This window comes from Pseudomonas sp. VA159-2 (assembly GCF_024126635.1).
Lineage (GTDB): Bacteria > Pseudomonadota > Gammaproteobacteria > Pseudomonadales > Pseudomonadaceae > Aquipseudomonas > Aquipseudomonas muyukensis.
This window is the reverse complement of sequence record NZ_JAMYBV010000014.1, coordinates 1-55772: the sequence shown is the minus strand read 5'-3', so window position 1 is coordinate 55772 and position 55772 is coordinate 1. Positions and strand designations below refer to the sequence as shown.

Genomic DNA, 55772 nt, shown 5'->3' with positions numbered 1-55772 from the left:
ATTCGGTGTCGAGCGCCACGAAAGGCAGTTCGCGCCAGCTTTGGCAGTGCTCGGCCAGGGTCTGGTCGTCACGGATCCAGTGAATATCGATGGCCACGAGGCTCTCCCACTAACATTGGCGCGCAGTATATACGGCGCGGGCGCTCTGGGTGAAACCTCGCAAGCCACGCCATCCTTGGTACCGACCGCGGTGGCGGTCAGCGATCGGCCGCCAGCCAGGGGCGGCAGCCGGCAAACAGGTCCAGCGACTGCTGGTAGACCCCGGTGCGCACCTGCAACAGGCCGAGCATCGAGTGGAACAGGTTGTCCTGGGACAACGGCGCATCGCGCAGCTTGGCCAGGCAATCGGTGTCCAGGCCGAAATCCTGCTGGTAGCTGTCGGAGAACCAGGCCAGCAGCGGCACGTGCTTCTGCTGGTCGGGCGCCATCATGTACGGCGTGCCGTGCAGGAACAGGTTGTACTCGCCCAGCGACTCGCCATGGTCGGACAGGTAGATCATCGCGGTGTCGACCTTGTCCTGCTTGGCGCGCAGGGTATCGATCAACGAGGCCAGCACCTGGTCGGTATAGCGCAAGGTGTTGTCGTAGGCATTGACGATTTCCTGCTCGCTGCATTGGTTCAACGCGTTGCTGCGGCACACCGGGGTGAACGCCTCGGCGCCGGCCGGGTAGCGCTTGAAGTACTCCGGGCCATGGCTGCCCATTTGATGCAGCACCAGTACGGTGTCCTGGCCGAGGTTGTCGATCAGCTCGGCGAGGCCCTGCAGCAGGATCTGGTCATGGCATTCGCCGCTGGCGCACAGGGTCGGATCCTTGAGGTTGCTGACATCGATGAACTGCACTCGGTCGCAGGTGCCCTTGCAGCCGCTCTGGTTGTCACGCCACTGCACCGCCAGGCCGGCGCGCTGGAGGATATCGAGCAACCCCTCGCGGTTCTTCGCCACGCTGGGCACATAGTCCTTGCGGCCCATGCCGGAGAACATGCACGGCACCGACACGGCGGTCTCGGTACCGCAGGAATGCACGTCGGTGAAGCTCAGCAAGCCCTGTTCCTTGGCCAGTTGCGGAGTAGTGTCGCGGGCATAGCCAAGCACGCCGAAGTTGTCCGCCCGGGCACTCTCGCCCACCACCAGCACTGTCAGCGACTTGCGTGCATGGTGCTGCCAGGCGGCATCGCGGCGAGCATCTTCGCCATAGGCCTGGAAGGGCTGGGCGGCGCTGCCGATCTGTTCGCGAACGTAGCCGAACGAAGCACCGACGATATTGCTCGGGGTGAGCATCAGGCGCAGTTCATGGTGGTTGCGCAACAGCGAGGAAAGCCCCTGGTAATTGACCAGCGCCACCGAGCCCAGCGCCGCCACGCAGGCGCCGCTGACCACCAGCTTGCCCAGCAACTCGCGGTGCCAGGGCCGATAGGCGATGTTGGCCTTCCATACCAGCAGCGACGGCAATACGCCAAGCAGCAGGATATACAAGGCAAACTTCAACGACAGCAGGTCGCGGACTTCCGCGGCATTGGTTTCGGCAACGTTGCGAAACATGCCGGCATCTATAAGTACGCCGTATTGGTTCATGAAGTAAGCGACCGCCGCGCCGCTCAGGAACAATACAATCAGCACCGGCTTCAATACATAACGAAACGCCAACAAGGTGAGAATAAGATTGAACGCGAACAGCATCATTACCGCGAAGGCCAGGCTCAGCCACAGCCCCACCATGCCGGGCGGCACAATGGCTTCGAGGTGTTCCCAGAGAAACAAGTTCATGCCGATCAGCAGGTACAGGCTGGCCAGCAACGTGACCCATTCAGTCCGCAGGGATTTAAGTGTGAGCATGGCATTCGCATTAAAGGTTCAACAGCGGCCAACAGGCCCGCACGGGCAGGTTGGGAAGTTGCGCGAACTTTAGGAATGCGAGCATCAATTTTTTGTGAAAAAGACGCCAACGAATTGCTGGATTGACGTCTTTCATGGATTAAACAACTTTCATTGAGCCGCCATTCAGCCCGGCAGGCGAAGCTTGGCGTACGGCGCGCGGTCGATGTCCAGCACTTCCACGCACAGCTGGATGTCCAGCCCGGCCTGGGCGGGGACCGCCTCGTGCAGCACCTCGAGCAGGCTGCTGGCCAGCTGCTGCTTGACCTGCTCGGAGCGGCCGCTGAGGATCGCCAAGCGCACATGGGCGAACGCCCGCTCGCCCGGCGCGGTGCCGACGCGGTACTGGGCGAAGGCCTGGGCGCGGCTCTTGATGTCCAGTTCCTCGGCGAACTGGCCGCTGCCGACCAGGGCGTGGTTGAGGCGCAGCAACAGCACGTCGACCTTGAGGTCGCGCAGGTTGTCGCTGTATTCGAGGTTCAAGTGAGGCATGGTGCGGGTTCCGTTCACGCAGGAGGATGCGACAGCCTACCCCAGTCCCGCAATGGGGCAAAGGCGACTATCCTCAGGGTTCAGGCTCGTTCGACAACCCGCCAGAGAGGTGAAGAAATGCCCGTTCCGCATGATTTGCTCGCAGACCTGCACGTTTCCGCCGAGCAGTTCCAGGCCCTCATCGACAAGGACCACGACCTGCACAAGCTGCACAAGGAATACAACGCCAAGGACAAGGAAGTGGTAGCCGCCGAAGGCAACGGCACCAATGACGACACGGTCAATCTGCTGCGCAGGGAACGCTTGCTGCTCAAGGACAAGATCGAAAGGATCGTCCATCCGCCCAAATCCTGAATCGACTCCTTCAAGGGAACGCATCCCCCTGTAGGAGCCGGCCTTGCCGGCGAACACCGGCAAGGCCGGTGCCATCCACTGCGTTGCCTGCAACGCCCGCAAGGCCGGCGCCCACGGGCCTAGAAGCTCCCGACGTTCACGCCTGGGCCGAAGCCTGCAGCGCCGTCTGCAGATCCTCGATCAGATCGCGATAGTCCTCGATCCCCACCGACAACCGCAGCAGGTTCTCGCTGATCCCCATCGCCCCCTTCTGCTCCGGGCTCAGGGAGTTGTGCGACATGCTCCAGGAGTGGTTGATCATGCTCTCCACCCCGCCCAGCGAGTCGGCCAGTACGAAGATCGACAGCGCCTCGACCAGGCGGTTGACCGCGGCCCGATCGCCCTTGATGCGCAGGGCCACCACCGCGCCGCCGGTACGCATCTGGCGCTTGCCGAGGGCATGCTGCGGATGGCTCTCGAGCCCCGGATAGAACACCTGCTCGACCTGCGGGTGCTGCTCGAGGAACTGCGCCACGCGCAGCGCGTTGGCGCTCTGGCGCTCCATGCGCACGTCGAGGGTCTTGAGTCCGCGCAAGGCCAGGTAGCAGTCGAACGGCCCCTGGATCGCGCCGACCGCCATGCTGATCTTGCGCAGACGCCCCAGCAGTTCGTGGTTGGCCGCCACCACCACGCCGCCGGTGAGGTCGGAGTGGCCGCCGATGTACTTGCTCGCCGAGTGCATCACCAGGTCCACGCCCAGGGTGATCGGCTGCTGGTTCCACGGCGAGCAGAAGGTGTTGTCGATGCAGGTCAGCACACCGCGGGCGCGGGCCAGGTCGCAGACCGCCTTGATGTCCACCAGGTGCAGCAGCGGGTTGGTCGGCGACTCGATCCAGATCAGTTGCGTGTCCGGGCGGATCGCCGCCGCCACGGCGTCGGTGTCGTTGAGGTCGACGTAGGTGGTGGTCAGCCCCGAGGTGCGCCCGCGGTAGTCTTCCAGCAGGCGGAAGGTACCGCCGTAGACACCGTTCATCACCACCACGTGGGCATCCTTGGACAACAGCTCGAGCACCGTGGCGGTGGCGCTGACGCCCGAGGCGCAGGCGACCGCGCCAACGCCCTCTTCCAGCGCCGCGACGCAGGTTTCGTAGGCATGCCGGGTCGGGTTGCCGACCCGGCTGTAGGCGTATTCGGGGTTGTCGTCCAGGCCGCGCTTGATGAACGAGCTGGAGGTGACGATGGCCGGGAAGATGGCATTGTCGGCGACACTGGACTGTTCGCCGGCGTGGATGGTACGGGTGGCGAAATTGCGCGGCTTGTCGGACATGTTCGGGCCCATGGGCTGAGGATGGAAAACCGCCACTATCTCATATCCGCCCCGGCCCGGCGCTGTCGGAACGTTACTGTCGCTCACCACGGCGCTGGTGGTTTCAATGCGCTGTGCCAGCGGCTACTCTCTGGAAACTTTTTCTCTTTTCAGGCTGCAGCACGCAATGGACAGTTTCGACCAGCACATCCTCACCCTGCTCCAGCGTGACGCCTCGATCTCGCTCAAGGACCTGGCCGAAGCGGTCAACCTGTCGACCACGCCGTGCTGGAAGCGGGTCAAGCGCCTGGAGGAAGACGGCTACATCAAGGGCCGCGTCGCCCTGCTCGACCCGGTGCGCCTGGGCCTGGGGCTGACGGTGTTCGTCCAGCTCAAGACCCAGCGCCACGACAGTGCCTGGCTGGCGCAGTTCGCCGCCACGGTGACGGCGTTCGAGGAGGTGATGGAGGTGTACCGCATGTCCGGCGACTGGGACTACATGCTGCGGGTGGTGGTGGGCGACATCGGCGCCTACGACCGCTTCTACAAGAAGCTGATCACCAGCACCGACGGGCTGTCGAACATCACCTCGAGCTTTGCCATGGAGCAGATGAAGTACACCACGGCGTATCCGGTGCATCGCTGATGCCGTTCGGCGCGAGCCCTGTGGGAGCGGTTGTACCCGCGAGCACCGCATCGCCAATTTCGCCAGCAAGGCTGGCTCCTACAGGTGTTGCAGGCTTTAACCGTTGTAGGAGCCGGCTTGCCGGCGAACACCGGCGCAGCCGGTGCCATCCTTCGCGCCGCCTGCTTCGCCAGCAAGGCTGGCTCCTAAAACAGCATGCTCATGCAATTTCACGTAGCATGCGCACATTCCCCACCACCATCGCCCAGACCATGCTGATCCCCCACGAGCAACTCGAAGCCGAAACCCTGACCCGCCTGATCGAGGACTTCGTCACCCGCGACGGCACCGACAACGGCGACGACACGCCGCTGGAAACCCGCGTGCTACGGGTGCGCCAGGCGCTGGCCAAGGGGCAGGCGTTCATCCTGTTCGACATGGACAGCCAGCAGTGCCAGTTGCTGGCCAAGCACGACGTGCCACGGGAACTGCTCGACTGAGCCGGCCTCAGGCTTGCGCCTTGTCCTGGGCCTGCTCCTTGATCCGCTTGTACACCTCGACCCGGTGCACCTCCACCTCGCGCGGAGCGATGATGCCGAAGCGCACCTGGCCACTGCGCTCGATACCCATCACCTGGATCCTGATGTCATCTGCGATGACGATCACCTCGCCCACTTCACGTCCGATTACCAGCATGTTCCAGTCCTCCTGCTCATGGGAAAACCGGAGACTGCACCCTGGCCTTTCACCTACTCAATCGTTCGCCCGATAAATAGACCTGCCCTACCTAGCGCGGTAATAACTCCTACAGATCATTCCTGTTAATGCGTGTTTCTGCGCTGCTTCGCGCGCATTTTCACCGCCATCTCGGCCATCTCGTCATACAGCCGCTGCGGCGCCTGGCACTTGGTTTGCCAAGCCTGGCGCCCGGCTTCGTGCGGCAGGATGAGGAACTCCCCCGCCGCGACCTTGGCATGGATATGCTCGGCGATATCGGCAGCGCTGATCGGCGAGCCCTCCAGCAGCTTGCCGACCTGGGCCTTCATCGCCGGGTCCGGGCCGCGGAACGAGTCGAGCAGGTTGGTCTGGAAGAACGACGGGCAGACCACATGCACCGCCACCTCGACCTGGCGCAGTTCCACCAGCAGGCTCTCGGACAGCGCCAGCACGCCGGCCTTGGCGACGTTGTAGTTGCTCATCCCCGGGCCCTGCATCAGGGCCGCCATCGAGGCGATATTGATGATCCGCCCGCGGCTGCGCTCGAGCTGCGCCAAGAATGCCTTGCAGCCCTTGACCACGCCCATCAGGTTGACCGCGATCTGCCAGTCCCAGTCCTCCAGGGACAGCTCGGCGAAGAAACCGCCTGCGGCCACCCCGGCATTGTTGACGATCGCGTCGATGCCGCCGAACTTCTCCTCGCAGGCCTGGGCCAGGGCGGTGAGCTGGCTGTAGTCGCGCACATCGCAGCGCTGGACGAAGCCGTCGCCACCGGCCTGGCGCACCAGCGCCAGGGTTTCGCTCAAGCCGGCCTCGTTGACGTCGGCCAGGGCAAGGCGCCAGCCGTCACGGGCCCAGCGCAGGGCAATCTCGCGACCCAGGCCGGAGCCGGCCCCGGTGATCATCATTCGGTTGTGCATGGTCAAGCGCCTTGAACAGTGGAATTGGCCTGGAGTCTAGCCACAACAGGCTCGCCGGCGGTGTGGCATCAGGGTGCTGAATAAGCGGCTATCCAGCGTGCAGGCACAGGCGACGGATTGAATCTTTGCCCACCGGCGCCGGTCGGAATTCATAAGCGCCCGGCTTCGCGCGCCCCAGCCCTTCCCTCACGCAAGGACTCCACCATGACCACGATCCTCATCATCATCCTGATCCTGCTGCTGATCGGTGGCTTACCGGTCTTCCCCCACTCCCGCGCCTGGGGCTACGGCCCGTCCGGTATCGTCGGCGTGGTGCTGGTGATCCTGCTGATCCTGGTATTGCTGGGCCACATATGACGCCCTGAAACGACAACGCCCCGGCCGAAGCCGGGGCGTTGTACGTTCAGCGCAACCGATCAGTGCGACACGGCGCCACTGGCCCCCAGGCCGGTCTGCGAACGGACGAACTGTGGGAAGAACAGCGCGCGTTCGTCTTCAGCCGCCTTGGACTTGTCGGTGACCGAGAAGAACCAGATGCCGGCGAAGGCGATGATCATCGAGAACAGCGCCGGATACTCGTAAGGGTAGATGGCTTTGTCGTGACCGAGGATCTGCACCCAGATGGTCGGGCCGAGGACCATCAGGCCCACCGCGCTGATCAAGCCCATCCAGCCGCCGATCATGGCGCCGCGGGTGGTCAGCTTCTTCCAGTACATCGAGAGCAGCAGCACCGGGAAGTTGCAGCTGGCAGCGATGGAGAACGCCAGGCCGACCATGAAGGCGATGTTCTGGTTTTCGAACAGGATGCCCAGGCCGATCGCCAGCACGCCCAGGGCGACGGTGGTGATCTTCGACACGCGGATCTCGTCCTTGTCGTTGGCCTTGCCCTTGCGCCAGACACTGGCGTACAGGTCGTGGGACACCGCCGAGGCACCGGCCAGGGTCAGGCCGGCGACCACCGCCAGGATGGTGGCGAAGGCCACCGCCGAGATGAAGCCGAGGAAGATGCTACCGCCCACCGCATCGGCCAGGTGCACCGCGGCCATGTTGTTGCCGCCCAGCAGGGCGCCGGCGGCGTCCTTGAAGTCCGGGTTGGTGCTGACCAGCAGGATCGCGCCGAAGCCGATGATGAAGGTCAGGATGTAGAAGTAGCCGATGAAGCCGGTGGCGTAGAGGACGCTCTTGCGCGCTTCCTTGGCATCGCTGACGGTGAAGAAGCGCATCAGGATGTGCGGCAGGCCAGCGGTACCGAACATCAGCGCCAGGCCCAGCGAAAACGCCGAGATCGGGTCCTTGACCAGGCCGCCCGGGCTCATGATCGCCTCGCCCTTGGCGTGCACCTTGACCGCCTCGGAGAACAGCGTGTTGAAGTCGAAGCCGACGTGCTTCATCACCATCAGCGCCATGAAGCTGGCGCCCGACAGCAACAGCACTGCCTTGATGATCTGCACCCAGGTGGTGGCGAGCATGCCGCCGAACAGCACGTACAGGCACATCAGGATGCCGACCAGGATCACCGCCACGTGGTAGTCCAGGCCGAACAGCAGCTGAATCAGCTTGCCGGCACCGACCATCTGCGCGATCAGGTAGAAGGCCACCACCACCAGCGAGCCCGAGGCCGACAGGGTGCGGATCTCTTTTTGCCCGAGGCGGTACGAGGCGACGTCGGCGAAGGTGTACTTGCCCAGGTTGCGCAGGCGTTCGGCGATCAGGAACAGGATGATCGGCCAGCCGACCAGGAAGCCGATGGAGTAGATCAGGCCATCGTAGCCGGAGGTGAACACCAGCGCCGAGATGCCCAGGAACGAGGCCGCCGACATGTAGTCGCCGGCAATCGCCAGGCCGTTCTGGAAACCGGTGATGCGGCCACCGGCGGCGTAATAGTCAGACGCCGACTTGTTGCGTTTGGAAGCCCAGTAGGTAATCCCCAGGGTGAAGGCGACGAAGGCCACGAACATGGCGATCGCCGAGACGTTCAGCGGCTGCTTGTGCACCTCGCCGGTCAGGGCGTCGGCGGCCCACACGGCGGGTGCGAAAGCGCCGCAGGCCAGAACGGCCAGGGTTTTGGCGTGACGGATCATTGCTTGGCCTCCTCGAGGATCGCCTTGTTCAATTCATCGAACTCGCCGTTGGCGCGGCGCACATAGATGGCGGTGAGCACGAACGCCGAGACGATCAGGCCGACGCCCAGGGGAATGCCCCAGGTGATCGACGAATCGGGGCTCAACTTGGCACCCAGCAGATGCGGGCCATAGGCGATGAGGAGGATGAAGGCGCAGTAGAGGCCGAGCATGATCGCCGAGAGGATCCAGGCGAAGCGCTCGCGCTTGGTGACCAGCTCCTTGAAGCGCGGGCTGTTCTGTATCGAGAGGTAAATGCTGTCGTTCATTGTTTTTGTCCTAGCAGCACAGATTAGGGAGAACCCGACTCCACTTTATGCTGCCGTTGGACGCCAACCAGACGACCTTAGTCTTAGATGCAACGGTGTTTTACAGATTTGGTAACAACCCATCGTACATTGCGGGGCAATCCCGCTCCCACGCAGGACTTCGAAATCCGTGGGAGCGGGCTTGCCCCGCGATAGGCATACCCCAGCTTCCGCTTATTTACCCGTCCACTCCTTGACCCGCTCCGGGTGCTTGGCCACCCAGTCCTTCGCCGCGGCCTCAGGCTTGGCACCCTCCTGGATCGCCAGCATCACCTCGCCGATCTCGTCCTTGGACTGCCACTGGAATTTCTTCAGGAACTCGGCCACTTCCGGTGCCTTGCTCGCCAGTTCCTTGCTGCCGATGCTGTTGACCGTCTCGGCCGCGCCATAGACGCCCTTGGGGTCCTCGAGGAACTTCAGCTTCCACTTGGCGAACATCCAGTGCGGCACCCAGCCGGTCACCGCGATGGACTGCTGCTTGGCGTAGGAGCGCCCCAGCTCGGCAGTCATCGCCGCGCCGGAACTGGCGGTGAGCTTGTAGCCCGTCAGCTCGTAGTCCTTGATCGCCTGCTCGGTCTTGAGCATCACCCCGGAGCCGGCGTCGATGCCGACGATCTTCTGCTTGAAGCTGGTGTCGGTCTTGAGGTCGGCAATGCTGCTGGCCTTGACATACTCGGGGACGATCAGGCCGATCTTGGCATCCTTGAAGTTGGGGCCGTAGTCGACCACGTTGTCCTTGTTCTTGGCCCAATACTCGCCGTGGGTCACCGGCAGCCACGCCGACAGCATGGCATCCAGCTTGCCGGTGGCCACACCCTGCCACATGATGCCGGTGGCCACCGCCTGCAGCTTCACGTCGTAGCCGAGTTTCTGCCTGATCACTTCGGCGGCCACGTTGGTGGTCGCCACGCTGTCCGACCAGCCGTCCACGTAACCGATGCTCACTTCCTTGGCCATTGCCTGCGCGGTGCTCATGGCCAATACCAGGGCGGTGCCCACGCCCAGGAAACGTCGCATTCTTGTAATCGTCATCAAGGCATCCCCTCGTCAGGTCTTGGAGAGTGCATCATCGACCTGCCCCCAAGGGCGACCTGCTCTGTCAGCGACCTCCAGCGAACGATCAGCGACAGCACTGTGCCATTAACGCCATCGCGCGCGGTGGCCCTGCGCGATCCTTGCATGCCAAAGGCTTGGCGCCGGGCTACTATCACAGGCCCTTGGGGCGGCACAGCGGCCCCGTATCCGAATTCGACGATGGACCGCCCGATGTCGCGCACCCCCTACCTGTTCGCCTGCCTGCTGGCCATGCTTGGCCTGGGCGCCCTCTGGCATGGCCTGGGCAGGCCCGTGCACCTGGCCGACGCCGCCAGCCCGGCGCACAAGCTGCAATGCGCCTCCTACACCCCGTTCGACAAGGACCAGTCGCCGTTCGACCAGCCGTTTCGCTTGCGCCCAGCACGCATGGACGCCGACCTGGCCCTGCTCGCCGAGCGTTTCCAGTGCATCCGCACCTATTCACAGGCTGGCCTCGAGGCGATCCCAGCGCTGGCGCGCAAGCACGGCCTGAAAGTGATGCTCGGCGCCTGGGTCAACGCCAACCCGATCGACACCGACAAGGAAATCGACCTGCTGATCGCCGCCGCCAAGGCCAACCCAGATGTGGTCAGCGCGGTGATCGTCGGCAACGAGGCGCTGCTGCGCAAGGAGGTCACCGGCCAACGCCTGGCCGCGCTGATCGCCAAGGTCAAAAGCCAGGTGCCGGTGCCGGTGACCTATGCCGATGTCTGGGAGTTCTGGCTGCAACACCCCGAGGTGGCGCCGGCGGTGGACTTTCTGACCATCCACTTGCTGCCCTACTGGGAGGACGATCCGCACGGCATCGACGCGGCGCTGGCCCATGTCGCCGAGGTGCGCCAGGTGTTCGGCAAGCGTTTCGCGCCCAAGGATGTGCTGATCGGCGAAACCGGCTGGCCCAGCGAAGGCCGCCAGCGCGAGACCGCAGTGCCGAGCCGGGCCAACGAGGCACGTTTCATCCGTGGTTTCGTCGCCCTGGCCGAGGCCAATGGCTGGCGCTACAACTTGATCGAGGCCTTCGACCAGCCGTGGAAACGCGCCAGCGAAGGCGCGGTAGGGGGTTACTGGGGCCTGTACGATGCCGACCGCCAGGACAAGGGCGTGCTCGAAGGGCCGGTGAGCAACCTGGCGCGGTGGCCGCAATGGTGGCTGGCCAGCGCACTGCTGTTGCTGGCCACCCTGGCCTTGGCCGGGCGCCCGGCGGATCGCCGCGCCGCCCTGCTGCTGCCCCTGCTCGGGGCGCTGGGCGCCGCCAGCCTGGGGCTGTGGGGCGAACTGATGCGGACCAACGCGCGTTTCGCCGGGGAGTGGCTGTGGGCACTGGCGCTGGCCGGCTTGAACCTGCTGGTGCTGGCCCACACGGCCTTGGCCCTGGCCCGCCGCGAGGGCTGGCGGCAACGGCTGTTCGCCTGGCTCGAGGCGCGCGCCGGCAGCTGGCTGCTGGCCGCAGGCTTCGCCGCGGCGGTCAGCATGCTGGCGCTGGTGTTCGACCCGCGCTACCGCAGCTTCCCCAGTGCCGCGCTGCTGCTGCCGGCGGTGGTTTATCTGCTGCGGCCGGTGCCGGCGCGGCGGGCGGAGGTGGCGTTGCTGGCGTTCATCGTCGCTGCCGGCATAGCGCCCCAGTTGTGGCGCGAGGGGCTGGCCAACCAGCAAGCCTGGGGCTGGGCGCTGGTCAGCGTGCTGATGGTCGGCGCCTTGTGGCGCAGCCTGCGGTTGCGCCTGGGGTAACGCCATCGCGCGGCAAGCGCGCTCGCACCCAGCCACTGTCCTGGCTGTCGTTGTGCAAGCGGGCTTGCCCCGCGATCAGGCCCTGACCAACCGCAAGCCGGCCAACACCAGCGCAAACACCGCGATGCTCGCGGTATACAGCACCAGCGCCGGAATCGCGCACAGCAGCGCCAGCCCCGCCAGCCACCTGCCGCCCCGCCGGGGCACGGCCTGGGCCAGCAGCGCCAGCCCCAGCGCCGCCCAGGCCATCACCTGGAAGTGAATCGCCAGGCCCAGCAACGAACGCACCTCGCACTGCCAGAGCGCCCCTGGCACTGCGCACAGGCCCACCCAACGGGCGTCTTCCATCAATCCATAACGCACGCCGTAACTGGCTGCCAGCCACAACGCCAGACACAACACCGCAAAGATCGGCCACGAACGCGTCATCCCGCTCTCCCATTGCGGTCATCGAAGCGCTGCATGATCACCCAGGGGCCGTTGTAAGGCAAAATCATGGCCCTGGGCTATGTTGCACAAGACAGCAATCGCCGGCTGCGGCAACATCTGGCGCGACAAAGGCATGAGCGGCTGGCAACTTTGCACCCGCTGCCATGGTCCTAGCCTGCGTACTGCACGACCTGTTTGCCCTGGGGGACTCCATGCTTCGATCTTTGCGCCTTGCTGCCCTGCTTGGTGGCCTGCTGGTGACAGCGCTCGCTACGGCGCGGGACATCGACCCCGCCAGCTACGGCTACCCGCTGAAAAACCCGTTCGAGGCGACCATCGCCACCACCCCGCCGGACCAGCGCCCGACGCTGCCCAGCGACGACGACATCGACCAGGCCGACTACAGCCTGACCCTGCGCCCAGAGCGCGAGTTCACCCTGCCAGACAACTTCTGGTCAGTGAAAAAGCTGCGCTATCGCCTGGCCCAGCAAGACCACCAGGCGCCGCTGATCTTTCTCATCGCCGGCACCGGCGCGCCCTACTCCAGCAGCATCAACGAGTACCTGAAGAAACTGTTCTACCAGGCCGGCTACCACGTGGTGCAGCTGTCTTCGCCGACCAGCTGGGACTTCATGAGCGCCGCCTCGCGCTTCGCCACCCCCGGCGTGACCCGCGACGACGCCGAAGACCTGTACCGGGTCATGCAGGCCGTGCGCGCCCAGCACCCGCGCCTGCCGATCAGCGATTTCTACCTCAGCGGCTACAGCCTCGGCGCGCTGGATGCGGCGTTCGTCAGCCACCTGGACGAAACCCGGCGCAGCTTCAACTTCAAGCGCGTGCTGCTGCTCAACCCGCCAGTCAACCTGTACACCTCGATCAGCAACCTGGACAAGCTGGTGCAAACCCGGGTCAAGGGCATCGACAAGAGCACCACCTTCTATGAGTTGATGCTGGAAAAACTCACGCGTTACTTCCAGGAAAAGGGTTACATCGACCTCAACGAGGCGCTGCTGTACGACTTCCAGCAATCCCGCGAGCACCTGTCCAACGAACAGATGGCCATGCTCATCGGCACCTCGTTCCGCTTCTCGGCGGCCGATATCGCCTTCACCTCCGACCTGATCAACCGCCGCGGCCTGATCATCCCGCCGAAGTTCCCGATCACCGAGGGCAGCAGCCTCACGCCGTTCTTCAAGCGGGCCCTGCAATGCGACTTCGACTGCTACCTGACCGAGCAGGTGATCCCCATGTGGCGCGCGCGCACCGACGGCAACAGCCTGCTGCAACTGGTCGACCAGGTCAGCCTGTACGCCCTGGAAGACTACCTGCGCAGCAGCCCCAAGATCGCCGTGATGCACAACGCCGACGACGTGATCCTCGGCCCCGGCGACATCGGCTTCCTGCGCCGGGTGTTCGGCGAACGCCTGACGCTCTACCCCCATGGCGGCCATTGCGGCAACCTCAACTACCGCGTCAACAGCGACGCCATGCTGGAGTTCTTCCGTGGTTAACAGACTGCTGCTCGTCACCGCCCTGCTCGCCAGCACCCAGGCCCTGGCCGACGAAGTCGCGCCACGGGCCAGCGTGGTCGAGGCCGACAACATCGGCACCTTGTCGGCCGAGCCCGATGGGTTTCTCGACCCGCTGCGCGAACTGAAATTCAACCCCGGGCTCGACCAGCGCGAGTTCGAACGCTCGACCCTGGCCGCGCTGAACGTCTACGACCCGCTGGAGTCGATGAACCGGCGCATCTACCACTTCAACTACCGCTTCGACCAGTGGGTGTTCCTGCCGGTGGTGGACGGCTACCGCTACATCACCCCCAGCTTCGTGCGCACCGGGGTAAGCAACTTCTTCAACAACCTCGGTGATGTGCCGAGCCTGTTCAACAGCGTGCTGCAGCTCAAGCCCAAGCGCTCGGCCGAGATCACCGCGCGGCTGATGTTCAACACCCTGATTGGCGTGGGCGGGCTGTGGGACCCGGCGACCAAGATGGGCCTGCCGCGCCAGAGCGAGGACTTCGGCCAGACCCTGGGCTTCTATGGCGTGCCGGAAGGGCCGTACCTGATGCTGCCGATCCTCGGCCCGTCGAACCTGCGCGACACCACCGGGCTGGTGGTGGACTACGTGGGGGAGAAGGAAATCAACTACCTGGATGTGCCCGACAGCGCCAGCGAGCATCCGCAGATCACCCTGCTGCGGGCGGTGGACAAGCGCTACAACACCAACTTCAGCTATGGCCAGACCAACTCGCCGTTCGAGTACGAGAAGCTGCGCTACGTGTATACCCAGGCGCGCAAGTTGCAGATCGCCGAATAAGACCCTCCTACAGGGGGTAGGTGTGCAACCTGGATCATCAGATCCCCAGGAACTGACACAGCTCGCGCTGCTTGGCCAAGGCATCCTTGCGCCCCAGCTCGATCAATTCGCTGCAATAGCTGGCCTCGAACAGCAAGTAGCTCAGCACCCCCGCGCCACTGGTCTTGGTGGCCCCAGGCCCGCGCAGGAACAGCCTGAGCGCCGCGGGCAATTCACGCCTGTGGCGGGCGGCGATCTCGTCCAGCGGCTGGCTGGGCGCCACCACCAGCACCTCGATCGGCGCCAGGCCCAGGCGCCGGGCGTCCAGGTGCGCGGGCAGCAGGTGGCTGAGGTGGTTGAGCCGCTGCAACAGCTCGATATCGTCCTCGAGGCTGTCGATGAAGGTGCTGTTGAGCATGTGCCCGCCAATCTGCGCCAGGCTCGGCTGCTGGCCACTGAACACCCGCTGGGTTGGCAAGGGCGGCGCTGGCCGCTGCGGGTTGCCGCTGACGCCGACCACCAGCACGCGGCTGGCGCCCAGGTGCAGCGCCGGGCTGATCGGCGCCGATTGGCGCACCGCGCCGTCGCCGTAGAACTCCTCGCCCAGGCGCACCGGGGCGAACAGCAGCGGGATCGCCGAACTGGCCAGCAGGTGGTCGATGGTCAAGGGCGTGGGCATGCCGATGCGGCGGTGGCGCAGCCAGGGTTCGATGGTATCGCGGCCCTGGTAGAACGTCACCGCCTGGCCCGACTCATAGCCAAACGCGGTGACGGCAATGGCGCGCAGCTGGTTGCTGGCCAGGGAATGGGCAATGCCGTCCAGGTCCAGGTGCTGGCGCAACAGGCCACGCAACGGGCTGCTGTCGAGCAACGCCACCGGTGCCTGGCCGCCGATGCCCAGCAGGCTGTGGCCGACGAAGCGGCTGGCCTGGCGGATCACCCCAGGCCAGTCGCTGCGCAGCACCAGGTGGCTGCGAACGTTCTGCCAGAACGCGGTCAGGTGCTGCACCGACTCGCCGAAGCGGGTGGCGCCGCTGGCCAGCTTGACGGCGTTGATGGCACCGGCCGAGGTGCCGACGATCACCGGGAACGGATTCGCCGCGCCAGCGGGCAGCAACTCGGCGATGCCGGCCAGCACGCCGACCTGGTAGGCGGCGCGGGCACCGCCGCCAGAGAGGATCAGGCCGGTGGTCGAGGTCATGCATCCTTCCTGGAGTCAGTGGTTGCCAGTACCGGCCCTATCGCGGGGCAAGCCCGCGCCCACGCAGCATAGGCAAAGAGCTAGCGTTTTTTCTTGTCGTACAGCCGCGGTTCACCCTCGGGCCGCGACTTGAAGCGCCGGTGCGCCCACAGGTACTGCTCCGGGCAGTCGCGCAGCACACCTTCGACCCACTGGTTGATGCGCAGGCAGTCGGCCTCCTCGGTTTCGCCGGGGAAATCCGCCAGCGGCGGGTGTACCACCAGACGATAGCCGCTGCCGTCCTCCTGGCGCTTCTGGGTGAAGGGAATCACCCGCGCCTTGCCCAACCGGGCGAACTTGCTGGTGGCCGTGACCGTGGCCGCGGGGATGCCGAACAGCGGCACGAAGATGCTCTGCTTCATCCCGTAGTCCTGGTCCGGCGCGTACCAGATCGCCCGCCCCTTGCGCAGCAGCTTGAGCATGCCGCGCACGTCGTCGCGCTCCACCGCCAGCGAATCGAGGTTGTGCCGCTCGCGGCCCCGACGCTGGATGAAATCGAACACCGGGTTGCCATGCTCGCGGTACATGCCGTCGATGGTGTGCACCTGGCCCAGCAGCGCGGCGCCGATCTCCAGGGTGGTGAAGTGCACGGCCATCAGGATCGCGCCCTCGCCGTCGCGCTGGGCGGCCTGCAGGTGCTCGAGGCCTTCGATGTGCGCCAGGCGCGCCAGGCGGGCCTTGGGCCACCACCAGCTCATGGCCATCTCGAAGAAGGCGATGCCGGTGGAGGCGAAGTTTTCCTTGAGCAGGCGCTGCCGTTCGTCGCCGGACAGCGCCGGGAAGCACAGTTCCAGGTTGCGCGCGGCGATGCGCCGGCGCTCGCCGGCCACCCGGTACATCAGCGCGCCCAGGGCGCGCCCCAGCCCGAGCAGGGCGCGGTACGGCAGCTGCGCGACCAGCCACAGCAGGCCCAGGCCCAGCCACAGGGCCCAGAATCGGGGGTGAAGGAAAAGGGCTCGAAAACGCGGGCGTTCCATTGAAGCTTCCGGCAAGACAAGGGCCGGGCATTCTACATCGGTTGCGGGCAATCGGTCTTATCGCTATAAGTCAGGGCACTTTTCTCGCAACAAGCCGTCTATGCAGACCATGAGCCTCAACCAGACACCCGACAACGCCCCCGTGTTCCAGCTCAAGGGCAGCATGCTTGCCATCACCGTGCTGGAACTGGCGCGCAACGACCTCGAGTCCCTCGACCGCCAGCTGGCGGCGAAGGTGGCGCAGGCGCCGAACTTCTTCAGCAACACCCCGCTGGTGCTGGCCCTGGACAAACTGCCCGCCGACGAGGGCGCCATCGACCTGCCCGGGCTGATGCGCGTGTGCCGTCACCATGGCCTGCGCACCCTGGCGATCCGCGCCAGCCGCATCGAGGACATCGCCGCGGCGATCGCCATCGACCTGCCGGTGCTGCCACCGTCCGGCGCCCGCGAGCGCCCGGTCGAACCAGAGCCCGAGGTGAAGGTGCCCGAGCCAGCCCCCGCGCCGCCCCCGGCAGCGGTCGAGCCCGAAGTGCGCCCCACGCGGATCATCACCTCGACCGTGCGCGGCGGCCAGCAGATCTACGCCCAGGGCGGCGACCTGGTGGTCACCGGCTCCGTCAGCCCCGGCGCGGAACTTCTCGCCGATGGCAACATCCATGTGTACGGCGCCATGCGTGGCCGTGCCCTGGCAGGTATCAAGGGCAACACCAAGGCACGCATCTTCTGCCTGCAGATGACCGCCGAAATGGTCTCGATCGCCGGCCAGTACAAAGTCTGCGAGGACTTGCGCCGCGACCCGCTGTGGGGCTCGGGCGTGCAGGTCAGCCTGTCCGGCGACGTGTTGAACATCACCCGTCTTTAACGGATACTTGCCGGCATTTTTAGCGCAACTTTTTTCCCGTTGCCGTTTTTATGTATTTGCAGGGACGCCTGTCCCGTTTATTTAGGGGTGAAACACCTTGGCCAAGATTCTCGTGGTTACTTCCGGCAAGGGGGGTGTGGGCAAGACCACCACCAGCGCCGCTATCGGTACCGGCCTCGCGCTGCGCGGGCACAAGACTGTCATCGTCGACTTCGACGTCGGCCTGCGTAACCTCGACCTGATCATGGGCTGCGAACGTCGCGTGGTGTACGACTTCGTCAACGTGGTCAACGGCGAAGCCAACCTGCAACAGGCCCTGATCAAGGACAAGCGCCTCGAGAACCTGTTCGTGCTGGCCGCCAGCCAGACCCGCGACAAGGATGCGCTGACCAAGGAAGGCGTCGAGAAAGTGCTGATGGAGCTCAAGGAGCAGTTCGACTTCGTCGTCTGCGACTCGCCCGCCGGTATCGAGAAAGGCGCCCACCTGGCGATGTACTTCGCCGACGAAGCCATTGTCGTGACCAACCCCGAAGTGTCCTCGGTGCGTGACTCCGACCGCATGATCGGCCTGCTGTCGAGCAAGTCGCGCCGTGCCGAGCAAGGCGAAGACCCGATCAAGGAACACCTGCTGATCACCCGCTACCACCCCGAGCGCGTCGAGAAAGGCGAAATGCTTGGCGTCGAAGACGTCAAGGAAATCCTCTCGGTCGAACTGCTGGGCGTGATTCCCGAATCGCAAGCCGTGCTCAAGGCCTCCAACCAGGGCATTCCGGTCATCCTTGACGACCAGAGCGATGCCGGCCAGGCCTACAGCGACACCGTCGATCGCCTGCTGGGCAAGCCAAAGCCGCTGCGGTTCATCGAAGTGCCGAAGCAAGGATTCTTCGCGCGCCTGTTTGGAGGCAAGTAAACCATGAACCTTTTTGACTTCTTTCGTGGCAGACAGAAACAGAGCAGCGCGTCGGTAGCGAAAGAGCGTCTACAGATCATCGTGGCGCACGAGCGCGGCCAGCGCAGCACCCCGGACTACCTGCCGGCCCTGCAGAAAGAGCTGGTCGAGGTGATTCGCAAGTACGTCAACATCGGCAACGACGACGTGCAGATCGAACTGGAAAACCAGGGCAGCTGCTCGATCCTGGAGCTGAACATCACCCTGCCCGAGCGCTGATCCAGCGCCTTCAGGCCGATCCTGGGGCTGCTTTGCAGCTCTTTCGCGACACAAGGCCGCTCCTACAGGGGTTACGCAATCCCTGTAGGAGCGGCCTTGTGTCGCGAAAGGGCCGCAAGGCGGCCCCAGTGGTTTCCATACGCAAAGAGAACCTGCAATGCCGCTGTCGAACATCCAGATCCTTCACGAAGACGCCGCCATCCTGGTGATCAACAAGCCGACCCTGCTGCTGTCGGTGCCGGGCCGCGCCGAGGACAACAAGGACTGCCTGATCACTCGCCTGCAGGAGAACGGCTACCCCGACGCCCTGATCGTCCACCGCCTGGACTGGGAAACCTCGGGGATCATCCTGCTCGCCCGCGACGCCGATAGCCACCGTGAGCTGTCGCGCCAGTTCCACGACCGCGAAACCGAAAAGGCCTACACCGCGCTGTGCTGGGGCCAGCCGGCCCTGGACAGCGGCAGCATCGACCTGCCGCTGCGCTACGACCCGCCGACCAAGCCACGTCACGTGGTGGACCACGAACAGGGTAAGCACGCCCTGACCTTCTGGCGCATCGTCGAGCGTTGCGGTGATCATTGCCGGGTCGAGCTGACGCCGATCACCGGGCGTTCGCACCAGTTGCGTGTGCACATGCTGTCGATCGGGCACCCGCTGCTGGGGGATCGGCTATACGCCAACCCCGAGGCGCTGGCGGCCCATGAGCGGCTGTGCCTGCATGCATCGATGCTGAGCTTCACTCATCCGGTAACGGGCGAACGCCTGAAATTCGAGTGCCCGGCACCGTTTTGAAGTTGTTCGCCGGCAAGCCGGCTCCTACAGAGTGCCCGCTGTAGGAGCCGGCTTTCCGGCGAATAGGTCGACACAAATTGTCGAGCAATTACGCTAAACTCGCGCCACTGCTGTCTGGAGTGACTTATGCGCGATGCCCTGAACGCCGGCCTGATCGAATTCCTCAAGGCCTCCCCGACGCCCTTCCACGCCACCGCCAGCCTGGTGCAGCGCCTCGAGGCTGCTGGCTATCAGCGCCTGGACGAGCGCGACAGCTGGGCCACGGTGCCCGGTGGTCGCTATTACGTGACCCGCAACGACTCCTCGATCATCGCCATCAAGCTCGGCAAGCTGTCGCCGCTGCTGGCCGGCATCCGCATGGTCGGCGCCCACACCGACAGCCCGTGCCTGCGGGTCAAGCCGCAGCCTGAACTGCAGCGCCAGGGCTTCCTGCAACTGGGCGTCGAAGTGTATGGCGGCGCCCTGCTGGCGCCCTGGTTCGACCGCGACCTGTCGCTGGCCGGCCGGGTGACCTTCCGCCGTGACGGCAAGGTCGAGAGCCAACTGATCGACTTCAAGCTGCCGATCGCGGTGATCCCCAACCTGGCGATCCACCTCAACCGCACCGCCAACGAAGGTTGGGCGATCAACCCGCAGAACGAGCTGCCGCCGATCCTGGCGCAGGTGGCGGGTGACGAGCGTATCGATTTTCGCGCCTTGCTCACCGAGCAACTGGCCCGCGAGCACGGCCTCAACGCCGATGTGGTGCTCGACTACGAGCTGAGTTTCTACGACACCCAGGACGCCGCCCTGATCGGCCTGAACGGCGACTTCATCGCCGGCGCGCGCCTGGACAACCTGCTGTCGTGCTACGCCGGCCTGCAGGCATTGCTCGGCGCCGACAGCGACGAAACCTGCGTGCTGGTGTGCAACGACCACGAGGAAGTCGGTTCCTGTTCGGCCTGTGGCGCCGACGGCCCGATGCTCGAGCAGACCTTGCAACGCCTGCTGCCGGACAACGACGACTACGTGCGCACGGTCCAACGCTCGCTGATGGTCTCGGCCGACAACGCCCACGGCGTGCACCCCAACTACGCCGACAAGCACGACGGCAACCACGGGCCCAAGCTCAACGCCGGGCCGGTGATCAAGGTCAACAACAACCAGCGCTACGCCACCAACAGCGAAACCGCCGGCTTCTTCCGCCACCTGTGCATGGCCGAGGAAGTACCGGTGCAGAGCTTCGTGGTGCGCAGCGACATGGGCTGCGGCTCGACCATCGGCCCGATCACCGCCAGCCACCTGGGCGTGCGCACCGTCGACATCGGCCTGCCGACCTTTGCCATGCACTCGATCCGCGAGCTGTGCGGCAGCCACGACCTGGCCCACCTGGTGAAGGTGCTCATGGCGTTCTATCGCAGCCGCGACCTGCCTTGAAATGCCGTTCGCCTGTAGAAGCCAGCTTGCTGGCGAACCAGGCGACGCGGTGAATGGCACCGGCTATGCCGGTGTTCGCCGGCAAGCCGGCGCCTACGTAACGCCTGCAGGCGCCGACTGACCGGTGAACACCCCCTCTCCTGTCCCCGGTCAACCCGCTTCGCCGGTAAGCCGCTATGCTTGATGCATGGCCCCAAAACAGAAGGATTCTGTCCATGTCATCGCCGTTCCTGTCCTTGTTCGTGCCGGTGTTCCTGTTCCTGATGCTGCTGACCATCGGTTTCAGCCTGCGCGAGCGTAACGTCGGGGTGCTGATGATGTGGATCGGCACCCTCGGCATCTTTGGCCTCACCTGCTGGAAGATCCTCGAGAAACTACCGTCGTAAACCTCTACACTCGGGCAATCGTTTGTCCTGAGGTAGAGTTCCCGGTGTCAGCCTTCCTGCGTTGCATCACGCTGCTGTTCCTGTTGTTCGTCACCCCGGTGCACGCCGCCGGCCTGCCGGGCCTGCTCGGTTCGAGCGCCCCCGCCCAGCCCGAGGCCAGCGAGCCCTTGGGCAAGTCGCTGGACGAGGTGATCAAGAACCTGGAAAACGACCAGCAACGGGCCAAGCTACTGGCGGACCTGAAAAAGCTGCGCGACGCCACCAAGCAATCGCAACCCAGTGTCGAACAGGGCGTGCTCGGCCTGATCGGCGGCGCCCTGCATGACTTCGAAAAGCAGTTCAGTGGCGATGCCAGCCCGTTCAATCGCTGGTCGCAGGAGATCGACCAGGCCCAGGAAGAACTGGCCGCGCTGGTGGTGCCGGTGCACCAATGGCCGGCGATCCTGTTCGGTTTCGCCGGGGTGATCGCGGTCTGGGCCCTGCTGGCCTACGCCTTCAACTGGGTCGGCCACCGCGTGCGCCTGCGCTTCGGCCTTACCGAGGAGCTGCCCCAGCATCCGCGCACCTGGGACCTGGTGCGCTTCGCTCTGCGCAAGCTCGGGCCCTGGCTGGTGGCGCTGGTGTTCACCGTCTACCTGAGCATCGTGCTGCCCGCCTCGCTGGGCAAGTCGATGGCCATGGTACTGGCCTACGCGCTGGTGGTCGGCACCCTGTTCTCGGCGATCTGCGTGATCGCTTTCTCGCTGCTCGACGGCCCGCACCGCCACCGCGCCCTGTACATCCTGCGCCACCAGGCGTTTCGCCCGCTGTGGCTGATCGGCAGCTTCGCCGCGTTCGGCGAGGCGATGAGCGACCCGCGCCTGACCACGGCCCTGGGCAGCCACCTGGCCCACGCCCTGGCGACCCTGGCCAATGTCGTCGCCGCGCTGTGCACAGGCTTGTTCATCCTGCGTTTCCGTAGGCCGATCGCCCACCTGATCCGCAACCAGCCGTTGTCCCGGCGCCTGACCCGGCGCACCTTGAGCGACACCATCGAGATTCTCGGCAGCTTCTGGTACATCCCGGCGCTGATCCTGGTGGCGATCTCGCTGTTCGCCACCTTCGTCTCCGCCGGCGACACCAGCACCGCCCTGCGCCAATCGCTGATGTGCACGGTGCTGGTGGTGGTGTGCATGGTGCTCAACGGCCTGGTGCGCCGCCACGCCGCCAACCCCAAGCGCGCCAACAAGCGCCAGGCGGTCTACGCCGAGCGCCTGCGCAACTTCGGCTACCTGCTGGTGCACCTGTTCATCTGGCTGCTGTTCATCGAACTGGGCCTGCGGGTGTGGGGCCAGTCGATGATCGGCTTCGCCGAAGGCGACGGCCATGAAGTAAGCATCCGCCTGCTGGGCCTGGCCGGCACGCTGATCGTCGCCTGGCTGGTGTGGATCCTCGCCGACACCGCCGTGCACCACGCCCTGGTGCGCTCGCGCCGAGGCCTGGCCAACGCCCGTGCGCAAACCATGATGCCGCTGATCCGCAACGTGATGTTCGTGGTGATCTTCATCATTGCGGTGATCGTCGCCCTGGCCAACATGGGCATGAACGTCACCCCGCTGCTGGCCGGTGCCGGTGTCATCGGCCTGGCCATCGGCTTCGGCGCGCAGTCGCTGGTGGCCGACCTGATCACCGGCCTGTTCATCATCATCGAGGACTCGCTGGCCATCGACGACTACGTCGATGTCGGTGGCCACCTGGGCACGGTCGAGGGCCTGACCATCCGCACCGTGCGCCTGCGCGACATCGACGGCATCGTCCATACCATCCCGTTCAGCGAGATCAAGAGCATCAAGAACTACTCCCGCGAGTTCGGCTACGCGATCTTCCGCGTGGCGATCCCGCACAGCATGAACATCGACCAGGCCATCACGCTGATCCGCGAGGTCGGCCAGAAGCTGCGCAACGACCCGCTGATGCGCCGCAATATCTGGTCGCCGCTGGAGTTGCAGGGGGTGGAGAGTTTCGAGTCGGGTTCGGCGATCCTGCGCGCGCGGTTCAAGACGGCGCCGATCAAGCAGTGGGAAGTGTCGCGGGCGTTCAACCTGGCGTTGAAGCGCCAGCTCGACGAAGCCGGGCTGGACCTGGCGACGCCGCGGTTGTCGGTGCAGGTGGTGACCGCGGGTGGCGGCGCGGCGGCCGATTAACCTATCCCGCCTCGGCACGAATGCGGATCGCATCGTGCCGCCAATACTCCAGGTCGCAGTCGATCAGGTGCCCATGCTGGTCGCTGTTGACCCGGGTGATATGTAGCCCAGGGCTGCCCGCCGACACCCTCAACGCCGCCGCCGCCTCCACCGGTAACGCCGTGGGCAGGATCTCGAAGCACACCTGCCCATAATGAATGGCGTACTCCCGCGCATAGACCTCGGTCAGCGACTGGGCCAGGTCCAGGGCGAGAATCCCGGGGAAATAGCGCGGGTTGAGGTAGTGCTCGGCATACAGCACTGCCCGCCCGTCGATGCGCCGCAGCCGGCAGATGCGCACCACGCTGGACAGCGCTGGCAGGCACAGGCGCGCACAGATCGCCGCGGGCGCCGGTTGCAGGCGCGCCGACAACAGCTCGGTGCTGGGCTGCCGCCCCTGGTCGCGGACCATGGCATGGAAGTGGCTGCGCTCGATCAGGTCGTAGGTCAGCCGCTGCGGGGCGACGAACCAGCCGCGCCGTTCCTCGCGGTAGATCAGCCCCATGGCCTCCAGTTGCACCAGCGCCTCGCGCAGGGTGATGCGCGTGGTATCGAACACCTCGCTGAGCCGTCGTTCGGCCGGCAGCTTGCCGCCCGGCGCCAGCAGGCCATGTTCGATCTGCTCCTGCAAGGCATGACAGATGGCTGTTACCGCACGCGGTGGCGTCGCTTGCATCGAAGGTTACCTATCTGGACTAGTCCAGCCCCGAAACAGGGCACGTGGAACGTCGTGCAAGCCTAGGCACGGCTGATGAACATCCTGTGACAAAGGCGCCAGGCAACACTTGCCAGATCCGGGCCAGCCCTCGGAAATCAAGGCTTTCGATCTGGTCTACGCTGTCTTTCCAGGGCCTGCGGCCTGCCCTTGTGCGCCGCCCCTTACATCAAACTGTCACGCAACAGGCCTACCTTGGCTCGAGGTTTGCTGACCTAGACCACGGGTCGCAAGCACAGGATTCCTTCATAACAACGATTGCACGGCACCCCACCCAAGGAGCTTCGGATGAAAAAGTTGTTCATGGCGTCACTGCTCGGTTCAGCCATCGCTTTTTGCACCTCGGCCATGGCCCAGGACCTCAAGGCCCTCGAAGACGCCGCCCGCAAGGAAGGCACGGTCAACAGCGTGGGCATGCCCGATGCCTGGGCCAACTGGAAAGGCACCTGGGAAGACCTGGCGCAAAAATACGGCCTCAAGCACAGCGACACCGACATGAGCTCGGCCCAGGAAATCGCCAAGTTCGACGCCGAAAAGGATAACGCCAGCGCCGATATCGGCGATGTCGGCGCCGCCTTCGGCCCGATTGCCGCCAGCAAGGGGGTGACCCAGCCGTACAAGCCGAGCACCTGGGACCAGGTGCCGGCGTGGGCCAAGGACCAGGACGGCCACTGGGCCCTGGCCTACACCGGCACCATCGCCTTCATCATCAACAAGGACCTGGTCAAGGAAGGCGAACGCCCGAGCACCTGGCACGACCTGGAAAAGGGCAAGTACAAGGTGGCCATCGGTGACGTCGGCACCGCCGCCCAGGCCGCCAACGGCGTGCTCGCCGCTGCCATCGCCTACAAAGGTGACGAACGCAACATCGAGCCGGGCCTGCAGCTGTTCACCAAGCTGGCCCAGCAGAAGCGCCTGTCGCTGGCCAACCCAACCATCCAGACCCTGGAGAAGGGCGAGGTGGAAGTCGGCGTGGTGTGGGACTTCAATGGCCTGAGCTACCGCGACCAGATCGACCCGAAGCGCTTTGAAGTGCTGATCCCCTCGGACGGTTCGGTTACCTCCGGCTACACCACCATCATCAACAAGTACGCCAAGCACCCCAACGCCGCCAAGCTGGCTCGCGAGTACATCTTCAGCGACGCCGGGCAAACCAACCTGGCCATCGGCCACGCCCGGCCGATCCGCGCCGAGCACCTGAAGCTGCCGGCCGACGTGCAGGCCAAGCTGCTGCCCAACGAGCAGTACAAGGCCGCCCAGCCGATCAAGGATGCCGCGGCCTGGGAAGCGACCTCCAAGGCCCTGCCGCAGAAGTGGCAGGAGCAGGTGATCATCGAGATGGAATAAGGCTGGCTGCTGCGCAGCCCATCGCGACGCAAGGCCGCGCCCACAGGGCCCACGTCGCCCCAGAGGTTTGCACGACCTCTGTGGGAGCGGCCTTGCGTTGCGAAAGGAGGGCAAGGCCCTCCCCCGCTTTTTCGGAGTCATAAATGAACCACAACGTCATCCTGGTCCTGCTCGACGGCCTCAACCACCAGGTCGCGCACCACGCCATGGGCCACCTGCACGCCTACGTCGAGGCCGACCGCGCCGCGCTGTACCGCCTGGAGTGCGAGCTGCCGTCGCTGTCCCGGCCGCTGTACGAATGCATTCTCACCGGCGTGCCGCCCATCGACAGCGGCATCGTGCACAACCAGGTCAGTCGCCTGTCCAACCAGCGCAGCGTGTTCCACTACGCCCGCGAAGCCGGGCTGGGCACCGCCGCCGCGGCCTATCACTGGATCAGCGAGCTGTACAACCGCTCGCCGTTCGACCCACTGCGCGATCGCCATACCCACGCGCCGAAGCTGCCGATCCAGCACGGCCTGTTCTACTACGCCGACCACTATCCCGACTCGCACCTGCTGGCCGACGCCGAATACCTGCGCCGGCGCCACGCGCCGAACTTCCTGCTGGTGCACCCGATGAACATCGACGACGCCGGCCACCGCCACGGCCTGGACAGCAGCCAGTACCGCAATGCCGCGCGCAGTACCGACATCCTGCTGGCCGACTACCTGCCACGCTGGCTCGAAGAGGGCTACCAGGTGCTGGTCACCGCCGACCACGGCATGAACAACGACCGCTCGCACAACGGCCTGCTGGCCGAAGAGCGCGAGGTGCCGCTGTTCGTCTTTGGTCAAGCGTTCAGCCTCGACCCTGCGGCCAAACCCTTGCAGACCGAACTGTGCGGGACCCTCTGCGAGCTGCTCGGCGCGCCCCACGACAAGCCGGTCTGCCGGGAGCTGCTCAAGTGAATGCCACCCAACGAGGCCGCTACCTGGCCCTGCTCTGCCTGCTGCCGTTCGCGGTGTTCTTCGTCGTCTTCCAGATCGCCCCGCTGGCCTGGGTCGCCATCAACAGCCTGCAGAGCGACAGCGGTTGGGGCCTGGCCAACTTCAGCAAGGTGTTCGCCTCGAAGTTCTACCTGCAAGCGCTGCAACGCAGCCTGGAGATCAGCTTCTGGTCGAGCCTGTTCGGCATCGTCATCGCCACCCTCGGCGCCTATTCGCTGCGCCAGGTCGATTCGAAGCTGCGCGATTTCGTCAGCGCCTTCGCCAACATGACCAGCAACTTCTCCGGGGTGCCGCTGGCGTTCGCCTTCATCATCCTGCTCGGTTTCAACGGCGCGCTGACCCTGCTGCTCAAGCAGATGGGCCTGCTCGGCGATTTCAGCATCTATTCCAAGACTGGGCTGATCCTGGTCTACACCTACTTCCAGATACCGCTCGGCGTGTTGCTGCTGTACCCGGCCTTCGACGCCCTGCGCGCCGACTGGCGCGAATCCGCCGCGCTGCTCGGGGCCAGCCCCTGGCAGTTCTGGCGACACATCGGCCTGCCGGTGCTTACCCCGGCACTGCTCGGCACCTTCGTCATCCTGCTGGCCAACGCCCTGGGCGCCTACGCCACCGTCTACGCCTTGACCACCGGCAACTTCAACGTGCTGCCGATCCGCATCGCCGGCCTGGTGGCCGGTGACATCAGCCTCGACCCGAACCTTGCCAGCGCCCTGGCCATGGTTCTGGTGGGGCTGATGACGGTGGTCACCGTAGCCCATCAATGGCTGCTCAAGAGGAGCTACCATGCGCGCTGAAAACGCCTCGGCCGGGTTCTACCATCGATTGGTGGTGTACCTGCTGTTTGTGATCCTGCTGCTGCCGCTGGCCGGCACCCTGCTCTACTCGCTGGCCACCAGTTGGTCGGCAACCCTGCTGCCCAGCGGCCTGACCTTCAAATGGTATGTGGCGCTGTGGAGCGAGCCGCGCTTTCTCGCCGCCTTTGGCCAGTCGCTGCTGGTGTGCGTCGGCGCCCTGCTGCTGTCGGTGCTGCTGATCCTGCCGCTGTTGTTCGTGGTGCACTACCACTTCCCGAAACTCGACGCGCTGATGAACGTGCTGATCCTGCTGCCGTTCGCGGTACCGCCGGTGGTATCGGCGGTGGGCTTGCTGCAACTGTACGGCAGTGGCCCGCTGGCCATGGTCGGCACGCCGTGGATCCTGATCGGCTGCTACTTCACCATCGCCCTGCCGTTCATGTACCGGGCCATCACCAACAACCTGCAGGCCATCAACCTGCGCGACCTGATGGACGCAGCCCAACTGCTCGGCGCCAGCCCCCTGCAGGCAGCGTTGCTGGTGGTGCTGCCGAACCTGCGCAAGGGCCTGATGGTGGCGCTGCTGCTGTCGTTCTCGTTCCTGTTCGGCGAGTTCGTGTTCGCCAACCTGCTGGTGGGCACCCGCTACGAGACCCTGCAGGTGTACCTGAACAACATGCGCAACAGCAGCGGCCATTTCAACAGCGCCCTGGTGATCTCCTACTTTGCCTTCGTGCTGGCACTCACCTGGGTTGCCAACCGCTTGAACAAGGACAAGACCTGACATGAGCTTCGTCAGCGTGCAGCAACTGCAAAAAAGCTACGCCGGCAGCCCGGTGTTCGAGCACATCGACTGCCAGATCGAGCGCGGCGAGTTCGTCACCCTGCTCGGCCCCTCGGGCTGTGGCAAGTCCACCCTGCTGCGCTGCATCGCCGGGCTGACCCCGGTGGACAGCGGGAAAATCCTGCTCGATGGCCAGGACCTGGTACCCGTGAGCCCGCAAAAGCGCGGCATCGGCATGGTGTTCCAGAGCTACGCCTTGTTCCCCAACATGACCGTGGCGCAGAACGTCGCCTTTGGCCTGCGCATGCAGAAGGTCAAGGCCGAGGAAAGCCAGGTGCGCGTGCGCGAGGCCCTGGACCTGGTAGAGCTGGGCAGCTTCGCCGGGCGCTACCCGCACCAGCTGTCCGGTGGCCAGTGCCAGCGCGTGGCCCTGGCCCGTTCGCTGGTCACCCGCCCGCGCCTGCTGTTGCTCGACGAGCCGCTGTCGGCGCTGGATGCACGCATTCGCAAGCACCTGCGCGAGCAGATCCGCGCGATTCAGCGCGAACTGGGGCTGACCACCCTCTTCGTCACCCATGATCAGGAAGAGGCGCTGACCCTGTCCGACCGCATCGTCCTGATGAACCAGGGGCGCATCGTCCAGAGCGGCGACGCCGAAACCCTCTACACCGCGCCCGTGGACCTGTTCGCCGCCGGTTTCATCGGCAACTACAACCTGCTCGACGCCGACAGCGCCAGCCGCCTGCTGCAACGCCCGGTAGCCGGGCGCCTGGCGATCCGTCCGGAGGCCATCAGCCTGGGCCTGAACGGCGAGCTGGACGGCGAGATCCGCAGCCACAGCCTGCTCGGCAATGTCATCCGCTACCGTGTCTGGGTGCGCGACGTCGAGCTGGTGGTGGATGTGCTCAATCGCTGCGCCAGCGATCTGCACGCGGACGGTAAACGGGTATCCTTGTCGATCGACCCCACGGCGCTACGGGAAGTGGCCTAAGGAGATTCAACCCATGGCATTGGCAATTTTCGATCTGGACGAAACCCTCATCCACGGCGACTGCGCGTCGCTGTGGAGTGAACAGATGGCCCGACTGGGCTGGGTCGACGGCAAGGCGTTTCTCAAGCGCGACCAGGAAATGATGCAAGCCTACGGCAAGGGCCACCTGCAGATGGAGGACTACATGGCCTTCAGCCTCGAGCCGGTTGCCGGGCGCACGCTGGAGGAAGTGGAGCACCTGATCGAGCCCTGGGTGGAAGAGGTGATCGAGCCGATCATCTTTGCCGACGCCTGCCGCTGCATCGCCGAGCACCGCCAGCGCGGCGACCGCATCCTGATCATCTCGGCGAGCGGCGTCCATCTGGTCGGGCCGATCGCGGCGCGGCTAGGGGTGGAGGAATACCTGGCCATCGAGCTGGAGGCGGTGAACGGCGTGTACACCGGCAAGACCCACGGCGTGCTGACCTACCGCGAGGGCAAGATCACCCGCTTGCTGGAATGGCTGGACCAGGAGCAGGAGAATCTCGAGGGGGCGAGCTTCTATTCCGATTCGCGCAACGACCTGCCATTGTTGCTGAAGGTGGATCATCCGCGTGTGGTGAATCCGGATCCGGTATTGCGCGAGCATGCCCAGATCAATGGCTGGCCGATCCTGAGCTGGTCGTGAAACCGCTGTTCGCCGGCAAGGCCGGCTCCTACAGGGAGCGTGCCTTGCCGGCGAACGGATCTAACTCAAGCTCGGATCGATCACCATGACCAGCTTGCCCGACACCTGGTTGCTCTCGAGCTCGGCATACGCTGCCTGGGCGAATTCGACGGGGTAAGTGTCAACCAACTGCGGCGACAAACGCCCTTCGCTGAACAACGGCCACACCTGCTGTCGCAGCTCGCGCAGCAACTCGGCCTTGAAGCCATCGTCACGGTTGCGCAGGGTCGACCCGGTGATTTGCAGGCGCTTGCCCAGCACCAGCGCCAGGTCCAACTCGAACTTGCGACCGCTCATCAAGCCAATGATCACCCAGCGCCCATCGCGGGCCAGCGCCTTGAGGTTCAACGGCCCGTAACCGGCGCCCACCGGGTCGAGGATCACATCGAATGGCCCAAGCTGTTCCAGCTCGTCGAGGTTGGCGTTGCGCACCACGCCACCCGCCGCGCCCAAGCCTTGGCAGTAGGCCAGGCGCTCCGGCGAACCGACGCTGACCCACACCGGGCTGCCAAAGGCCTTGCATAGCTGGATGGCCGCCGAGCCCACGCCACTGGCGCCAGCATGCACCAGCACCTTCTCACCGGGCTGCAGGCCACCGAGCTGGAAGATGTTCAACCAGGCCGTGGCATATACCTCGGGCAGCGCCGCCGCCTCGTGCAGGCTCAGGCCTTCGGGCACCGGCAGCACATGACGGGCGTCCACCACCACCTCCTCGGCCATGGCGCCGCTGGCCAGCAGCGCGCACACCCGGTCCCCAACGCGCCAGTCGGCGCCGGCGCCCACTTCCTCGACCACGCCGGCGCATTCCAGGCCCATGTAGGGGCTGGCACCTGGCGGTGGTGGGTACAACCCCTTCATTTGCAGCAGGTCGGCGCGGTTCAGCCCCGCGGCGGCCACGCGGATACGTAGCTGCCCGGCATCACAGGCCGGGCGTTCGGCCTCGACCCAGGCCACATGTCCGTCAACGCCTTGCAATGCCTTCACAGTGCCTCCATAGTTGAATCATATGACTGAGCCTGGGCGTGCACGTCCCAGGCTTTTTGCAGTATGCGTCCGGCTCCCTTGGAGCCGGCGAACGGAAAAGACGGCCTACTATGCGTGATCAATTGCCTCCACGTCGAATCAGCATGAAGCATTTCCTCCCCAGCACCGCCCTGGCCCTGATGATCGGGCTCGGTAGCCTCACGCTCGGTGGCAATGCGGCCGCCGCCAACAAGTGGGACAGCCTGCAGCCAGACCGCGACGAAGTGGTGGCCAGCCTCAATATCGTCGAGCTGCTCAAGCGTCACCACTACAGCAAGCCGCCACTGGACGACGCCCGTTCGGTCATCATCTACGACAGCTACATCAAGCTGCTCGACCCGTCGCGCAGTTATTTCACCGCTGCCGACATCGCCGAGTTCGACAAGTGGAAGACCCAGTTCGACGACTTCCTCAAAAGCGGCAACCTCGACCCCGGCTTCACCATCTACAAGCGCTACCTGGACCGCGTGAAGCAGCGCCTGGACTACGCCCTCGGCGAGCTGAACAAGGGCGTCGACAAAATCGACTTCACGGTGAAGGAAGACCTGCTGGTCGAGCGCAAGGATGCGCCGTGGATGAAGAACCAGGCCGAGCTCGACGACCTGTGGCGCAAACGCGTCAAGGATGAGGTGCTGCGCCAGAAGATCTCCGGCAAGGACCTCAAGCAGATCCAGGACACCCTGACCAAGCGCTACAAGAACCAGCTGTCGCGCCTGAACCAGACCCGTGCCGAGGACATCTTCCAGGCCTACATCAACACCTTCGCCCAGTCCTACGACCCGCACACCAATTATCTGTCGCCGGACAACGCGGAAAACTTCGACATCAACATGAGCCTGTCGCTCGAAGGCATCGGCGCGGTGCTGCAAAGCGACAACGACCAGGTCAAGATCGTGCGCCTGGTGCCGGCTGGCCCGGCGGCCAAGACCAAGCAGGTCGCCCCCGCCGACAAGATCATCGGCGTGGCCCAGGGCAACAAGGAAATGGTCGACGTGGTCGGCTGGCGCCTGGACGAAGTGGTCAAGCTGATCCGCGGCCCGAAAGGCTCGGTGGTGCGCCTTGAAGTGATCCCGGCAAGCAACGCGCCGAACGACCAGACCAGCAAGATCGTCTCGATCACCCGCGAAGCGGTGAAGCTCGAGGAGCAGGCGGCGAAAAAATCGGTGCTCAAGCTCAAGCAGGACGGCCGCGACTACAAGCTGGGCATCATCGAGATCCCGGCTTTCTACCTCGACTTCAAGGCCTACCGCGCAGGCGACCCGGACTACAAGAGCACCACCCGCGATGTGAAGAAGCTGCTGACCGAGCTGCAGAAGGAAAAAGTCGACGGCGTGGTCATCGACCTGCGCAACAACGGCGGTGGCTCGCTGCAGGAAGCCACCGAACTGACCAGCCTGTTCATCGAGAAGGGCCCGACCGTGCTGGTGCGCAACGCCGACGGCCGCGTCGACGTGCTCGAGGACGAGAACCCCGGGGCCTTCTACAAGGGCCCGCTGGCACTGCTGGTCAACCGCCTCTCGGCCTCGGCCTCGGAGATTTTCGCCGGCGCCATGCAGGACTACCACCGTGCGCTGATCATCGGTGGCCAGACCTTCGGCAAGGGCACCGTGCAGACCATCCAGCCGCTCAACCATGGCGAGCTGAAACTGACCCTGGCCAAGTTCTACCGGGTTTCCGGGCAGAGCACCCAGCACCAGGGCGTGCTGCCGGACATTGCCTATCCATCGATCATCGATACCAAGGAAATCGGCGAGAGCGCGCTGCCCGAGGCCATGCCATGGGACACCATTCGCCCGGTGGTCAAGCCGGCTTCCGACCCGTTCAAGCCGTTCCTGGCCCAGCTCAAGGCCCAGCATGACGCGCGCAGCGACAAGGATGCCGAGTTCGTCTACATCCGCGACCGCCTGGCCCTGACCCAGAAGCTGATGAACGAGAAGACCGTCAGCCTCAACGAGCAGGAGCGTCGTGCTCGCCACGACCAGATCGAGGCCAAGCAACTGGCCCTGGAGAACATCCGCCGCAAGGCCAAGGGCGAGGAGCCGCTCAAGGAAATGAAGAAGGAAGACGAGGACGCGCTGCCGGCCGAGCCGGACGACACCAAGCCGGAAGACGACGCCTACCTGTCGGAGACCGGTCGCATCCTGCTCGACTATCTCAGCCTGAGCACCTCGGTGGCCAAGCACTGAGTGATGGCAAAATAATGTGACCTGTCATCAAACAGTCATCAGGCTGTCGTGAAATAGAAGGGCCGGACGTGCAAGCGTCCGGCCTTTTTTCATTCAGGAAGCAGTCCATGACCGTCAACGAACAGCTCAGCGCATTGAGCGCCATCCTGGCTCAACGTAGCGTGCACAGCTTGTTCCAACCAATCGTCTGCCTATCCGAACGCCGCGTGCTCGGCTATGAAGCCTTGAGCCGCGGCCCGTCCAACAGCCCCCTGCACTCGCCGCTCAACCTGTTCGCCATCGCCCGCCAGGCCGGGCGCCTGAGCGAGCTCGAGGTGTTGTGCCGGGAAACCGCTTGCCGGCGCTTCAGCGAACTGAACCTGGGCGGCAAGCTGTTCCTCAACGTCTCGCCCGAGTCGCTGCTCGAACCCCACTATCCGTCCGGGCGAACCCTGAAAATGCTCGAGGCCGTTGGCCTGCCGCCCAGCCGGGTGGTCATCGAGCTGACCGAGCAGACTCCCACCGAAGACTTCCAACTGCTGTTCAATGCCCTGCACCACTACCGCGACATGGGCTTTTCCATTGCCCTGGACGACCTGGGGGCCGGCTATTCGAGCCTGCGCCTGTGGTCGGAACTGCGCCCCGACTACGTGAAGATCGACCGCCACTTCATCGACGGCATCCATCAAGACCCGCTCAAGCGTGAGTTCGTCGGCTCGATCCTGCAAATCGCCCGCGCCTCCCGGGCCCAGGTGATCGCCGAAGGGATCGAGCTGGACGAGGAGCTGGCGGTGCTCGGCGAGATGGGCGTGGACCTGGTGCAGGGCTACCTGCTCGGCCGCCCGCAGGAGTTCCCGCCCAGCGACGCGCTATCCCTGCTGCCGCAGGCAAGCGCCGGCAGCGTGGCCCTGGGCGAGGACAACGGCGACCTCGACGCCCTGCTCATCCAGCAGCCGGCGGTGCCGCTGCAGACGCCCACCCAGCAGGTGCTCGGAGCCTTTCGCCGGCAAGCCAACCTCAACTCCCTGGCGGTGCTGGATGAGCGGGGCAAGCCGTGCGGCATCGTCCACCGGCACTCCCTGGCCGATGCGCTGCTACAGCCGTTCGGCACCGACCTGTTCGCGCGCAAGCCGATCAGCCGGCTGATGAGCCAGGACTTTCTTGCCGTGGAACGCGGGCAGTCGCTGCAACAGGTCAGCCGCCTGCTCACCAGCCGCGCCCGCCAGCGGATCGAGGAAGACTTCATCATCACCCAGAGCGGTCGCTACCTGGGCCTGGGGCGGGTGATCGATGTGCTCAAGCTGATCACCGAACAGAAGATCCAGCAGGCCCGGCATGCCAACCCGTTGACCTTGCTGCCGGGCAACGTGCCGATCCAGCAATGCCTGGCGCGCCTGCTGCAGCAACGGCGCGAGGCGGCGGTGTGCTATGTGGACATCGACAGCTTCAAGCCCTTCAACGATATCTATGGCTACGCCCGCGGCGACGAAGTGCTGCTGAGCCTGGCGCAATGCCTGAACGACCGCGTCGACCCGCAGCGGGACTTCGTCGGCCATATCGGCGGGGACGATTTCATGCTGGTATTGGGCTCGGCGGACTGGCGCGAACGCTTGCAGGTGCTGGTGGAGGCGTTCACGCGCCAATGCCGGCGCTTCTACCGCGCCGAGCACCTGGAGGCCGGCTGCTTCATCGCCCACAACCGCCAGGGGCAGCGCGAGACGTTCGCCCTGCTGTCATTGTCGATCGGCGTGGTCTGGCTGACACCGCGCAGCGGCGGCCAGCTGGATGCCGGGCAACTGGCCGAGCTGGCCTCCCAGGCCAAGCGCCAGGCCAAGGAAAGCAGCGGCTCGAGCCTGAGCCTGATCGAAGCCTGAAAACCAGCCATTGCACCTGCCTCTGGCCCGTAGGCGCCAGCCTTGCTGGCGAACCAGGCGACGCGGTGGATGGCAGCGTCGCTCAGGCCTCTTCCGGATAACGGTACTCGAACACCCGCACCACCTCCGAGGCATGCCACGACGCCGCCTCCATGCCATCCACCGGCCCGGAAAAACGCCCCAGGCGCTCGACACACTCGAAAAAGCCGGTACGTGGCAGGCGGCTGGCCCCTTGGCTGATCACCAGCGAACTGCGCAGCGGTTGCTCGGCGCGGGCATCGAGCAGCGCCAGGTACTCCAGCGCCGCGGTGAGGGTCTGCATGGCCGGGCTGGGCAGTTGCAGGCGCTCCAGCAGCGCCCGGTAGGTGAGCAGATGGCGTTGCCGGCGGGCCAGGTCGAGCTCGGTCAGCAGGCTCTGCCATTGCTGACGGCTGATCCTGACCTGGCTCATGACGGCTCGCTCCAGCCCGCCAGCCCCAGGTGCCAGGCCAGGCTGCGCAGGATCGCCGCGTCGGGGCGGCGCTCGCCGGCCTCGATCATCGCCAGGTAGGCCGGGCTGATCCCGACGCTGCGCGCCAGTTGCTCCGGCGCCAGGCCCTTGGCCTCACGCAACGACGCCAGCTGGTCCAGGGCGGACAAGCTGGCGTCTGCAGGTTCGGCGGCGACATTGTCGGTGGCGGGCGCTGCGCCAGGTGCCTGGCCAGCGGCGGCCAGCAACGCCTGGTACTGCTCCCAGGGAACCACTGCGTACTCGGGCTGACCGTCCCGGTTGATGACCTGAATACCCATACAACCCCCTTGACGTTGGACTACGGCATGTAATCCATAGGCATAACCCTTATGCCAATTATATTACCAACCTCGGGGGCATGCCGTGAATCAGTTGCCGGGGCGCTCCAGGCGCAAAGCGTCGGGGCTATTGGGCAGACGCTCGACCACCCGCAACCGCTCAGGCGCCTGGCTGGCGCGCCAGGCCTTGAAGCGGGCCAGCTCGTCGGCCACGGTCTTGAGCACCCAACCCAGCACGGCGATGTCGTCGAGCAGGCCGACCCCCAGCAACCAGTCGGGGATGGCGTCCAGCGGGCTGACGAAGTACAGCAAGCCGGCGACGATGGTCACCAGTGCCTTGGGGCTGACAGCGCGGTACTCGCCGCGCCACCAGGCCAGGCACAGCGCCTGCATCAGGCCCAGGTCCTCACGCAGCTGGCCGAGCTTGGGGCCCTTGCGGGCCACGGCGAACAACAGGGCCGGCAACCGCCCGCGGCTGAGCAGGCGCTCGGCCAAGGGCAGGAAGCGGGTGAAATTCCAGGGTGCGCTCATGAGACCTCCAGAGGAGCAGGCAGGTTATCCACATTTATTGTGGATAACCTTGTGAACAGGGCGGCATTGGCGCCGCGTCGTGCCCGCCAGGCAAGGGCCGGGGACGGATCGGGCGTTTTTTACACAACCGTTGCAACGGCGCAAACGTTTTGCGACAGCCCCCAAGGTTACGCCGTGGCATTGCTTGCGACAGTGAATGACGCCGGCGGTTCGCGTCAAGCCGCCGAAAACGACGACGCCCCGTCAAAACGGGGCGTCGTTGCAGCAACAGGCTGGCGCTTACTTGGCCGGGGCGGCTTCGGCGTCGGCCTTGGCCGGGTCCTTGATGCCCAGCAGCTCCAGGTCGAACACCAGCACCGAGTTGGCCGGGATCAGCGGGCTCGGGCTCTGGGCGCCGTAGGCCAGCTCGGCGGGGATGTACAGCTTGTATTTTTCGCCGACATGCATCAGTTGCAGGCCTTCGACCCAACCTGGGATCACGCCGCTGACTGGCAGGTCGATCGGGCTGCCGCGCTCGACGGAGCTGTCGAACACCTTGCCGTCGGTGAGCTTGCCTTCGTAGTGGACGGTGACCACATCGGTCGGCTTGGGCTGCGGGCCGTCGGCCTTCTTGACCACTTCGTACTGCAGGCCCGAGGCGGTGGTGACCACGCCAGGCTTCTTGGCGTTTTCCTCGAGGAATTTCTTGCCGGCCGCGGAGGCTTCTTCGCTGGCCTTGGCCAGGCGTTCTTCGGCGCGCTTCTGCAGGGCGGTGAAGGCCTCGACCAGTTCCTCGTCCTTGATGCGCTGCTCTTTCTTGCCAACAGCGTCTTCGATGCCTTGGGCGACGGCTTTGGAATCCAGGTCGTCCATGCCTTCCTGGGCCAGGCTCTTGCCCATGTTCAGGCCGATACCGTAGGAGGCTTTCTGTGCCGGAGTCTTCAGCTCGACGCTGCTGGTCTGGGCGTCGCAGCCCGCCAGGACCAGGCCTACCAGGGCAACCGCAGCCGCCAAACGATGCTGTTTCATGCTATTTCCTTGTTCATGCGCCATGAGGGCAATCAGGGTAAAGCCGCGAGCTTAGCAGGCGGCCGCGACCAATGGCTACCGGCATAAGAGCGGGTTGTGGGCTGGAAGTTCCTAGGTTAAAGGTTGTTCATGATCGCGCTTGCAGCCAATGGCCAGTATTGATGGCTTCGCCAGGGTTTGCCGGGAGATTTTCAACACCAAGGCACCTGCGCAGCTTCAAGGGTATCCACCCAGCCGATACTCCTGCGCCACCTCGCGCAATACCTCGCACACCCACTGCGCCGCCAGGCCCTGGGGCACCGCCGCGTTGCGACAGATGCCCACCGAGCCCCCCGGCTCACGCACCCCGAGGTCAAGTTCGGCCAGCTCGCCGCGCCCCAGGTCGATCAGCACCGCATCGCGCGGCGCCACCCACACCGCGTCGCTGCCCAGCACATAACGCCGGCTCAGCGCCAGCGACAGCGTTTCCAGGCGTTGCGCCGCCACGCCGATCCCGCCTTGCACGAACAGGCTGTCGGCATGCTGGCGAATGGTCGTTCCCGGCGGCGGCAACACCTGTGCGTACTGCCCTACCAGCCCCCGCTCGACCGGCTGGCGCGCCAGCAACGGATGCCCGGGGCGCACCACCAGGGCCATCGATTCGCTGTACAGGTGCTCGAACGACAACCCCTGGATGCGCGGGCTGTCGGTCATGCGCCCGACCACCAGCTCCAGCTCGCCCACATGCAACTGCCCCAGCAACTGCGCGCTGACCCCGGTAACCACGCTGATCACCAAGGCTTCATGGCGCTGATGCAGGCGGCACAGCACCTCGGGCATCAAGAGGCCCTCGACCGTGGACAACACGCCGATCCGCACCTGCGACGGCTGCAAGGCCTCGCCGCGCACGCTGCCAACGCCCTCGCGCAGGGCGTGCACGCTGGGCCCGGCATAACGCAAGAAGCGCGTACCGGCCGCGGTCAACGACACGCCCTGGCGGCCGCGCTCGAACAGCCGGGTCTCGAGCAACCCCTCGAGTTCCTTGAGCGTCTTGGAAATCGCCGGCTGGCTGATCGCGAGCACATCGGCGGCCCTGGCCAGGCTGCCCTGCCGGGCAATCTCCAGGAAGCACAACAGGTGGCGGAACTTGATGCGGGTATCGAGGTTCATGCCTGGCAGTGTATCCGCGCGCCGGGCCTGCAAGCCATGCCGATTCGGTGACTTGCGTCACTCGGCGCCGGCCACGCCCTTGCAGGCAAGGCGCCGAAGCTTTAGCGTGTGCCGCCTCAACGCATGGAGCAGCGCTATGGCCGCCTACCTGACCCAGGACTTGGTCCTGGACCTGGGCGATGAAACGCCCGAAGACACCAGCATGAACATGCTCGCTTTCCGCGAACGCGGCACCAGCCTGGTAATCGCCCGCAGCCCGCTGCCAGAGGGGCAGACCCTGGAAAGCCTGTACCAGCAGCAACTGGCGCAACTGCGCGAACGCCTTGCAGCGGTCATCAGCGAGCCACAGCCGGTCAGCGCCGGTGTGGCCCGCGACATCCACGGCCTGGAAACCAGCCTGCAGTTCAAGCGTGGAGATGTGGTTTCCTACCAGCGCCAGTTGGCTTACGCGCCTGCCGGCCAAGCCCGTTTCGTCGCGGTGAGCTACAGCAAGCAAACACCGCTGGAGCCCGCTGACCTAGCCCATTGGGAAGCAATCAAGGCTGGTTTGCGACTGAACTGACCCCCTTTCAGAGATGGCTCATGGATGACAGCCTGCACGCCGCCCGCCAGGGCGATCTGATCCTGCACCCGCCGTTGATGGCCGATTTGGTCAGCGCAGTCAGCGAGGCGGTCATCTACGCGGCTGCCACGGCGGCCGTGGCCGCCGCGATTGGCGGTGCCGTGGTGGCCGTAGTCGGAACTGGCGGCGCCGCCGCGGCGCTGACGCCCTTGATCGCCGGCGCGCTGGTCGGCGCTGCAGCCATGCTGCCCGGCGGGGAGGAAAAGAGCCTGGGTGATCGCGTCAGCCAGTTCAGCGACTGGCTGGGCGGGGCGATGTTCCCACCAGAACCACATGGCCGGATCGAGACCGGCTCGGGCAACACGCGCATCAACGGCAAGCTGGCCGCGCGCGCCGCAGGCATCAGCACCGGGCCGGCCGGTGATGCCGAACCAGCACCGCAGCCGTCGTTCCTCGAGACCGTCGGCGGCTACGCCATGACGGCCGGCATGCTGCTCATGCCGGTGCTGGGACTCGCCTCGGCCATCAACGATATCTTCAACCCCCCCATCAGCACGCCGGCCGATGCCAACACCGAGCCCCGTCCGCTGGACAAGGTCACGTGTAAAAAGCACCCGCCAATGCCAGAGCAGTTTCTCGCGCAAGGCTCGGACAAGGTCTTCATCAATGGCCAGCCCGCCTCCAGGGTCGGCGATAAAAGCACCTGCGACGGCCCTGTGGGCATGACCTTCTCGCCGGATGTACGCATCGGCGGCAAAACCATGACCGTACGCGATATTCGTGATGGCAAGAGCGCACTGGCGAAAATCGTCGGCATAGTGGCCGGCATGCTGCTGTCACGCAAGATGAAAGGCGGGTGCAGCGTAGGCAACCCGGTGATGCCCTCCAGCGGCAGCAAGACCCAGGCAGGCCCCGAGGATCTCGATTTCAGCTTGCCGGGTTTGCTGTCGATCGAGTGGCAACGCAGCTACGACAGCGACGACCTGCGCGAGCACGGCTTGTTCGGCAAAGGCTGGAGCGTGCCATACGAAGCGTACATCGAGCGTATCGATCACCCCGAAGGCGGTGAACTGTGGGTTCACATCGACGAGCAAGGCGTGCGCATGGAACTGGGCCGCCTCGCCACAGGCAGCGCCTTCGTCAGCGTGCTCGATGGGCGCGCGTTCTTTCAGCTGGAAGCAGGCCTGACGATCGTCGAAGACATCAACAGCGGCCAGTACCAAGTGTTCCAGACCGACCCACGGGTGCCTCGACGCTCGCGCTTGGTCAAGGTAGGCGATCGCAATCTGAACATGCTCGATCTGCTGTATGACGAGCGCGGTCGCCTGCAGTACCTGGCCGACACCCACGGGCGCACGTGCATCGAGCTGCACTACGACGCCGCGCATCCTGAACGCGTCGGCGAAGTCCAGCGCCTGCTGCTGGCAAGCGGTGCGGACTTTGTCGTGCAACAGCGCGAAACCCTGGCCAGCTACCAGTACACCGCGCATGGCCAACTGGCGGTGGTGGTGGACTCCACAGGCCGGCAGGTTCGCCGATTCAGCTACACAGACGAAGGTTTGATGGCCAGCCACACCCTGGCCAGCGGCGCAGTACGCCATTATGCCTGGGCCCGCTTCGAGGTCCCGCGACAAGGTCCAAGCCCGAAGCGCCTAGACGGTACGCCGTACGCGCTGCCTGTGGTGCTGGAGGCCCAGCCACGTCATCAGTGGCGGGTTGTACGGCACTGGGGCAGCGACGGCGAACACTATGAGCTGAGCTACGACCTCGAGCTAGGCCACACCCAGGTTCGCGATAGCCTTGGCCGCGAGGAGCATTACTTTTGGGGGCCACTGGCCGAGGTCTATCGTCACATCGATGCCTTGGGCAACATCTGGCAATGGGACATGGTGGCTGGCCAAGTTCTGCGCAGGATCGATCCCCTTGGCCGGGAACACCACTATAGCTATGACAATCTCGGTCGGCTGATTGCCATACGCGACCCACTGGGCCGAGTCCAGAGCTGCACCTATACCGAACACTGGGCGCTGCCGGTAAGCCTGACCGATAGCGCAGGCCATACCCTGCGCATCAGCTACGATCGTCACGGCAACCCACTTAGCGTGCGTGACCCACTGGGCCGCGAAACCCAATACCAGCACGACAGCCATGGACGCTTGGTGCAGATCACCGACGCCCAGGGCCGGCAACGGCAGCTGAGCTGGAACGATCGCGGGCAGCTAACGGCCGAGCGTGATTGCTCCGGCCAGCTCACCACCTATAGATACGATGCGCGCGGACACCTGAGCGATACCAGCAACGCGCGCGGCGAACGCAACCGCTTCGAGCACGATGCACGGGGCCACTTGCGGCTGTGGCAGCACCCCGATGGCCGCCAGGAGCATTATGACTTCGATGCAGCCGGGCAACTTGTGCGTCATCGCGACCCAGCAGGCCAGGTCACGCAATGGCGCTACGATGCCAGCGGCCGAGTGACCGAACGCATAGACGCCATTGGCCTGGCGATCGGCTTCAGCTACGACGCCTTCGGCCGTATTTTGCAAGTGCGCAACCAGAACGGTGAACACTACCACTTCGCCTGGGATGCGCTCGACCGCGTCAGTAGCCAACGCAACCTCGATGGCAGTGGCTACAGTTTCAGCTATGCCGCCACGGGTGAGCCGACCCGCATCTTGCAGTATCCAACCCAGGAAGCGGAGCCAGCCATGCCCGGCAGCCCGCCGGAGCTTGACGCCGCAATATTGCAGCAAAGCTTCGAGTACGACGCCAGTGGCCGCTGCATACGCAAAACGACCGCCGATGGCGTAACAGACTATGCCTGGGACAGCGCCGACAACCTTGTGCAAATCGTCTTTGCCGATCTGCACGGCACCACCGAGCAACTGCATTTCGCTTATGACGCACTCGGGCAGCTCTGCACGGAAACCTGTGGCGACGGTCAACTGCACTACCTGCACGATGAACTAGGCAACCTGCAGAGCCTGCTCCTCCCCGATCAGCGCCGCATCAATCACCTCTACTACGGCAGCGGTCATCTGCATCAGCTCAACCTGGATGGCCGGGTGATCTGTGACTTCGAACGCGACGAACTGCACCGTGAGGTATTGCGCACCCAGGGCCGGTTGCTGACCCGTAGCCGCTATGACAGTTGCGGCCGCCTGCTGCAACGGAGCCTGCATGCCCCTGAGCGCCCCTCCCAGGCCATGGCGCTGCTGCAGAAGGACTACCAATACGACGCCGCCGACAATCTGATCGCCGAGCTGTTTACCCAGAGCTCGCAGGTCACAGGCCAAACCATGCCAGGCCAGCCAATGCTCGGAGCACTGGGCGGTTTCAGCCTGCGCACCAGCGTCGGCTATGACCTGGGACCTACCGAGCGCGTGCATGGCGTACGCCGACACCAGCGCGATCGACCCACCCAGCAGGTGCAGACCTACGCCTATGATGGTGCCGATAACCTGCTGGACGGCTACCGGCTCAAGGGCCATGTGCTCCACGACCGGCTCAAGGTCTACCAGGACAAGCACTATCGTTACGACCGCCATGGCCGTTTGAGCGAAAAACGCAGCGGCCGTCATTTGCTGCAACGTTTCGAATACGATGCCGAACACCGTGTCGTACGCATTCATCAGCAGCGCGGGAGCGTGCATGAACGCATCGAGTTCACCTACGATCCGCTAGGGCGTCGCACGCACAAGGCGCTGTACCGCAACGACCACCCGACGCCGGTGAGCCAGAGCACATTCCTCTGGCAGGGGCTGCGCCTGCTGCAGGAGTGTCAGGACGGCCAGCCCTGTCTGTATCTCTATGCCGACAGCGAGAGCCACGAGCCGCTGGCCAGGCTGGATGGCGCTGCCGGCCACGAGCAGGTGCGCTACTTCCACCTCAACCTGGCAGGGCTACCGGAGCAAATGACCGATGAGGCCGGCGACAGCCTGTGGCACGCCACCTGCCAAGCCTGGGGCGCACAAGAAGAGGAATGGCATGCCCCCCACACCCGTGTCAGGCAGAACCTTCGCTTGCAGGGCCAGTACCTGGACCGCGAAACCGGGCTGCACTACAACACCTTCAGGTACTACGACCCTGATATCGGCCGCTTCACCCAGCCCGATCCCATCGGACTGCGGGGTGGGCTGAACCTTTACCGTTATGCCGCCAATGCCCTGACCTGGATCGACCCGCTGGGGTTGGCGTGCTACCGCAATATCTACTTCAATGCCTTCCCGCGAATGAAAAAATTCATCGGCAAACTGAAGTTGGAGGTCCATCACCGCATCCCCCAGATGTACATCGGCGCCGGCAAGCTGTTCCCCGAGTCGATGCGTACGTCGCTTTCCAACCTGCAGGGCTTGCCACGCCACATCCACCGCAAGGTGGTTTCGCCGATGTGGACGGCATTTCGCAAGCAGCACCCCAAGCCCACGCGCGCGCAGGTGGTGAAGAAAGCGATGGAAATCGACAAAGTTGTCAGCGAACACATCAACAAGGTGAATTAGGCATGAAAGTACTGGTAGACAGGCTCGCGCTGCTGGCCGAGCGTCATCCCAAGATCAAGCTGTATCGCGGCCAGGGCGCCATGGTGGTGCTCAAGAACATGGGCAAGGTAACCGGTGGCCTCGACCGCCAGTACCAGGCTTTTCTCACCGAAACCAACGGCGCGTCGGTTCTCGATTACTGCTTCCTCGGCTTCAAGAATCCTGAGCTGGGGCTGAACCTGTACGACAACATCATGGAAATCTGGGCGCTGGACAGCCTCCTGGCGATGAAATTCTGGGCTTTCGCCGGCACCAGCACCGGCGAAAGCTTTGGCTACCTGGCACGCAAGAACGCCCACGGCTCGCACTTCATCGGCCTGTATCGCGAAAGCCAACCCGAAACCGTCACGGTGATCGCCTCATCATTCGAGTATTTTCTCGCCGCGTTCATCGACAAGGTCGAAACCCTGCTGGCCACGGGTGCTGATACCTATTGGCTGCCAGACGACGCCTGGGCCGTACCCAACCCGGCCGACACGGAGCTGGCCAGCTACCTCGACGCCAATGGCGCCAGCCATTACCCACTTGACCAGGATTGAGCCACCCTGCAGATTCAGGCGCGGGACAATTCAACCTGCTCGCTCTGGATCCGCACCCGCCAAACCGGCAGCGCCTGGCCTGGATCCTCCAGGCAGCTGCCATTACGCAGCGAGAAATGCTGTTTGTACAAAGGCGACGCGACAACGGGCTCACCCTGCAGACTGGCCAGCAATCCGCGCCCGATGACATTCGCACCGGAACGCGGATCACGGTTGCCGACGGCATAGATCGCCTGCGCCTGCCCCGGCAGATAGAACAACGCCACCTGCTCGCCGGCATGCCACACCACCACCCCCGAGTCGGCCACCAGGTCATGGGCAGCGCACACGCTGTGCCAGGTGGTTTGCGCTTGCACAGCCTTGTTGCTCTGGTTCATCACACAGCCTCCTCATGGGTCGGAATCAGCTGCAGCGGCGTCGCCGGACGGCGCTGGCCGCGTTCGCGGACGAAGTGCACGTCGGGGTCGGCGCGCTGGTCATTGACGAAGGTACGGAAGCGCTTGAGTTTTTCCGGGTCGCTCAAGGCGTTGGCCCATTCGCACTCGTACTGCTCGACCACATGCTGCATCTGCGCCTCGAGTTCGCTGGCCAGGCCCAGGCTGTCGTCGATCACCACCTGCTTGAGGTAGTCCAGGCCGCCCTCGAGGTTTTCCCGCCACACCGAGGTGCGCTGCAGCTTGTCGGCGGTACGGATGTAGAACATCAGCAGGCGGTCGATCAGCCGTACCAGGGTCTGCTCGTCCAGGTCGGTGGCGAACAGCTCGGCGTGGCGCGGGCGCATGCCGCCATTGCCGCACACATAGAGGTTCCAGCCCTTGTCGGTGGCGATCACGCCGATGTCCTTGCTCTGCGCCTCGGCGCATTCGCGGGTGCAGCCGGACACCGCGAACTTGAGCTTGTGCGGCGCGCGCAGGCCCTTGTAGCGGTCCTCCAGGCGCAGGGCCATGGCCACACTGTCCTGCACGCCGTAGCGGCACCAGGTGCTGCCGACGCAGGACTTCACCGTGCGCGTCGACTTGCCGTAGGCGTGGCCGGTTTCAAAGCCGGCGGCGATCAGTTCGCCCCAGATCAGCGGCAACTCGTGCAACTGCGCGCCGAACAGGTCGATGCGCTGGCCGCCGGTGATCTTGGTGTAGAGGTCATATTTTTTCGCCACCTGGCCGATCACGATCAGCTTGTCGGGGGTGATCTCGCCGCCGGGAATGCGCGGCACCACCGAGTAGGTGCCGTTCTTCTGCATGTTGGCCATGAAGGTGTCGTTGGTGTCCTGCAGCGGCACCAGGGCCGGGTCCATGATCGGCTGGTTCCAGCACGAGGCGAGGATATTGCCCACCGCCGGCTTGCAGATGTCGCAGCCGACAGGGCCCTGGCCATGGCGGGCGAGCAGGTCGCCGAAGGTGCGGATGCCTTCGACCCGCACCAGGGCATAGAGCTCCTGGCGGGTGTAGGCGAAGTGCTCGCACAGGCTTTTGTCCACGCTCACGCCGCGGGCGCTCAGCGCGTGCTCGACCACCTGCTTGAGCAGTGCCGCGCAGCCACCGCAACCGCTGGCGGCCTTGGTGCAGGCCTTGACCGCGGCCAGGTCGCCACAGCCGCCGTCGATGGCCGCGCACACCGCGCCCTTGCTGACGTTGTGGCATGAGCAGATGGTCGCGGCAGCAGGCAAGGCATCGGCGCCCAGGGCGGGCGCGCCGCCTCCTTGGGGCAGGATCAAGGTGGCCGGGTCGGCCGGCAGCTTGATGCCGTTCTGGGCGTACTGCAGCAAGGTGTCGTAGTAGCTGTTGTCGCCCACCAGCACGGCGCCGAGCACCTGCTTGCCGCTGGCATCCACCACCAGCCGCCGGTACGAGCCACTGGCCTCGTCGATGAAGCGGTAGCTGCGCGCGCCCGGCGTGGCGCCCTGGGCATCGCCGATCGAGCCGACATCGACGCCCAGCAGCTTGAGCTTGGTCGACATGTCGGCGCCACTGAACCCGCTCGGCGCCTCGCCCATCAGCCATGCCGCCAAGGTGCGCGCCATGGCGTAGCCCGGGGCGACCAGGCCGAACACGCTGCCGTTCCACGAAGCGCATTCGCCGATGGCGAAGATCCGCGGGTCGCTGGAACGGCAGTGGTTGTCGATCACCACGCCGCCGCGGGCGGCGACCGCCAGGCCACAGGCGCGGCCGAGGGCGTCCTGCGGGCGGATACCGGCGGAGAACACCACCAGGTCGGTTTCCAGGTGCTCGCCGCCGTCGAAGTTCATCCGGTAGCGGTACTGCTCGCCTGCGCTGATCGACTGGGTGGCGCGGGCCAGGTGCACGCCGACGCCCAGCGCCTCGATGCGCGCGCGCAACGCCGCGCCGCCTTCGCCGTCGAGTTGCACCGGCATCAAGCGTGGGGCGAACTCCACCACATGGGCCTCCAGGCCCAAGGACTTGAGGGCGTTGGCCGCCTCCAGGCCAAGCAGGCCGCCGCCGACCACCACGCCACGACGGGCACCGCTGGCGGCGGCGCGAATCGCATCGAGGTCGTCGAGGGTGCGATAGACCAGCCGCGCATGGCCGCTGGAGCCCTCGATGGGCGGCACGAACGGGTAGGAGCCGGTAGCCAGGATCAACTGCTCATAGCCGTAGCGGCCTGCGTCGGTGACCAGCTCCTGGCGCTGGCGGTCGATCGCCACTACCGCCTCGCCCAGGTGCAGGTGCACGCCGTTGTCCGGGTAGTAGCCCGGCGCGCACAGGGCCAGGGTTTCGGCGCACCTGCCGGTGAAGTACTCCGACAGGTGGACCCGGTCGTAGGCGCGCTGGCGTTCTTCGCCGAACACATGCAGTTCGAAGCGGGCCAGGGCGCCGCGCTCGATCAATTGCTCGACACAGTGATGGCCGACCATGCCATTGCCGACGATGACCAGTCGCGGTCGTTGTGCCTCGTTCGCTGTTGCCTGCATAGCCGATCCTCGCTCACGGAAAACGCAAAAAGGCGCCTGGAGCCGAAGCTCCAGGCGCCTTTGCCTGTACTCATCAGTTGAGTGCCCTGGACGATCGCCGTTGACCGGTGGGCTGTTGTAGCGGGATCAAAGCAGGGACTGTGCCAATTGCCCTGCCCGCTCATGCACCGCGGCGCCTGGTTCGCCAACAAGGCTGGCGCCTACCGGCAACAGGTGCTGCAAACCGGTCGCAGTGGGCCTTGCCGACAAACACCGGCACAGCCCGTACTATCCAGGCGCTTGAACCAGCCTGGTGCAACGCTCACCAGGCTGGTGCACTCAATACACATCGCGCCGATAGCGCTTGTCCCGCGCCAAGGCCTCGACATAAGCCCGCGCCGCCTCGTCAGCCATGCCGCCGTGCTCGGCCACCACCTGGCGCAGGGCCGCGTCGACATCCTTGGCCATGCGCTGGGCATCGCCACAGACATAGACCACCGCCCCCGCCTCGAGCCACCGCCACAGCTCGGCGCCGTGCGCCAGCAGGCGCTGCTGCACGTAGACCTTGTCATCCTGGTCGCGGGAGAACGCCGTGCTCAGGCGCAGGTGCCCGCTCGCTGCCCAGGCCTGCAACTGTTCGCGGTAATAGAAATCGCAGGCGCCGTGCTGCTCGCCGAAGAACAGCCAATTGCCACCGCTCGCCCGGCGCTGTTCGCGTTCCTGGAGAAAACCGCGAAACGGCGCGATACCGGTGCCGGGGCCAATCATGATGATCGGCGTGGCATCGTCCTGCGGTAAGCGAAAGTGCTTCGACGGTTGCGGGAAAATCGCCACCTCCAGGGCCGTCGCCCGGTCGGCGAGGAAGGTCGAGCACACGCCCTTGCGCGCCCCGTAGCGCACGGTGGCGACGGTCAGGTGCACCTGGTCCGGATGGGCCAAGGGGCTGGAGCTGATCGAGTACAGCCGCGGCTGCAAGGGCTTGAGCAATGCCAGCCAGCGGGCCAGGGGCAAACGCTGGGGGAACGCCTGCAGGACATCGGCCAGCTGCCGCCCCAACAGCCAGTCCTTGAGCTCGCTACTGCACTCGGGCCGCAACAAACGCCGCAGGCCCTCGGCCTGCTCGGCGAACACCTCGAGCAGCGGCCGATTGACCTGGGTGATGTCCAGGTGGCGCTCCAGCGCGCTGCGCAGCGCCATCGGCGCCTGGCCCTGGAGTTCGACCTGGGCCTGGCCATCGAGCGCCATCAAGGCCAGCAGCTCATCGACCAGGTCCGGGCAATTGCGCGGCCATACCCCCAGGGCGTCGCCAGGCTGGTAGCTCAGGCCGCTGCCGCGCAGGTCGAACACCAGTTGCCGCGTCTCCTTGCTCGACCCCGGGCCATTGAGCAAGCGGTTCTCCAGCACCGGCGCCAACCAGGGCTGATGCTTGCCGATGCGGGTTGGCGGCGGCGCCACGGCAGGTGCCAGCGCGCTACCGCCCAGCTGCGGCAGCAAGGCATCCAGCCAGGCGGTGAACGCCGCTTCGCAATCGGGCTCGCAATCGACCCGCGCCAGCAGGCGCCGGGCACCGAGGTCGGCCAGGCGCTGGTCGAGCTTGCGGCCGAAACCGCAGAACTGCTCATAGCTCGAATCCCCCAGGGCCAGCACGGCATAAGGCACGCTGGCGCAGCGGCTGCCCTGCTCTTGCTGCAGCGCCTGCCAGAATGCCGCGCCACTGTCCGGCGCCTCGCCATCGCCGAAGGTACTGGCGATCAGCACCAGGCTGGCAGCGCCCTGCAGTTGTGCCGGGTGAATGGCCTCCATGCAACTGAGCGCCACGGCCAATCCCGCCTCGCGCAAACGCTGCGCGCAGCGCTCGGCCAGGCCCTCGCCGTTGCCGGTCTGCGAGGCCCACAGCACATGATGCCGAGGGGCCTCGGCGGTGCTCCCCGGCGTAGCCTGCGCCGGGCTGAACAGGCCCGCCAGCAGGCCGTCGACGAACAGCCGCCGGGCCGGCGCCAACGGCGCGCCGGGTGGCAGGCTGGGCACGCCGAGGCGTTGCCCCTGGTCAAGGCCAAGCAGAAAGCCTTGCAGGTAGTGGCGCTCGTCTTCGGCCAACACCGGGGCCGGCAACGCCTCCAGGCCAAGCAGGCGGGACAGGGTGGCAGTGGGCATGGTCGCAGGCTCCGGCTGGCTCAGGTCGAGGGCCTCGATACGTTCGCCGGCCAGCCGTTCAAGGGCCACGGCGCAGTGCTTGAAGGCCGGTTGCAGGGAAATCGGGTCGACCGCGTCGCAGGTCAGCGCATTGATCGCCAGGCCCTCGCCGTACAGGTCGTTCCAGTGAAACGGCACAAAACAGTTGCCGGGCTGCACCCGATCGCTGAGCCGTGCCGGCAGCCGCGCCTGGCCACGGCGCGAGCGCAACCCCACCTGGTCCTTGTCGTGAATGCCCAGGCGCAGTGCGTCGCTGGGGTGGATCTCGACGAAGGGGCCGGGCGCGAGCTTGTTCAGGCTGGCCACCTTGCCGGTCTTGGTCAGGGTGTGCCATTGGTGCTGCACCCGGCCGGTATTGAGCACGAAGGGGAAGGCATCGTCGGGCAGCTCCGCCGCTGGCAACCAGGGCCGGGCGAAGAACTGCGCCTTGCCGCTGGGCGTGGGAAACACCAGCGCCCCCTCGCTGACATAGCGCAGCGGGCTGCGGTCGTCCTCGCGCCCTGGCGCACTCGGCCATTGCCGCGGCCCCTGGCGCAGGTCGGCATAGCCGATACCGCGCAGGTCGTAGCCGCTGGCTGGGTTGTAAAAACGGCGTATTTCGTCGTACACCGCCTCGGCGTCGGGGTAGTCGAACGCCTGCGCATAGCCCATGGCACTGGCCACCCGGGCGATCAGGCGCCAATCCTCCAGGCTCTCGCCGGGCGGCTCGACCGCCCGCGGCGCCAGGGTCAGGTTGCGCTCGCTGTTGATCATCACCCCATCGCCCTCGGCCCACAGCGCCGCCGGCAGGAGGATGTCGGCGTAGCGCTGGGTCTCGGTGTCGAGGAAGGCATCCTGGCTGATCACCAATTGCGCCTGGCGCAGGCCGTCGATCACCTGCTGGCGATTGGCGACGCTGGCCACCGGGTTGCTGCAGATGATCCAGCAGGCCTTCACCTCGCCGCGCTGCATCTGCTCGAACAACGCCACCGTGCCCTCCCCGCCCTCGCTGCGCAAGGTGCCGGCCGGCAGTTGCCATTGCCGCTCGACGAAGGCGCGGTCGCCGGCCTCCAGCGCCGAGCGCTGGCCGGGCAACCCTGGGCCCATGTAGCCCATCTCGCGCCCGCCCATGGCATTGGGCTGGCCGGTCAGCGAGAACGGGCCGCTGCCAGGCCGGCAGATGGCGCCCGTGGCCAGGTGCAGGTTGCACAGCGCGTTGCTGTGCCAGGTGCCGTGGATACTCTGGTTCAGGCCCATGGTCCAGCAGCTCATCCACGCCCCGGCCTCGCCGATCAGCCGCGCGGCCTCGCGGATCGCGGCGGGGTCCAGGCCGGTGATGGCGGCGACCCGGTCGGGGGTGTAGTCCTCGAGAAAGGCCGGCATGGCCTCCCAGCCTTCGGTGTGCCGGGCGATGAACCCGGCATCGGTGTGACCATTGGCGTGCAGCAGGTGCAGCAGGCCGTTGAGCAGTGCCAGGTCGGTGCCCGGGCGCAGCGCCAGGAACAGGTCGGCCTTGTCGGCGGTGGCGGTGCGCCGGGGGTCGACGACGATCAGCTTGGCCCCAGCCTTGAGCCGGTCGAGCAGGCGCAGGAACAGGATCGGATGACAATCGGCCATGTTCGCGCCGATCACCAGGAACACTTCGGCCCGCTCGAAATCCTGGTAGCTGCCGGGCGGCCCGTCGGCACCCAGCGACTGCTTGTAGCCACTGCCGGCGCTGGCCATGCACAACCGCGAGTTGGACTCGATGTGGCGAGTGCGGATGAAGCCCTTGGCCAGCTTGTTGGCCAGGTACTGGGCTTCCAGCGACATCTGCCCGGAAACATACAGCGCCAGCGCGTCGGCGCCATGGCTGTCGATGATCTCGCGCAGCCGCCGCGCCGCCTCGGCGATGGCCTGGTCGAGGCTGCTGCGCACCGGCTCCTGGTTGCGCTCGCGGCGCACGAAAGCCTGGCCCATGCGCCCGCTGGCCAGCGGGATGTGGGCGGTCAGGCCCTTGGTGCACAACCGGCCGAAATTGCTCGGGTGCTGTTTGTCGCCGCTGACCTTGGTCACCTTGCCGGCGCTGACGCTCATGACGATACCGCACCCCACCCCGCAATACGGGCAGACACTGCGCACCTCGCTGCTGCTCATCGGCGTTCTCCTGCACGAACGACAAAGGCGCCGGTTGCTCCCGCTTGGCTGATCGCAAGCAGGGCAACACGGCGCCTTCGTCGTGATAAAAGGAGCCATCGACGTTGATGGCCCGTATGCAGGACATCGAGCAAAAGCCGGGCCATCTCTTGGCCACGCCGCAACCATGCGGCAGCGCGCGGCCTGGGCGATTGCCCATGCACCACGCCAGGGAGCGCTGCACCAGCGGGTGGCATGAACCGCGCCACGACTATATGATTCGCATACGTTTCATATAAACAGGTAAAGCACCATGGGCATCGTCAAGATCGCCGACGACCTCCACGAAGACCTGCGCGTGGCCAGCGCCGCACTGTCGCGCTCGATCAACGCCCAGGCCGAACACTGGATCCGCCTCGGCATGCTCGCCGAGCTGCACCCACAGGCCACCTACCAGGAACTGCTACGCCAACTGCTGCGCCAGGAGCAAGCCAACCTCAAGGAATTGCTGCGATGAGCCAGGTCATCCTCAAGAACGCCGCGCAACTGGCGCTGATGCGACGCGCCGGCCAGTTGCTGGCACAGGTGTTCGCCGACCTCGACGGTTTCATCCGCCCCGGCGTGACCACGATGCAAATCAACGATCGCGCCGAAGCCTTCATCATCGAGCAGCTCAAGGCGCGCCCGGCGAGCAAGGGCCAGTACGGCTTTCCCTATGCGCTGAACACCTCGGTGGACCATGTGGTCTGCCACGGCATGCCCAAGGCCGACGAGGTGCTGGGCGAGGGCTCCATCGTCAATGTCGACATCACCCTGGAACAAGGTGGCTACATCGCCGATTCGTCGAAGATGTACGCCATCGGCCAGATCGACGACCAGGCCCGGCGGCTGGTCGACACCACCTACGCGGCCTTATGGAAAGGCATCGAACAGGTTCGCCCCGGCGCCACCCTCGGCGATATCGGCCATGCCATCCAGGCCCATGCCGAGGCGGCGGGCTACAGCGTGGTGCGCGAATACTGCGGGCATGGCATCGGCACCCAGATGCACGAAGCGCCCGAAGTGCTGCACTACGGGCAACGGGGCATGGGCCTGGCACTGCAAGCGGGCATGGTGTTCACCATCGAGCCGATGATCAACCAGGGCGGGCGCGGTACCCGTGGCCTGCGCGATGGCTGGACGGTGATCACCCGCGACCACAGCCTGTCGGCACAGTGGGAGCACACCGTGGCGGTGACCGAAACCGGCTATGAGGTGCTGACGTTGCGCGAGGAAGAGCGGCTGGGCACAAAGCCCTGAGAGAGAGTGCCTGGGGGCTGCCGGCTGGGATGCCTTGGCATCAGCCCCCAACACAGCCTGCAGAAACGGCAGGCACAAAAAAAGCGACCTTAAGGTCGCTTTCTCTGTTGCTTCCGGGTGTTCAGTGGGCCCTGGAAGCTAAATATGGCGCGGCGGACGGGACTCGAACCCGCGACCCCCGGCGTGACAGGCCGGTATTCTAACCGACTGAACTACCGCCGCGCTATACATCGAGTGGTGGGTGATGACGGGATCGAACCGCCGACCCTCTGCTTGTAAGGCAGATGCTCTCCCGGCTGAGCTAATCACCCTTCGTCTCGGTGTGGCGCGCATTCTACGGAGGGCCTGCCACCCTGGCAAGCACTTTTTTAAACTTTTTTAAAAAAAATTCCCAGGCCTTTCAAAGACCTAGCAATGCCGGGTGTTTCTTCCTCTCTATAAGGTGCTGGCCGTATGACAGGGTTGGCCTTCAACCGCCGCTCGGAGAATAATGCCCGCCTTATGTATTAAGGAGAGATCCCCCCTCATGTGGTTCAAGAACCTGCTGTCCTATCGCCTGACCCAGGAAGTCCCCTTCGAGGCGCAAGCCCTGGAAACCGCCCTGGCCAGCAAGCCGGCCCGCCCCTGCGCCAGCCAGGAACTGACCACCTACGGTTTCGTCGCACCGTTCGGCAAGGGCGCGGACGCCCCGCTGGTGCACGTCAGCGGCGAGTTCATGCTGATCGCCGCCCGTAAGGAAGAACGCATCCTGCCCAGCAGCGTGGTCAACGATGCGGTCAAGGAGAAGGTCGAGGAAATCGAGACCGAGCAGATGCGCAAGGTCTATAAGAAGGAGCGCGACCAGATCAAGGACGAGATCATCCAGGCATTCCTGCCGCGTGCGTTCATCCGCCGCTCGATGATCTTCGCCGCCATCGCCCCGCGCCTGGGCATGATCCTGGTCAACTCGGCCAGCGCCAAGCGCGCCGAAGACCTGCTGTCGACCCTGCGTGAAGTGATCGGCTCGCTGCCGGTGCGCCCGGCCACGGTGAAGATCGCGCCGAGCGCGACCATGACCGATTGGGTCAAGTCGCAGCAGGCCGCCGAGGGCTTCTATGTGCTCGACGAATGTGAACTGCGCGACACCGCCGAAGATGGCGGCATCGTTCGCTGCAAGCGCCAGGACCTGACCGGCGAGGAAATCCAGCTGCACCTGAGCACCGGCAAGGTGGTCACCCAGCTGGCCCTGGCCTGGCAGGACAAGCTGTCGTTCGTGCTCGACGACAAGATGGTGATCAAGCGCCTGAAGTTCGAGGAGCTGCTCCAGGAGCAGGCCGAACAGGACGGGGGCGACGAGGCGCAACAGCAGTTCGACGCCAGCTTCACCCTGATGATGATGACCTTCACCGAGTTCCTGCCGCTGCTGTTCGAGGCCCTGGGTGGCGAAGAGATCCCGCAGGGGGTCTGATTGCGGGTGCGCTTCCCGTAGGGGCCTGGCCGGCGAATTCTGGCAGCGCGCTGCCTGGTTCGCCGCCTTGTGGGTGCTGCTGTCGACCTGGTTCAGGCGCATGCAAGCGCCCATCGTGGCCGAACAGCCAGCGCCTGCGCCATGACCTGCGCCGGCGCTGGCCTCGCCGGCAGGGGCAGGTGCAAGCCGAGCTGGGCCGGCGATTTTGCCATCAATGATTAGCCAGATGCTTCACTGTTGGTTAAGGTCATCACACCTTGCAACCCAGGCCGCCCCATGGACATCAAACAGCTCAAGTTCCTCATCGCCCTCGACCAGACCCGCCACTTCGGCCAGGCTGCGGCGCTGTGCCATATCACCCAGCCGACCCTGTCCATGCGCCTGCGCAACCTCGAGGACGAACTCGACCTGGTGCTGGTCAAGCGTGGCCAGCGCTTCGAAGGCTTCACCGAGGCCGGCGAGCGCATCCTGGCCTGGGCCCGCACCTTGCTCGCCGCCCATGACGGCCTGCAGGCCGAGGCCGCCAGCTGCCGCGGCCAGGTGGTCGGCAGCCTGCGCCTGGGCACCGTGCCGCTGGCCAGCTTCAACCCGATGGCGTTGCTGATGCCGCTGCGCGAAAAATACCCCGAGCTGCACTTCCAGCTGTCGTCGCTGAGCTCCGAACAGGTCATCGATGGCCTGAGCCGCAACCAGCTCGACCTGGGCATTTGCTACCTCGACCAGGTCAACACCAGTTTCTTCGAGGTGATCGAGCTGAGCACCACCACCATGGGCCTGCTGCACGACACCCGGCATTTCCGGTTCGAGACCGAGTCCCTGCGCTGGGACGACCTCGGCGAGCTACCGCTGGGCCTGCTGAGCAAGGGCATGCACTACCGCCAGTCGCTGGACCTGAGCTTGCGCAGCCGGGGCCTGGAACCCAATGCCGTGCTCGAGAGCGACTCGACCTTCCAGTTGATCCAGGCAATCAATACCGGCCTGTGCTGCGCGATCATGCCGCTCGATTGCGGGCTGGAAGAATTGAGCCAGCACATGCGCATCATCCCCGTGCAGGACGCCAGCATCCATAGCCCGATCGGCCTGCTGCTGCGCCGCAGCGAACCCCGCTCGGCCATCGCCGAGCAGTGTTTCGACGAGGCAAAAGCCCTGTTTCAGTCTTCCTGAGCCGTCGCCTGCCGATACTGGCGCGGGGTGAAGCCGGTCAGTTGCTTGAACTGCCGGCTGAAGGCGCTGTGGTCGGTGTAGCCGCAGCGCAGGGCGACCTCGATGATCGGCAGGTCGCTGTGCAGCAACTGATGGGCATGCTCCAGACGCGCCTTGTGGATCATCTGCCGCGGCGTGAGGTGGAAGACTTTCTTGCAATAGCGCTCCAGCTGCGCCACCGAGATGCCGGCGATGCGGGTCAGCTCGCCCAGGCTGATCGGCTGGTGGAAGTGCTGACGGATGTGTTCGTCCACCGCCGCCAGGCGCTGGTAGGCGGGGTGGCTGTCGGCGGCTGATTGCAGGTCGACCGAGATGCCGACCAGGCCGATGATTTCGCCCAGCTGGTTGTACAGCGGGCGCTTGTGGGTCAGGCACCAACCGGGCTCGCGGCTGCCGTACAGGTGCAGCTCCAGCTGGTCTTCAAGTACCAGCCCTTCCTTGAGCACACGACGGTCCTGCTCGGTATAGCCGGGGCCCAGCTGTGCCGGAAACACTTCGGCGCTGGTCTTGCCCAGCAGCGGTTGCAGGCGTTTTAGGCCGCAGCGCTGGACCAGCGTGTTGTTGGCCAGCACGTAGCGGGCGGCCGGGTCCTTGATGAAGATGGCGGCGTTGGGGATGGCGTCAAGGATCGGCAGCAGCAGCGACACACTGGCCAGCAGCGCCTCGAGGGTGGCGGGGCGGAGCTGGTCGAGGGCTGCCAGGGGGTTGTCGGTCATCTGTCGGCTCATTGTAGGAGCGGCCTTGTGTCGCGAAAGGGGAGGGTGTCAGAAATTTTGTGTTCGGGCATAACATGAGTAAGAGGTGCATGTATGCCAACCAAAAAGAAACCCCTGCGT

Annotated in this window: 52 protein-coding genes and 2 tRNA genes (1 of these 54 running past the window's edge); 29 read left to right on the top strand and 25 right to left on the bottom strand. The window is 65.2% G+C overall.

Going from position 1 to position 55772, the window contains the following annotated elements:
- The 3 genes from rnd to NJG22_RS15350 form a co-directional block, all read right to left on the bottom strand.
- Positions 1-97: the beginning of a ribonuclease D gene (rnd, locus tag NJG22_RS15360; RefSeq protein WP_253095665.1), read on the bottom strand. Its footprint begins 1037 nt before the window's first position; 97 of the gene's 1134 nt are visible here — the first part of the coding sequence; its start codon is at positions 95-97; its stop codon lies off the left edge, out of view.
- A 100-nt stretch (positions 98-197) separates the two neighbouring features.
- Entirely contained in the window at positions 198-1835 is a 1638-nt protein-coding gene (locus NJG22_RS15355) for a phosphoethanolamine--lipid A transferase (protein ID WP_253095663.1), read from the bottom strand.
- Positions 1836-2000: 165 nt separating this feature from the next.
- Positions 2001-2366: a 5-carboxymethyl-2-hydroxymuconate Delta-isomerase gene (locus NJG22_RS15350; RefSeq protein WP_253095661.1), complete on the bottom strand. Its 366-nt coding sequence runs from the start codon at positions 2364-2366 to the stop codon at positions 2001-2003.
- Between the two features lie 117 nt (positions 2367-2483).
- Here NJG22_RS15350 and NJG22_RS15345 point away from each other — a divergent pair, with 117 nt between their 5' ends.
- On the top strand, positions 2484-2720 hold the full coding sequence (locus NJG22_RS15345) for a DUF465 domain-containing protein (RefSeq protein WP_217849298.1): 237 nt from the start codon (positions 2484-2486) through the stop codon (positions 2718-2720).
- A 136-nt stretch (positions 2721-2856) separates the two neighbouring features.
- Here the strand turns inward: NJG22_RS15345 and NJG22_RS15340 are convergent, their stop codons facing one another.
- Complete coding sequence (locus tag NJG22_RS15340; RefSeq protein WP_253095766.1) at positions 2857-4038, bottom strand: aminotransferase class I/II-fold pyridoxal phosphate-dependent enzyme; 1182 nt, start codon at positions 4036-4038, stop codon at positions 2857-2859.
- A 154-nt stretch (positions 4039-4192) separates the two neighbouring features.
- Between NJG22_RS15340 and NJG22_RS15335 the strand changes: the two genes are divergently transcribed.
- Positions 4193-4651, top strand: coding sequence for an Lrp/AsnC family transcriptional regulator (locus NJG22_RS15335; protein ID WP_217849300.1), 459 nt, complete (start codon positions 4193-4195; stop codon positions 4649-4651).
- Positions 4652-4902: 251 nt separating this feature from the next.
- A complete protein-coding gene (locus NJG22_RS15330) occupies positions 4903-5130 on the top strand; it encodes a YheU family protein (RefSeq protein WP_253095764.1) in 228 nt (75 codons plus the stop codon).
- A gap of 7 nt (positions 5131-5137) precedes the next feature.
- On the opposite strand, the gene NJG22_RS15325 is transcribed toward NJG22_RS15330, so the two are convergent.
- Positions 5138-5326 (bottom strand): carbon storage regulator, encoded by a 189-nt coding sequence (locus NJG22_RS15325; protein ID WP_217853464.1) that lies wholly within the window; start codon positions 5324-5326, stop codon positions 5138-5140.
- A gap of 125 nt (positions 5327-5451) precedes the next feature.
- Positions 5452-6267, bottom strand: a complete 816-nt coding sequence (locus NJG22_RS15320; RefSeq protein WP_253095658.1) for an SDR family oxidoreductase — start codon at positions 6265-6267, stop codon at positions 5452-5454.
- A 204-nt stretch (positions 6268-6471) separates the two neighbouring features.
- Here NJG22_RS15320 and NJG22_RS15315 point away from each other — a divergent pair, with 204 nt between their 5' ends.
- Positions 6472-6624 carry a DUF3309 family protein gene (locus NJG22_RS15315; RefSeq protein ID WP_134689280.1) on the top strand — a complete coding sequence of 51 codons (153 nt, stop codon included), beginning with the start codon at positions 6472-6474 and terminating at the stop codon, positions 6622-6624.
- Between the two features lie 59 nt (positions 6625-6683).
- Here the strand turns inward: NJG22_RS15315 and NJG22_RS15310 are convergent, their stop codons facing one another.
- From NJG22_RS15310 to NJG22_RS15300, 3 genes are all read right to left on the bottom strand, one after another.
- Complete coding sequence (locus tag NJG22_RS15310) at positions 6684-8348, bottom strand: cation acetate symporter (protein ID WP_253095656.1); 1665 nt, start codon at positions 8346-8348, stop codon at positions 6684-6686.
- Positions 8345-8656 carry a DUF485 domain-containing protein gene (locus NJG22_RS15305; protein ID WP_134689284.1) on the bottom strand — a complete coding sequence of 104 codons (312 nt, stop codon included), beginning with the start codon at positions 8654-8656 and terminating at the stop codon, positions 8345-8347. Before NJG22_RS15305 ends, NJG22_RS15310 begins: the two co-directional genes overlap by 4 nt.
- A gap of 213 nt (positions 8657-8869) precedes the next feature.
- Positions 8870-9727 (bottom strand): glycine betaine ABC transporter substrate-binding protein, encoded by an 858-nt coding sequence (locus NJG22_RS15300; protein ID WP_253095653.1) that lies wholly within the window; start codon positions 9725-9727, stop codon positions 8870-8872.
- Between the two features lie 234 nt (positions 9728-9961).
- On the opposite strand from NJG22_RS15300, the gene NJG22_RS15295 reads away from it, so the two are divergent.
- Positions 9962-11497, top strand: a complete 1536-nt coding sequence (locus NJG22_RS15295; RefSeq protein WP_253095652.1) for a beta (1-6) glucans synthase — start codon at positions 9962-9964, stop codon at positions 11495-11497.
- Positions 11498-11572: 75 nt separating this feature from the next.
- Here the strand turns inward: NJG22_RS15295 and NJG22_RS15290 are convergent, their stop codons facing one another.
- Positions 11573-11926 carry a hypothetical protein gene (locus tag NJG22_RS15290; RefSeq protein ID WP_253095650.1) on the bottom strand — a complete coding sequence of 118 codons (354 nt, stop codon included), beginning with the start codon at positions 11924-11926 and terminating at the stop codon, positions 11573-11575.
- Positions 11927-12138: 212 nt separating this feature from the next.
- On the opposite strand from NJG22_RS15290, the gene NJG22_RS15285 reads away from it, so the two are divergent.
- A complete protein-coding gene (locus tag NJG22_RS15285; protein ID WP_253095648.1) occupies positions 12139-13437 on the top strand; it encodes a serine/threonine protein kinase in 1299 nt (432 codons plus the stop codon).
- Positions 13430-14245: a VacJ family lipoprotein gene (locus NJG22_RS15280; RefSeq protein ID WP_253095647.1), complete on the top strand. Its 816-nt coding sequence runs from the start codon at positions 13430-13432 to the stop codon at positions 14243-14245. The genes NJG22_RS15285 and NJG22_RS15280 overlap by 8 nt, the downstream gene beginning before the upstream one ends.
- Positions 14246-14282: 37 nt before the next feature.
- Here the strand turns inward: NJG22_RS15280 and NJG22_RS15275 are convergent, their stop codons facing one another.
- Complete coding sequence (locus NJG22_RS15275) at positions 14283-15425, bottom strand: patatin-like phospholipase family protein (protein ID WP_253095645.1); 1143 nt, start codon at positions 15423-15425, stop codon at positions 14283-14285.
- Between the two features lie 80 nt (positions 15426-15505).
- Positions 15506-16441, bottom strand: a complete 936-nt coding sequence (locus NJG22_RS15270; protein ID WP_253095643.1) for a lipid A biosynthesis lauroyl acyltransferase — start codon at positions 16439-16441, stop codon at positions 15506-15508.
- Positions 16442-16541: 100 nt separating this feature from the next.
- On the opposite strand from NJG22_RS15270, the gene minC reads away from it, so the two are divergent.
- The 7 genes from minC to NJG22_RS15235 all read left to right on the top strand — a co-directional run bounded on the left by minC (position 16542) and on the right by NJG22_RS15235 (position 23249).
- The gene (gene minC / locus NJG22_RS15265) at positions 16542-17303 is read left to right on the top strand and encodes a septum site-determining protein MinC (protein WP_253095641.1); all 762 of its coding nucleotides are present in this window, start codon (positions 16542-16544) and stop codon (positions 17301-17303) included.
- A gap of 97 nt (positions 17304-17400) precedes the next feature.
- Positions 17401-18213 carry a septum site-determining protein MinD gene (gene minD / locus NJG22_RS15260; RefSeq protein WP_110736460.1) on the top strand — a complete coding sequence of 271 codons (813 nt, stop codon included), beginning with the start codon at positions 17401-17403 and terminating at the stop codon, positions 18211-18213.
- 3 nt (positions 18214-18216) lie between these two features.
- Positions 18217-18471 carry a cell division topological specificity factor MinE gene (minE, locus tag NJG22_RS15255; RefSeq protein ID WP_134689299.1) on the top strand — a complete coding sequence of 85 codons (255 nt, stop codon included), beginning with the start codon at positions 18217-18219 and terminating at the stop codon, positions 18469-18471.
- A gap of 157 nt (positions 18472-18628) precedes the next feature.
- Entirely contained in the window at positions 18629-19264 is a 636-nt protein-coding gene (locus NJG22_RS15250; protein ID WP_248919106.1) for an RluA family pseudouridine synthase, read from the top strand.
- Positions 19265-19390: 126 nt separating this feature from the next.
- Positions 19391-20680 carry a M18 family aminopeptidase gene (locus NJG22_RS15245; RefSeq protein ID WP_253095639.1) on the top strand — a complete coding sequence of 430 codons (1290 nt, stop codon included), beginning with the start codon at positions 19391-19393 and terminating at the stop codon, positions 20678-20680.
- Positions 20681-20895: 215 nt separating this feature from the next.
- Positions 20896-21066, top strand: a complete 171-nt coding sequence (locus NJG22_RS15240; RefSeq protein WP_167388396.1) for a hypothetical protein — start codon at positions 20896-20898, stop codon at positions 21064-21066.
- A 44-nt stretch (positions 21067-21110) separates the two neighbouring features.
- Positions 21111-23249 (top strand): mechanosensitive ion channel family protein, encoded by a 2139-nt coding sequence (locus NJG22_RS15235; protein WP_253095637.1) that lies wholly within the window; start codon positions 21111-21113, stop codon positions 23247-23249.
- Between the two features lies 1 nt (position 23250).
- On the opposite strand, the gene NJG22_RS15230 is transcribed toward NJG22_RS15235, so the two are convergent.
- Positions 23251-23964 carry a UTRA domain-containing protein gene (locus NJG22_RS15230; RefSeq protein ID WP_253095635.1) on the bottom strand — a complete coding sequence of 238 codons (714 nt, stop codon included), beginning with the start codon at positions 23962-23964 and terminating at the stop codon, positions 23251-23253.
- A 327-nt stretch (positions 23965-24291) separates the two neighbouring features.
- Here NJG22_RS15230 and NJG22_RS15225 point away from each other — a divergent pair, with 327 nt between their 5' ends.
- From NJG22_RS15225 to NJG22_RS15200, 6 genes are all read left to right on the top strand, one after another.
- Positions 24292-25350, top strand: coding sequence for an ABC transporter substrate-binding protein (locus NJG22_RS15225; RefSeq protein WP_253095634.1), 1059 nt, complete (start codon positions 24292-24294; stop codon positions 25348-25350).
- Between the two features lie 143 nt (positions 25351-25493).
- Complete coding sequence (locus NJG22_RS15220) at positions 25494-26300, top strand: alkaline phosphatase family protein (protein ID WP_253095632.1); 807 nt, start codon at positions 25494-25496, stop codon at positions 26298-26300.
- On the top strand, positions 26297-27136 hold the full coding sequence (locus NJG22_RS15215; RefSeq protein WP_253095630.1) for an ABC transporter permease subunit: 840 nt from the start codon (positions 26297-26299) through the stop codon (positions 27134-27136). Before NJG22_RS15220 ends, NJG22_RS15215 begins: the two co-directional genes overlap by 4 nt.
- Positions 27126-27920 (top strand): ABC transporter permease, encoded by a 795-nt coding sequence (locus NJG22_RS15210; RefSeq protein ID WP_253095628.1) that lies wholly within the window; start codon positions 27126-27128, stop codon positions 27918-27920. The genes NJG22_RS15215 and NJG22_RS15210 overlap by 11 nt, the downstream gene beginning before the upstream one ends.
- Before the next feature lies 1 nt (position 27921).
- A complete protein-coding gene (locus NJG22_RS15205; RefSeq protein ID WP_253095626.1) occupies positions 27922-28911 on the top strand; it encodes an ABC transporter ATP-binding protein in 990 nt (329 codons plus the stop codon).
- Positions 28912-28924: 13 nt separating this feature from the next.
- Positions 28925-29578 carry an HAD family hydrolase gene (locus NJG22_RS15200; protein WP_253095624.1) on the top strand — a complete coding sequence of 218 codons (654 nt, stop codon included), beginning with the start codon at positions 28925-28927 and terminating at the stop codon, positions 29576-29578.
- 60 nt (positions 29579-29638) lie between these two features.
- Here the strand turns inward: NJG22_RS15200 and NJG22_RS15195 are convergent, their stop codons facing one another.
- Entirely contained in the window at positions 29639-30601 is a 963-nt protein-coding gene (locus NJG22_RS15195; protein ID WP_253095623.1) for an NAD(P)H-quinone oxidoreductase, read from the bottom strand.
- A gap of 143 nt (positions 30602-30744) precedes the next feature.
- On the opposite strand from NJG22_RS15195, the gene NJG22_RS15190 reads away from it, so the two are divergent.
- Complete coding sequence (locus NJG22_RS15190) at positions 30745-32826, top strand: carboxy terminal-processing peptidase (protein ID WP_253095621.1); 2082 nt, start codon at positions 30745-30747, stop codon at positions 32824-32826.
- 107 nt (positions 32827-32933) lie between these two features.
- Positions 32934-34679 carry a bifunctional diguanylate cyclase/phosphodiesterase gene (locus NJG22_RS15185; protein ID WP_253095620.1) on the top strand — a complete coding sequence of 582 codons (1746 nt, stop codon included), beginning with the start codon at positions 32934-32936 and terminating at the stop codon, positions 34677-34679.
- Positions 34680-34761: 82 nt separating this feature from the next.
- Here the strand turns inward: NJG22_RS15185 and NJG22_RS15180 are convergent, their stop codons facing one another.
- The 5 genes from NJG22_RS15180 to pcaQ form a co-directional block, all read right to left on the bottom strand.
- Entirely contained in the window at positions 34762-35130 is a 369-nt protein-coding gene (locus NJG22_RS15180; protein WP_134689322.1) for a hypothetical protein, read from the bottom strand.
- Positions 35127-35468, bottom strand: a complete 342-nt coding sequence (locus tag NJG22_RS15175; protein WP_253095619.1) for a helix-turn-helix transcriptional regulator — start codon at positions 35466-35468, stop codon at positions 35127-35129. Before NJG22_RS15175 ends, NJG22_RS15180 begins: the two co-directional genes overlap by 4 nt.
- Before the next feature lie 90 nt (positions 35469-35558).
- Complete coding sequence (locus tag NJG22_RS15170; RefSeq protein ID WP_253095618.1) at positions 35559-35999, bottom strand: DUF1232 domain-containing protein; 441 nt, start codon at positions 35997-35999, stop codon at positions 35559-35561.
- Positions 36000-36278: 279 nt separating this feature from the next.
- Positions 36279-37007, bottom strand: a complete 729-nt coding sequence (locus NJG22_RS15165; protein ID WP_134689328.1) for an FKBP-type peptidyl-prolyl cis-trans isomerase — start codon at positions 37005-37007, stop codon at positions 36279-36281.
- A gap of 216 nt (positions 37008-37223) precedes the next feature.
- A complete protein-coding gene (pcaQ, locus tag NJG22_RS15160) occupies positions 37224-38156 on the bottom strand; it encodes a pca operon transcription factor PcaQ (protein WP_253095617.1) in 933 nt (310 codons plus the stop codon).
- Between the two features lie 136 nt (positions 38157-38292).
- Here pcaQ and NJG22_RS15155 point away from each other — a divergent pair, with 136 nt between their 5' ends.
- From NJG22_RS15155 to NJG22_RS15145, 3 genes are read left to right on the top strand one after another with little or no spacing between them, the layout of a single operon-like run.
- Positions 38293-38718 (top strand): DcrB-related protein, encoded by a 426-nt coding sequence (locus NJG22_RS15155; RefSeq protein ID WP_253095616.1) that lies wholly within the window; start codon positions 38293-38295, stop codon positions 38716-38718.
- Positions 38719-38738: 20 nt separating this feature from the next.
- Positions 38739-43214 carry an RHS repeat-associated core domain-containing protein gene (locus NJG22_RS15150; RefSeq protein WP_253095615.1) on the top strand — a complete coding sequence of 1492 codons (4476 nt, stop codon included), beginning with the start codon at positions 38739-38741 and terminating at the stop codon, positions 43212-43214.
- A gap of 2 nt (positions 43215-43216) precedes the next feature.
- Positions 43217-43792 (top strand): SMI1/KNR4 family protein, encoded by a 576-nt coding sequence (locus NJG22_RS15145; RefSeq protein WP_253095614.1) that lies wholly within the window; start codon positions 43217-43219, stop codon positions 43790-43792.
- Positions 43793-43806: 14 nt separating this feature from the next.
- On the opposite strand, the gene nirD is transcribed toward NJG22_RS15145, so the two are convergent.
- From nirD to NJG22_RS15130, 3 genes are all read right to left on the bottom strand, one after another.
- Positions 43807-44169 (bottom strand): nitrite reductase small subunit NirD, encoded by a 363-nt coding sequence (nirD, locus tag NJG22_RS15140; protein WP_253095612.1) that lies wholly within the window; start codon positions 44167-44169, stop codon positions 43807-43809.
- The gene (nirB, locus tag NJG22_RS15135; protein WP_253095610.1) at positions 44169-46721 is read right to left on the bottom strand and encodes a nitrite reductase large subunit NirB; all 2553 of its coding nucleotides are present in this window, start codon (positions 46719-46721) and stop codon (positions 44169-44171) included. Before nirB ends, nirD begins: the two co-directional genes overlap by 1 nt.
- Positions 46722-47039: 318 nt before the next feature.
- Positions 47040-51008, bottom strand: coding sequence for a bifunctional nitrate reductase/sulfite reductase flavoprotein subunit alpha (locus NJG22_RS15130; RefSeq protein ID WP_253095608.1), 3969 nt, complete (start codon positions 51006-51008; stop codon positions 47040-47042).
- A 292-nt stretch (positions 51009-51300) separates the two neighbouring features.
- On the opposite strand from NJG22_RS15130, the gene NJG22_RS15125 reads away from it, so the two are divergent.
- Both NJG22_RS15125 and map read left to right on the top strand, forming a co-directional pair.
- Positions 51301-51504 (top strand): ParD-like family protein, encoded by a 204-nt coding sequence (locus NJG22_RS15125; protein WP_134689341.1) that lies wholly within the window; start codon positions 51301-51303, stop codon positions 51502-51504.
- The gene (gene map / locus NJG22_RS15120; protein WP_253095606.1) at positions 51501-52286 is read left to right on the top strand and encodes a type I methionyl aminopeptidase; all 786 of its coding nucleotides are present in this window, start codon (positions 51501-51503) and stop codon (positions 52284-52286) included. Before NJG22_RS15125 ends, map begins: the two co-directional genes overlap by 4 nt.
- A gap of 145 nt (positions 52287-52431) precedes the next feature.
- On the opposite strand, the gene NJG22_RS15115 is transcribed toward map, so the two are convergent.
- Both NJG22_RS15115 and NJG22_RS15110 read right to left on the bottom strand, forming a co-directional pair.
- Positions 52432-52508, bottom strand: a tRNA-Asp gene (locus tag NJG22_RS15115).
- 13 nt (positions 52509-52521) lie between these two features.
- A tRNA-Val gene (locus tag NJG22_RS15110) sits at positions 52522-52597 on the bottom strand.
- 215 nt (positions 52598-52812) lie between these two features.
- Here NJG22_RS15110 and rdgC point away from each other — a divergent pair.
- Together rdgC and NJG22_RS15100 are read left to right on the top strand one after the other, a co-directional pair.
- Positions 52813-53733 (top strand): recombination-associated protein RdgC, encoded by a 921-nt coding sequence (rdgC, locus tag NJG22_RS15105; RefSeq protein WP_134689345.1) that lies wholly within the window; start codon positions 52813-52815, stop codon positions 53731-53733.
- Between the two features lie 276 nt (positions 53734-54009).
- Positions 54010-54897 carry a LysR family transcriptional regulator gene (locus tag NJG22_RS15100; protein ID WP_253095604.1) on the top strand — a complete coding sequence of 296 codons (888 nt, stop codon included), beginning with the start codon at positions 54010-54012 and terminating at the stop codon, positions 54895-54897.
- Here NJG22_RS15100 and NJG22_RS15095 read toward each other — a convergent pair.
- Positions 54885-55652, bottom strand: coding sequence for an AraC family transcriptional regulator (locus NJG22_RS15095; protein WP_253095602.1), 768 nt, complete (start codon positions 55650-55652; stop codon positions 54885-54887). The genes NJG22_RS15100 and NJG22_RS15095 overlap by 13 nt on opposite strands.
- Positions 55653-55772: the final 120 nt, after the last annotated feature.

Excerpts from the sequence above, each read along its gene's own strand:
- NJG22_RS15355 (WP_253095663.1), bottom strand. The coding sequence starts at position 1,835 with ATGCTCACACTTAAATCCCTGCGGACTGAATGGGTCACGTTGCTGGCC.
- NJG22_RS15350 (WP_253095661.1), bottom strand. The coding sequence starts at position 2,366 with ATGCCTCACTTGAACCTCGAATACAGCGACAACCTGCGCGACCTCAAG.
- NJG22_RS15345 (WP_217849298.1), top strand. The coding sequence starts at position 2,484 with ATGCCCGTTCCGCATGATTTGCTCGCAGACCTGCACGTTTCCGCCGAG.
- NJG22_RS15340 (WP_253095766.1), bottom strand. The coding sequence starts at position 4,038 with ATGGGCCCGAACATGTCCGACAAGCCGCGCAATTTCGCCACCCGTACC.
- NJG22_RS15335 (WP_217849300.1), top strand. The coding sequence starts at position 4,193 with ATGGACAGTTTCGACCAGCACATCCTCACCCTGCTCCAGCGTGACGCC.
- NJG22_RS15330 (WP_253095764.1), top strand. The coding sequence starts at position 4,903 with ATGCTGATCCCCCACGAGCAACTCGAAGCCGAAACCCTGACCCGCCTG.
- NJG22_RS15325 (WP_217853464.1), bottom strand. The coding sequence starts at position 5,326 with ATGCTGGTAATCGGACGTGAAGTGGGCGAGGTGATCGTCATCGCAGAT.
- NJG22_RS15320 (WP_253095658.1), bottom strand. The coding sequence starts at position 6,267 with ATGCACAACCGAATGATGATCACCGGGGCCGGCTCCGGCCTGGGTCGC.
- NJG22_RS15315 (WP_134689280.1), top strand. The coding sequence starts at position 6,472 with ATGACCACGATCCTCATCATCATCCTGATCCTGCTGCTGATCGGTGGC.
- NJG22_RS15310 (WP_253095656.1), bottom strand. The coding sequence starts at position 8,348 with ATGATCCGTCACGCCAAAACCCTGGCCGTTCTGGCCTGCGGCGCTTTC.
- NJG22_RS15305 (WP_134689284.1), bottom strand. The coding sequence starts at position 8,656 with ATGAACGACAGCATTTACCTCTCGATACAGAACAGCCCGCGCTTCAAG.
- NJG22_RS15300 (WP_253095653.1), bottom strand. The coding sequence starts at position 9,727 with ATGACGATTACAAGAATGCGACGTTTCCTGGGCGTGGGCACCGCCCTG.
- NJG22_RS15295 (WP_253095652.1), top strand. The coding sequence starts at position 9,962 with ATGTCGCGCACCCCCTACCTGTTCGCCTGCCTGCTGGCCATGCTTGGC.
- NJG22_RS15290 (WP_253095650.1), bottom strand. The coding sequence starts at position 11,926 with ATGACGCGTTCGTGGCCGATCTTTGCGGTGTTGTGTCTGGCGTTGTGG.
- NJG22_RS15285 (WP_253095648.1), top strand. The coding sequence starts at position 12,139 with ATGCTTCGATCTTTGCGCCTTGCTGCCCTGCTTGGTGGCCTGCTGGTG.
- NJG22_RS15275 (WP_253095645.1), bottom strand. The coding sequence starts at position 15,425 with ATGACCTCGACCACCGGCCTGATCCTCTCTGGCGGCGGTGCCCGCGCC.
- NJG22_RS15270 (WP_253095643.1), bottom strand. The coding sequence starts at position 16,441 with ATGGAACGCCCGCGTTTTCGAGCCCTTTTCCTTCACCCCCGATTCTGG.
- minC (WP_253095641.1), top strand. The coding sequence starts at position 16,542 with ATGCAGACCATGAGCCTCAACCAGACACCCGACAACGCCCCCGTGTTC.
- minE (WP_134689299.1), top strand. The coding sequence starts at position 18,217 with ATGAACCTTTTTGACTTCTTTCGTGGCAGACAGAAACAGAGCAGCGCG.
- NJG22_RS15250 (WP_248919106.1), top strand. The coding sequence starts at position 18,629 with ATGCCGCTGTCGAACATCCAGATCCTTCACGAAGACGCCGCCATCCTG.
- NJG22_RS15245 (WP_253095639.1), top strand. The coding sequence starts at position 19,391 with ATGCGCGATGCCCTGAACGCCGGCCTGATCGAATTCCTCAAGGCCTCC.
- NJG22_RS15240 (WP_167388396.1), top strand. The coding sequence starts at position 20,896 with ATGTCATCGCCGTTCCTGTCCTTGTTCGTGCCGGTGTTCCTGTTCCTG.
- NJG22_RS15230 (WP_253095635.1), bottom strand. The coding sequence starts at position 23,964 with ATGCAAGCGACGCCACCGCGTGCGGTAACAGCCATCTGTCATGCCTTG.
- NJG22_RS15225 (WP_253095634.1), top strand. The coding sequence starts at position 24,292 with ATGAAAAAGTTGTTCATGGCGTCACTGCTCGGTTCAGCCATCGCTTTT.
- NJG22_RS15220 (WP_253095632.1), top strand. The coding sequence starts at position 25,494 with ATGAACCACAACGTCATCCTGGTCCTGCTCGACGGCCTCAACCACCAG.
- NJG22_RS15210 (WP_253095628.1), top strand. The coding sequence starts at position 27,126 with ATGCGCGCTGAAAACGCCTCGGCCGGGTTCTACCATCGATTGGTGGTG.
- NJG22_RS15205 (WP_253095626.1), top strand. The coding sequence starts at position 27,922 with ATGAGCTTCGTCAGCGTGCAGCAACTGCAAAAAAGCTACGCCGGCAGC.
- NJG22_RS15200 (WP_253095624.1), top strand. The coding sequence starts at position 28,925 with ATGGCATTGGCAATTTTCGATCTGGACGAAACCCTCATCCACGGCGAC.
- NJG22_RS15190 (WP_253095621.1), top strand. The coding sequence starts at position 30,745 with ATGAAGCATTTCCTCCCCAGCACCGCCCTGGCCCTGATGATCGGGCTC.
- NJG22_RS15185 (WP_253095620.1), top strand. The coding sequence starts at position 32,934 with ATGACCGTCAACGAACAGCTCAGCGCATTGAGCGCCATCCTGGCTCAA.
- NJG22_RS15180 (WP_134689322.1), bottom strand. The coding sequence starts at position 35,130 with ATGAGCCAGGTCAGGATCAGCCGTCAGCAATGGCAGAGCCTGCTGACC.
- NJG22_RS15175 (WP_253095619.1), bottom strand. The coding sequence starts at position 35,468 with ATGGGTATTCAGGTCATCAACCGGGACGGTCAGCCCGAGTACGCAGTG.
- NJG22_RS15170 (WP_253095618.1), bottom strand. The coding sequence starts at position 35,999 with ATGAGCGCACCCTGGAATTTCACCCGCTTCCTGCCCTTGGCCGAGCGC.
- NJG22_RS15165 (WP_134689328.1), bottom strand. The coding sequence starts at position 37,007 with ATGAAACAGCATCGTTTGGCGGCTGCGGTTGCCCTGGTAGGCCTGGTC.
- pcaQ (WP_253095617.1), bottom strand. The coding sequence starts at position 38,156 with ATGAACCTCGATACCCGCATCAAGTTCCGCCACCTGTTGTGCTTCCTG.
- NJG22_RS15155 (WP_253095616.1), top strand. The coding sequence starts at position 38,293 with ATGGCCGCCTACCTGACCCAGGACTTGGTCCTGGACCTGGGCGATGAA.
- NJG22_RS15150 (WP_253095615.1), top strand. The coding sequence starts at position 38,739 with ATGGATGACAGCCTGCACGCCGCCCGCCAGGGCGATCTGATCCTGCAC.
- NJG22_RS15145 (WP_253095614.1), top strand. The coding sequence starts at position 43,217 with ATGAAAGTACTGGTAGACAGGCTCGCGCTGCTGGCCGAGCGTCATCCC.
- nirD (WP_253095612.1), bottom strand. The coding sequence starts at position 44,169 with ATGAACCAGAGCAACAAGGCTGTGCAAGCGCAAACCACCTGGCACAGC.
- nirB (WP_253095610.1), bottom strand. The coding sequence starts at position 46,721 with ATGCAGGCAACAGCGAACGAGGCACAACGACCGCGACTGGTCATCGTC.
- NJG22_RS15130 (WP_253095608.1), bottom strand. The coding sequence starts at position 51,008 with ATGAGCAGCAGCGAGGTGCGCAGTGTCTGCCCGTATTGCGGGGTGGGG.
- NJG22_RS15125 (WP_134689341.1), top strand. The coding sequence starts at position 51,301 with ATGGGCATCGTCAAGATCGCCGACGACCTCCACGAAGACCTGCGCGTG.
- map (WP_253095606.1), top strand. The coding sequence starts at position 51,501 with ATGAGCCAGGTCATCCTCAAGAACGCCGCGCAACTGGCGCTGATGCGA.
- rdgC (WP_134689345.1), top strand. The coding sequence starts at position 52,813 with ATGTGGTTCAAGAACCTGCTGTCCTATCGCCTGACCCAGGAAGTCCCC.
- NJG22_RS15100 (WP_253095604.1), top strand. The coding sequence starts at position 54,010 with ATGGACATCAAACAGCTCAAGTTCCTCATCGCCCTCGACCAGACCCGC.
- NJG22_RS15095 (WP_253095602.1), bottom strand. The coding sequence starts at position 55,652 with ATGACCGACAACCCCCTGGCAGCCCTCGACCAGCTCCGCCCCGCCACC.